General features: G+C 68.7%; 54 protein-coding genes (2 of these 54 only partly in view). 33 read left to right on the plus strand and 21 right to left on the minus strand.

The genetic code is table 11. The features are described 5' to 3' along the window. The 5 genes in view from CAL29_RS26605 to CAL29_RS26625 are tightly spaced (at most 58 nt apart) and all read right to left on the minus strand, a layout consistent with a single transcriptional unit that may run on beyond the window. Nucleotides 1-1,182, minus strand: partial view of a methyl-accepting chemotaxis protein gene (locus CAL29_RS26605; protein ID WP_094855905.1) — the 5' portion only. It extends 486 nt beyond the left edge of the window; only the first 1,182 of its 1,668 coding nucleotides appear in the window; its start codon is at nt 1,180-1,182; the stop codon falls past the left edge of the window. 58 nt (nt 1,183-1,240) lie between these two features. Continuing rightward, nucleotides 1,241-3,472 (minus strand): chemotaxis protein CheA, encoded by a 2,232-nt coding sequence (locus tag CAL29_RS26610; RefSeq protein WP_094855906.1) that lies wholly within the window; start codon nt 3,470-3,472, stop codon nt 1,241-1,243. Between the two features lie 3 nt (nt 3,473-3,475). Further along, nucleotides 3,476-3,817, minus strand: coding sequence for an STAS domain-containing protein (locus tag CAL29_RS26615; protein ID WP_094855907.1), 342 nt, complete (start codon nt 3,815-3,817; stop codon nt 3,476-3,478). After that, nucleotides 3,817-4,185 carry a response regulator gene (locus CAL29_RS26620; RefSeq protein WP_094855908.1) on the minus strand — a complete coding sequence of 123 codons (369 nt, stop codon included), beginning with the start codon at nt 4,183-4,185 and terminating at the stop codon, nt 3,817-3,819. The genes CAL29_RS26615 and CAL29_RS26620 overlap by 1 nt, the downstream gene beginning before the upstream one ends. A gap of 9 nt (nt 4,186-4,194) precedes the next feature. Beyond that, nucleotides 4,195-5,271 carry a methyl-accepting chemotaxis protein gene (locus CAL29_RS26625; RefSeq protein ID WP_143277749.1) on the minus strand — a complete coding sequence of 359 codons (1,077 nt, stop codon included), beginning with the start codon at nt 5,269-5,271 and terminating at the stop codon, nt 4,195-4,197. 404 nt (nt 5,272-5,675) lie between these two features. Here CAL29_RS26625 and CAL29_RS26630 point away from each other — a divergent pair, with 404 nt between their 5' ends. Beyond that, complete coding sequence (locus tag CAL29_RS26630) at nt 5,676-6,764, plus strand: AraC family transcriptional regulator (protein ID WP_094855910.1); 1,089 nt, start codon at nt 5,676-5,678, stop codon at nt 6,762-6,764. Here the strand turns inward: CAL29_RS26630 and CAL29_RS26635 are convergent. Then, nucleotides 6,761-8,389, minus strand: coding sequence for an FAD-dependent oxidoreductase (locus tag CAL29_RS26635; RefSeq protein WP_094855911.1), 1,629 nt, complete (start codon nt 8,387-8,389; stop codon nt 6,761-6,763). The two genes, CAL29_RS26630 and CAL29_RS26635, sit on opposite strands and share 4 nt — an antisense overlap. After that, nucleotides 8,389-9,900, minus strand: coding sequence for a polyamine aminopropyltransferase (locus CAL29_RS26640; RefSeq protein WP_094855912.1), 1,512 nt, complete (start codon nt 9,898-9,900; stop codon nt 8,389-8,391). The genes CAL29_RS26635 and CAL29_RS26640 overlap by 1 nt, the downstream gene beginning before the upstream one ends. Nucleotides 9,901-9,986: 86 nt before the next feature. Here CAL29_RS26640 and CAL29_RS26645 point away from each other — a divergent pair, with 86 nt between their 5' ends. The 8 genes from CAL29_RS26645 to CAL29_RS26675 all read left to right on the plus strand — a co-directional run bounded on the left by CAL29_RS26645 (nt 9,987) and on the right by CAL29_RS26675 (nt 16,735). Continuing rightward, nucleotides 9,987-10,379, plus strand: a complete 393-nt coding sequence (locus CAL29_RS26645) for a DUF350 domain-containing protein (protein ID WP_094855913.1) — start codon at nt 9,987-9,989, stop codon at nt 10,377-10,379. A gap of 22 nt (nt 10,380-10,401) precedes the next feature. Then, complete coding sequence (locus tag CAL29_RS26650; RefSeq protein ID WP_094855914.1) at nt 10,402-11,469, plus strand: SPFH domain-containing protein; 1,068 nt, start codon at nt 10,402-10,404, stop codon at nt 11,467-11,469. Between the two features lie 9 nt (nt 11,470-11,478). Continuing rightward, on the plus strand, nt 11,479-12,945 hold the full coding sequence (locus CAL29_RS26655) for a DUF4178 domain-containing protein (RefSeq protein WP_094855915.1): 1,467 nt from the start codon (nt 11,479-11,481) through the stop codon (nt 12,943-12,945). A 3-nt stretch (nt 12,946-12,948) separates the two neighbouring features. Then, on the plus strand, nt 12,949-13,107 hold the full coding sequence (locus tag CAL29_RS31750; RefSeq protein ID WP_179284199.1) for a hypothetical protein: 159 nt from the start codon (nt 12,949-12,951) through the stop codon (nt 13,105-13,107). A 113-nt stretch (nt 13,108-13,220) separates the two neighbouring features. Further along, nucleotides 13,221-13,634 carry an adenosylmethionine decarboxylase gene (speD, locus tag CAL29_RS26660; RefSeq protein ID WP_373559839.1) on the plus strand — a complete coding sequence of 138 codons (414 nt, stop codon included), beginning with the start codon at nt 13,221-13,223 and terminating at the stop codon, nt 13,632-13,634. A gap of 272 nt (nt 13,635-13,906) precedes the next feature. Then, nucleotides 13,907-14,290, plus strand: a complete 384-nt coding sequence (locus tag CAL29_RS26665) for a cupin domain-containing protein (RefSeq protein ID WP_094855916.1) — start codon at nt 13,907-13,909, stop codon at nt 14,288-14,290. A gap of 157 nt (nt 14,291-14,447) precedes the next feature. Next, a complete protein-coding gene (locus CAL29_RS26670) occupies nt 14,448-15,425 on the plus strand; it encodes a Bug family tripartite tricarboxylate transporter substrate binding protein (RefSeq protein ID WP_094856935.1) in 978 nt (325 codons plus the stop codon). Beyond that, a complete protein-coding gene (locus CAL29_RS26675) occupies nt 15,422-16,735 on the plus strand; it encodes a CaiB/BaiF CoA transferase family protein (protein WP_256977760.1) in 1,314 nt (437 codons plus the stop codon). The genes CAL29_RS26670 and CAL29_RS26675 overlap by 4 nt, the downstream gene beginning before the upstream one ends. A gap of 13 nt (nt 16,736-16,748) precedes the next feature. On the opposite strand, the gene CAL29_RS26680 is transcribed toward CAL29_RS26675, so the two are convergent. Continuing rightward, the gene (locus CAL29_RS26680; protein WP_094855918.1) at nt 16,749-17,486 is read right to left on the minus strand and encodes an IclR family transcriptional regulator; all 738 of its coding nucleotides are present in this window, start codon (nt 17,484-17,486) and stop codon (nt 16,749-16,751) included. Nucleotides 17,487-17,762: 276 nt separating this feature from the next. Here CAL29_RS26680 and CAL29_RS26685 point away from each other — a divergent pair, with 276 nt between their 5' ends. Continuing rightward, nucleotides 17,763-18,188 carry a hypothetical protein gene (locus CAL29_RS26685; RefSeq protein ID WP_143277750.1) on the plus strand — a complete coding sequence of 142 codons (426 nt, stop codon included), beginning with the start codon at nt 17,763-17,765 and terminating at the stop codon, nt 18,186-18,188. A gap of 124 nt (nt 18,189-18,312) precedes the next feature. Here CAL29_RS26685 and CAL29_RS26690 read toward each other — a convergent pair whose 3' ends face one another. The 6 genes from CAL29_RS26690 to CAL29_RS26715 are packed head-to-tail and all read right to left on the minus strand — an operon-like array spanning nt 18,313 to nt 24,637. After that, nucleotides 18,313-18,825: a hypothetical protein gene (locus CAL29_RS26690; protein ID WP_094855920.1), complete on the minus strand. Its 513-nt coding sequence runs from the start codon at nt 18,823-18,825 to the stop codon at nt 18,313-18,315. Next, on the minus strand, nt 18,822-20,474 hold the full coding sequence (locus tag CAL29_RS26695) for a phosphatase PAP2/dual specificity phosphatase family protein (protein ID WP_179284200.1): 1,653 nt from the start codon (nt 20,472-20,474) through the stop codon (nt 18,822-18,824). The genes CAL29_RS26690 and CAL29_RS26695 overlap by 4 nt, the downstream gene beginning before the upstream one ends. Beyond that, nucleotides 20,461-22,275: a bifunctional alpha/beta hydrolase/class I SAM-dependent methyltransferase gene (locus CAL29_RS26700; protein WP_094855921.1), complete on the minus strand. Its 1,815-nt coding sequence runs from the start codon at nt 22,273-22,275 to the stop codon at nt 20,461-20,463. The genes CAL29_RS26695 and CAL29_RS26700 overlap by 14 nt, the downstream gene beginning before the upstream one ends. Next, nucleotides 22,272-22,976 (minus strand): lysophospholipid acyltransferase family protein, encoded by a 705-nt coding sequence (locus tag CAL29_RS26705; RefSeq protein ID WP_094855922.1) that lies wholly within the window; start codon nt 22,974-22,976, stop codon nt 22,272-22,274. The genes CAL29_RS26700 and CAL29_RS26705 overlap by 4 nt, the downstream gene beginning before the upstream one ends. Before the next feature lie 54 nt (nt 22,977-23,030). Beyond that, on the minus strand, nt 23,031-23,996 hold the full coding sequence (locus CAL29_RS26710) for a phosphatidate cytidylyltransferase (RefSeq protein ID WP_094855923.1): 966 nt from the start codon (nt 23,994-23,996) through the stop codon (nt 23,031-23,033). Next, nucleotides 23,993-24,637, minus strand: coding sequence for a CDP-alcohol phosphatidyltransferase family protein (locus tag CAL29_RS26715; RefSeq protein ID WP_094855924.1), 645 nt, complete (start codon nt 24,635-24,637; stop codon nt 23,993-23,995). The genes CAL29_RS26710 and CAL29_RS26715 overlap by 4 nt, the downstream gene beginning before the upstream one ends. Before the next feature lie 338 nt (nt 24,638-24,975). Here CAL29_RS26715 and argC point away from each other — a divergent pair, with 338 nt between their 5' ends. From argC to CAL29_RS26730, 3 genes are all read left to right on the plus strand, one after another. Then, complete coding sequence (argC, locus tag CAL29_RS26720) at nt 24,976-25,908, plus strand: N-acetyl-gamma-glutamyl-phosphate reductase (RefSeq protein WP_094855925.1); 933 nt, start codon at nt 24,976-24,978, stop codon at nt 25,906-25,908. A gap of 77 nt (nt 25,909-25,985) precedes the next feature. Further along, nucleotides 25,986-27,173, plus strand: coding sequence for a DUF3142 domain-containing protein (locus CAL29_RS26725; protein WP_094855926.1), 1,188 nt, complete (start codon nt 25,986-25,988; stop codon nt 27,171-27,173). Continuing rightward, a complete protein-coding gene (locus CAL29_RS26730) occupies nt 27,142-29,853 on the plus strand; it encodes a hypothetical protein (RefSeq protein WP_143277751.1) in 2,712 nt (903 codons plus the stop codon). The genes CAL29_RS26725 and CAL29_RS26730 overlap by 32 nt, the downstream gene beginning before the upstream one ends. Here the strand turns inward: CAL29_RS26730 and CAL29_RS26735 are convergent. Beyond that, complete coding sequence (locus CAL29_RS26735) at nt 29,834-30,790, minus strand: NAD(P)-dependent oxidoreductase (RefSeq protein ID WP_094855928.1); 957 nt, start codon at nt 30,788-30,790, stop codon at nt 29,834-29,836. The two genes, CAL29_RS26730 and CAL29_RS26735, sit on opposite strands and share 20 nt — an antisense overlap. A gap of 216 nt (nt 30,791-31,006) precedes the next feature. On the opposite strand from CAL29_RS26735, the gene kdsA reads away from it, so the two are divergent. Beyond that, nucleotides 31,007-31,861 (plus strand): 3-deoxy-8-phosphooctulonate synthase, encoded by an 855-nt coding sequence (gene kdsA / locus CAL29_RS26740; protein ID WP_094855929.1) that lies wholly within the window; start codon nt 31,007-31,009, stop codon nt 31,859-31,861. A 19-nt stretch (nt 31,862-31,880) separates the two neighbouring features. On the opposite strand, the gene CAL29_RS26745 is transcribed toward kdsA, so the two are convergent. Further along, entirely contained in the window at nt 31,881-32,522 is a 642-nt protein-coding gene (locus CAL29_RS26745) for a cysteine dioxygenase family protein (RefSeq protein WP_094855930.1), read from the minus strand. A 335-nt stretch (nt 32,523-32,857) separates the two neighbouring features. Here CAL29_RS26745 and msrB point away from each other — a divergent pair, with 335 nt between their 5' ends. Both msrB and msrA read left to right on the plus strand, forming a co-directional pair. Next, nucleotides 32,858-33,304: a peptide-methionine (R)-S-oxide reductase MsrB gene (gene msrB / locus CAL29_RS26750; protein WP_094855931.1), complete on the plus strand. Its 447-nt coding sequence runs from the start codon at nt 32,858-32,860 to the stop codon at nt 33,302-33,304. Then, on the plus strand, nt 33,301-33,807 hold the full coding sequence (gene msrA / locus CAL29_RS26755; protein WP_094855932.1) for a peptide-methionine (S)-S-oxide reductase MsrA: 507 nt from the start codon (nt 33,301-33,303) through the stop codon (nt 33,805-33,807). Before msrB ends, msrA begins: the two co-directional genes overlap by 4 nt. 22 nt (nt 33,808-33,829) lie before the next feature. Here msrA and CAL29_RS26760 read toward each other — a convergent pair whose 3' ends face one another. Continuing rightward, nucleotides 33,830-34,603 (minus strand): class I SAM-dependent methyltransferase, encoded by a 774-nt coding sequence (locus tag CAL29_RS26760; RefSeq protein ID WP_094855933.1) that lies wholly within the window; start codon nt 34,601-34,603, stop codon nt 33,830-33,832. A gap of 107 nt (nt 34,604-34,710) precedes the next feature. Between CAL29_RS26760 and CAL29_RS26765 the strand changes: the two genes are divergently transcribed. Then, the gene (locus CAL29_RS26765; protein ID WP_218831902.1) at nt 34,711-35,664 is read left to right on the plus strand and encodes a LysR family transcriptional regulator; all 954 of its coding nucleotides are present in this window, start codon (nt 34,711-34,713) and stop codon (nt 35,662-35,664) included. Nucleotides 35,665-35,804: 140 nt separating this feature from the next. Further along, nucleotides 35,805-37,385 (plus strand): tetratricopeptide repeat protein, encoded by a 1,581-nt coding sequence (locus CAL29_RS26770; protein WP_094855935.1) that lies wholly within the window; start codon nt 35,805-35,807, stop codon nt 37,383-37,385. A 14-nt stretch (nt 37,386-37,399) separates the two neighbouring features. Here CAL29_RS26770 and CAL29_RS26775 read toward each other — a convergent pair whose 3' ends face one another. Together CAL29_RS26775 and CAL29_RS26780 are read right to left on the minus strand one after the other, a co-directional pair. Further along, nucleotides 37,400-37,690 (minus strand): hypothetical protein, encoded by a 291-nt coding sequence (locus tag CAL29_RS26775; protein WP_094855936.1) that lies wholly within the window; start codon nt 37,688-37,690, stop codon nt 37,400-37,402. Between the two features lie 119 nt (nt 37,691-37,809). Beyond that, nucleotides 37,810-38,556, minus strand: a complete 747-nt coding sequence (locus tag CAL29_RS26780) for an IclR family transcriptional regulator (RefSeq protein WP_094855937.1) — start codon at nt 38,554-38,556, stop codon at nt 37,810-37,812. A gap of 166 nt (nt 38,557-38,722) precedes the next feature. Here CAL29_RS26780 and CAL29_RS26785 point away from each other — a divergent pair, with 166 nt between their 5' ends. The 6 genes from CAL29_RS26785 to CAL29_RS26810 all read left to right on the plus strand — a co-directional run bounded on the left by CAL29_RS26785 (nt 38,723) and on the right by CAL29_RS26810 (nt 45,234). Then, nucleotides 38,723-39,970, plus strand: coding sequence for a CaiB/BaiF CoA transferase family protein (locus CAL29_RS26785; protein WP_094855938.1), 1,248 nt, complete (start codon nt 38,723-38,725; stop codon nt 39,968-39,970). A 70-nt stretch (nt 39,971-40,040) separates the two neighbouring features. Beyond that, nucleotides 40,041-40,889, plus strand: a complete 849-nt coding sequence (locus CAL29_RS26790) for an HpcH/HpaI aldolase/citrate lyase family protein (RefSeq protein WP_094855939.1) — start codon at nt 40,041-40,043, stop codon at nt 40,887-40,889. Further along, nucleotides 40,886-42,151, plus strand: coding sequence for an acetyl-CoA hydrolase/transferase family protein (locus CAL29_RS26795; RefSeq protein ID WP_094855940.1), 1,266 nt, complete (start codon nt 40,886-40,888; stop codon nt 42,149-42,151). Before CAL29_RS26790 ends, CAL29_RS26795 begins: the two co-directional genes overlap by 4 nt. Beyond that, nucleotides 42,148-42,945 carry an enoyl-CoA hydratase/isomerase family protein gene (locus CAL29_RS26800; protein WP_256977761.1) on the plus strand — a complete coding sequence of 266 codons (798 nt, stop codon included), beginning with the start codon at nt 42,148-42,150 and terminating at the stop codon, nt 42,943-42,945. The genes CAL29_RS26795 and CAL29_RS26800 overlap by 4 nt, the downstream gene beginning before the upstream one ends. Nucleotide 42,946: 1 nt before the next feature. Continuing rightward, a complete protein-coding gene (locus tag CAL29_RS26805) occupies nt 42,947-44,119 on the plus strand; it encodes an acyl-CoA dehydrogenase family protein (protein WP_094855942.1) in 1,173 nt (390 codons plus the stop codon). 113 nt (nt 44,120-44,232) lie between these two features. After that, nucleotides 44,233-45,234, plus strand: coding sequence for a Bug family tripartite tricarboxylate transporter substrate binding protein (locus tag CAL29_RS26810; RefSeq protein WP_094855943.1), 1,002 nt, complete (start codon nt 44,233-44,235; stop codon nt 45,232-45,234). Nucleotides 45,235-45,272: 38 nt separating this feature from the next. Here the strand turns inward: CAL29_RS26810 and CAL29_RS26815 are convergent, their stop codons facing one another. Together CAL29_RS26815 and CAL29_RS26820 are read right to left on the minus strand one after the other, a co-directional pair. Beyond that, on the minus strand, nt 45,273-46,391 hold the full coding sequence (locus tag CAL29_RS26815; protein WP_256977762.1) for a flavin reductase: 1,119 nt from the start codon (nt 46,389-46,391) through the stop codon (nt 45,273-45,275). A gap of 125 nt (nt 46,392-46,516) precedes the next feature. After that, a complete protein-coding gene (locus CAL29_RS26820; RefSeq protein WP_094855944.1) occupies nt 46,517-47,452 on the minus strand; it encodes a LysR family transcriptional regulator in 936 nt (311 codons plus the stop codon). Nucleotides 47,453-47,597: 145 nt separating this feature from the next. Between CAL29_RS26820 and CAL29_RS26825 the strand changes: the two genes are divergently transcribed. The 9 genes from CAL29_RS26825 to CAL29_RS26865 form a co-directional block, all read left to right on the plus strand. Then, on the plus strand, nt 47,598-48,920 hold the full coding sequence (locus tag CAL29_RS26825) for an LLM class flavin-dependent oxidoreductase (RefSeq protein WP_256977880.1): 1,323 nt from the start codon (nt 47,598-47,600) through the stop codon (nt 48,918-48,920). A gap of 9 nt (nt 48,921-48,929) precedes the next feature. Beyond that, nucleotides 48,930-50,294 (plus strand): DUF1446 domain-containing protein, encoded by a 1,365-nt coding sequence (locus CAL29_RS26830; protein ID WP_256977763.1) that lies wholly within the window; start codon nt 48,930-48,932, stop codon nt 50,292-50,294. 8 nt (nt 50,295-50,302) lie between these two features. Then, nucleotides 50,303-50,626 (plus strand): DUF4387 domain-containing protein, encoded by a 324-nt coding sequence (locus tag CAL29_RS26835; protein ID WP_094855946.1) that lies wholly within the window; start codon nt 50,303-50,305, stop codon nt 50,624-50,626. Between the two features lie 77 nt (nt 50,627-50,703). Continuing rightward, a complete protein-coding gene (locus tag CAL29_RS26840; RefSeq protein ID WP_179284201.1) occupies nt 50,704-51,876 on the plus strand; it encodes an ABC transporter substrate-binding protein in 1,173 nt (390 codons plus the stop codon). A gap of 5 nt (nt 51,877-51,881) precedes the next feature. Continuing rightward, a complete protein-coding gene (locus CAL29_RS26845; protein ID WP_094855947.1) occupies nt 51,882-52,751 on the plus strand; it encodes a branched-chain amino acid ABC transporter permease in 870 nt (289 codons plus the stop codon). Between the two features lies 1 nt (nt 52,752). Next, on the plus strand, nt 52,753-53,748 hold the full coding sequence (locus CAL29_RS26850) for a branched-chain amino acid ABC transporter permease (protein ID WP_094855948.1): 996 nt from the start codon (nt 52,753-52,755) through the stop codon (nt 53,746-53,748). Then, the gene (locus CAL29_RS26855; protein WP_094855949.1) at nt 53,745-54,524 is read left to right on the plus strand and encodes an ABC transporter ATP-binding protein; all 780 of its coding nucleotides are present in this window, start codon (nt 53,745-53,747) and stop codon (nt 54,522-54,524) included. The genes CAL29_RS26850 and CAL29_RS26855 overlap by 4 nt, the downstream gene beginning before the upstream one ends. Then, complete coding sequence (locus tag CAL29_RS26860) at nt 54,511-55,224, plus strand: ABC transporter ATP-binding protein (protein WP_094855950.1); 714 nt, start codon at nt 54,511-54,513, stop codon at nt 55,222-55,224. The genes CAL29_RS26855 and CAL29_RS26860 overlap by 14 nt, the downstream gene beginning before the upstream one ends. 62 nt (nt 55,225-55,286) lie before the next feature. After that, nucleotides 55,287-55,952 carry the 5' portion of an N-acyl homoserine lactonase family protein gene (locus CAL29_RS26865; RefSeq protein WP_094856939.1) on the plus strand. Its footprint extends 90 nt past the window's final position, so the window shows 666 of its 756 coding nt (coding positions 1-666); its start codon is at nt 55,287-55,289; its stop codon lies off the right edge, out of view.

The raw sequence follows: 55,952 nt of genomic DNA on the forward strand, positions 1-55,952 counted from the left end.
GCGCACTTCGGCGGCCACGACGGCGAAGCCCTTGCCGTGCTCGCCGGCGCGCGCCGCCTCGATGGCCGCGTTCAGGGCCAGCAGATTGGTCTGGTAGGCGATGTCGTCGATGATGCCGATCTTCTGGGCGATCTGCTTCATGGCCGTCACGGTGGAAGCCACGGCCTCGCCGCCCTCGGCCGCCTCGGCCGCGGCCTTGGTGGCCATGCCGTCGGTGACCTTGGCGTTCTCGGTGTTCTGGGCGATGGAGGCGGTCATCTGCTCGATGGAGGCGCTGGTCTCCTCCACGCCGGCCGCCTGCTCGCTGGAGGCCTGGCTGAGCGATTGCGCGGTGGCGCTGACTTCCTCGGAGGCGCCGGCCAGCGCCTCGGCGCTGCTGTTGACCTCGGTCACCACCTGCGACAGGCGGCCGACCATGTTCTTGACCGCCCACATCATGCTGGAGGAATCGTTCTTGCGGGTGCGCACGTCCACCGACAGGTCGCCCTCGGCCACCTGCTTGAGGATGCCGGCCGCGTAGCCCGGCTCGCCGCCCAGCAGCTTGATCAGGCCGCGCGTGATGAACAGGGCGATCAGGATGGCCAGGACGACCGCCGCGACGGCCATGCTCAGGACCAGCATGCGGGTCTCGGCGTACATCGCGTCGCCTTCGGCATTGGTCTGGTCCATCAACTGGACCTGGCGGGCGAGCAAGGCGCGCAGTGCGTTCTCGGACGCCGTGTTGGCGGCCAGCACGTTGCTCTTCAGGAACGCCGCGGCGGCTTCCTTGTCCTGCGCGTACAGCGCCATGAAACGCTCCACGTTCTGGTCCACGCCGCGGCGCATGTCCTGGGCGTTCTTCACCAGCTTGGCCGCGTCCTCGTCGACGATGGCCTTCTGCAGCTTTTCCATGTTGGCCTGGCTGACGCTCATGTTTTCGGCCAGGCGCTTCTTCTGGGCCTCCAGCTCCGCGGCGTCGGTCGCCAGCAGCATGCCGCGCAGCACGCGGCCGTCGTCGATGGTGCGCTGCACGTTCTCGTTGAGCATGGCGATCTTGGGATAACGGTCCAGCGTCACGATGGCCAGGCCGTCCTTGATCTTCTCCAGCCGATGCAGGCTGAGGATCGAAATGGCCACGAGCAGGATGATCACCACCCCGAATCCCAACGCCAACCGCGTGGCGACTTTCATATTCCCGAACATTGCCGTACTCCTAGATCTGAATTATTCGCCAACGGCCGGCCCGCGCCGGTCGCTGGCGTCATGCGGTTAACCGGGCGACCCCGGCGGGTGTGGGATGCCTTGCCTGTTCCATCAGGGCCGGCACGTCCAGGATCAGCGCGACTTCGCCGCTGCCCAGGATGCTCGACCCGCTGATACCGCGCGCGCCGGCGAAGATGCGCGCCAGCGGCTTGATGACGGCCTGCGTTTCGCCCAGCAGGGTGTCGACCACCAGGCCGCAACGCTGGGCGCCGTGGCGCACGACCACGATGTTCTCGCGCGCGCCGGCCTGTCCGGGCAGCGCGAACATCTCGCGCAGGCGGATGAAGGGCAGCACCTGCCCGCGCAGGTCCGTATAGCTGTTGCCCTCGACCGCGCTGTACGCCACGCACTCGTCCACCATGTCCAGCGGCAGGACGAAGCGCGAACGCCCGACGCCCACCTGGAAGCCGTCGATGATGGCCAGCGTCAACGGCAGGCGCACGGTGACCAGCGTGCCGGCGCCCGGCCGGCTGGTGACGTCGACGCTGCCGCGCAGCGCCTCGATATTGCGCTTGACCACGTCCATGCCGACGCCCCGTCCCGACAGGTCGGTCACGGCGGCGGCGGTCGAGAAGCCGGGCTCGAAGATCAGGTGGAACACTTCGCTGTCGGACAGGACCTGGCCGGGCTCGACGATGCCGCGCTCCACCGCCTTGGCGAAGATGCGCTCGCGGTCCAGGCCGCCGCCGTCGTCGCGCACCTCGATGACGATATGGCCCGACTCGTGGCGCGCGTCCAGCGTGATCGTGCCGTGCGCGGGCTTGCCGGCCGCCACCCGGACGTCGGCCGGCTCGATGCCGTGGTCCATGGCGTTGCGCACCAGGTGCGTGAGCGGATCGCCGATCTTCTCCACCACCGTCTTGTCCAGCTCGGTGTCCTCGCCGCTGATCGCCAGCTCGATGCGCTTGCCCAGCGTGCGGGCCACGTCGTGTACGACGCGGCGGAAACGGTTGAAGGTGGCGCCGATGCGGACCATTCGCAGTTGCAGCGTGCTGTCGCGCACCGCCTCGACCAGGTCCGCCACCTGCGACGCGTACTCCTGCGCCTCGGCATTGCCCGTGCGCGCCGCCGCCAGGCTGGCGCCGGCCGAGGCCGTGATCAGCTCGCCCACCAGGTTGATCAGGTGATCGAGCTTGTCCGCGTCGACGCGCACCGAACGGCTGTCGCCGCCCACCTTCTTTTCCTTGGCCTGCCGCTGCCGGTCCAGCGCGGCCGCCACGACCGGCGGCGCCACCGCCTGCTGCTGCACCAGGATCCGGCCCAGGGGCTCGGCGTTATTGTCCTGGCGCTGCAGGCGCAGCGCCTCGTCCAGCTCGCGCTGCGTCAGGGTGCCGCAGTGCATCAGCATCTCGCCCAGCATGGCCGGCTCCTCGCCCAGCGCCTGGAGCATCTCCACGTAGGCGGAAATGCGGCTGTTGGGAGGAATGATGCGGATGCTGCAATCGTCGATGACGAATTCGAAGGTGCCTTCGATGGTGGCCTTGTCGGCCGGGCTGTCCAGGCCGATCTCGAAGCCCAGGTAGCAGGCCTCCGGGTCCATGTCGTCCAGGGCGGGCAGGCGCCCCGTCTGGCAGGCCACGCCGGTGATGCGGCCGAGCCGCTGCAGGTAGCGGAGGAAGGACAAGGGATCCATGCCGTTGCGCAGCACGCCCTCGTGGAAACGCAGGGAGATGTGCCAGTGGTCGGCATGGGGACCGACCGCGCCGGCATCGTCGGCATCGCCCGCGGCGCTGGACGCAGCCAGCGCGTCGACCGTCGCCACGGCGAAACCGCCGGCCGCGCCCGAAGCGGCGGCGCCGTTCATGCCGTTCGCACCATTCGCACCATTCCCGCCGCGCAGATAAGCCACCAGCCGCTCGCCCAGCATCGCGCCCTCGGCCCGCAACTCGGCTTCGTCCTCGTCCTGCCGCCGGTCGCCGGCGACGCCGTCGACGAGGCGGCCGATGTAGTCGTTGCATCCCAGCATCAGCGCCACCATGTCGGCGTCGATGGCCAGGGCGCCTTCGCGCACCCGGTCCAGCACGCTCTCGACGTCGTGCGTGAACTCCACGATGGCGTCGATGCCGAACAGCCCGGCCGATCCCTTGATGGTGTGGGCGGCGCGGAAAATCGCGTTGATCGCGGGGCCGCGGTCGGCCTCATCCTGCACCGTCAGCAGGGCTTCCTCCATTTCCGCCAGCAGCTCGCGGCTTTCGGTGATGAAGGTTTGCAGGGCCTGATCCAGATCCATGTCTCACTCCGTGGGCTGTGCCGCCGCGGCCAGCCCGCTATCGGTGTCGTGGTCGCAGGCCACCGCCTGCGTCAGCACGCCGTCCAGGCCGAGCAGGGCGACGACCTCGCGCAGCGGCGCGGCCAATCCGCCCAACCGCAATTCACGCTGCCGCGCGTGGGCCAGGGCGCGCGCCGCCAGCAGCAACTGCACGCCGGCGGTGTCGAGCTCGGTGACGCCGCCCAGGTCGACGCACAGCGGCGCCGGCGCCGCGTCGGGCGCCAGGGCCTGCGACAGGCGCTGGCGCACTTCCTGCGCCGTATAGATGGTGAGCTCGCCGTCCAGGCGCAGCGTTTGCGCGTCCATTACGGCAGCACCAGTTTTTCCACGGCGCCCAGCAACTGGGCCGGCTGGAAGGGCTTGACCACCCAGGCCTTGGCGCCGGCCTGCTGGCCTTCGCGCTTCTTCTCTTCCTGGCTTTCGGTGGTGAGCATGATGACCGGCGTAAAACGATAGGCCGGCAACTGCTTCACGCTCTTGAGAAACGTGATGCCGTCCATGTTCGGCATGTTGACGTCGCTGATGATCAGGTGGACCTTCTGGCCGGTGAGCTTGGCCAGCGCGTCCTGGCCGTCGCGGCCCTCGATGACGTCATAGCCGGCGCCGCGCAAGGCGATGCCCACCACCTGGCGCACCGAGGCCGAGTCGTCGACGATAAGTATGGTCTTGGGCATGCTGCGTCCTCAGAAGAAAGTGATGTCGTCGCCCGCGGGCGCAGGCTGGGCGGCGGCGCCGCGGTGCAATTCGCGTTCGCCCGCCATGGCGTAGGTCTTTTCCAGTTCCTGGAGCAGGCCGTCGGCGGCCAGCGGCACCAGTTCGCCGGCGTCCTCGCATTCGCGGCGGTGGTCCCGCAAGACGCCCGGCAGGCGTTCGATATTGGTCACGACGTGCGCCATGACCTGGCTGACCCGGTCCTGGAACTGCAGTTGCACCAGCGCTTCGTTGACCTCGGTCTGGATGCCCTGGCTCTCTTCGCGCAACCGGTCGGCGGTGTCCGTCAGGCCGTCGGCGAAGGCCTGGAAGCCTTCGAGCACTTGCTGGATGGCGGTTTCGGAAGCGGCGATCGCTTCCTGCTCGCGGCGGGTGGTCTGCTCGGCGGCGGTGCAGGTCTGCAGGATGGCCGCGCCGATCAATTCGATTTTTTCCGCGATGCGGGCGCCGGTCTCGCCGGACTGCTTGGACAGCGCCCGGACTTCCTGCGCGACCGTGGCGAAGCCGCGGCCCAGGCTGCCCGCATGGGCCGCCTCGATGGTGGCGTTGATGGCCAGCAGATTGGTCTGCTGGGTGACCATGGCGATGGCCTGGACCATGCCCTGGAGTTCGTCGACGAAGCCTTGCAGGCCATGGACCTTGGCCAGCATGTCGGCCTTGGTCTGCATGCCGTCGCGCAGCAGTTGCAGCACGCCGTCCAGTTGTTGCCGGCTGCGCGCGGAGACGGCGGCGGCCGAGCGGTCGCCGCTGCCGCCGTTGTCCATGGAGAGCCTTAGCGTCTGGTCCAGGCGCACGGATATCTCACCGAACCGCATGCTCAGCGCCGTGACCGCGTCTTCCATCTGGCCGCGGGACGATTCGATCTGGCGCGCCCACACGGGCGCCACGTCCGCGCCGAAGCTTTCCAGGCTGGCCAGGTGGCGCTGCACGGCGCCGTCATCGGCGTCCTCGACGCGGCCGCGCCAGGCCGCCGCGATGCCCAGGGCGGCCAGCACGGCTCCGACGGCGCAACCCCAGGTGGACCAGGCGGAAAAGGCCGCGGTGGCCACGCCTCCCGCCAGACCCAGGAACGTCGCGATCCCGCGTTTCCAAAAATGCCGTACCCAATTCATCGATCAGCCCTTGAACCTTTGCCGGCTTCCCCCGCTGCGACGGCGGATCCTCGACAGGTCTATCCATCAACGCTCCGACACACGCCGGCGCGGAAACCGCCGGCCGGCCCAGTGGAGCGTTGTCGCCTGGGCCGTCCCGCAGGAAAAAAACCTTGCGGACAACCTGGACAACGGCAGTCAGGCATCCCATCAATATGGTCAGATCGGCCAATCATGGGCACTTTGGCGGCCAACCGTGTTAGTTTTACATTAAGGGACACATTTACTGACATATAAAACGTCGGTTCTGGCTATTTTTCGTTCTTGTTTGTTACGCGCTGCTTATTCCACGCTGTTTTTCGATGCCCTTCCCCATACGCCGCGCGCTGCTGTCCCCCGGCCTTCCCGGCACGGAATCCGCCGAAATCCCGCCAGTGACCTTGCGCCAACTGGCGGCCGAGGCCCTGCGCGGCGGGCACGATCCGGCGCTGCTGTGCGAGGGCGCCGGTTTCCAGCCGGAAGACCTGTTCGACCCCGACTACCGCGTCTCGGACCATCAATACGCCCATGTCGTGCGGCGCGGGCTGCGCCTGCTGGGCCGTCCGGCGCTGGGCCGTCCGGCGCTGGGCCTGGAACTGGGAGCCGCGGTCAACCCGGTGTCCTGGGGGCTGGTCGCCCTGGGTTTCATGAGTTGCGGCCATTCGCGCGAGCTGCTGGATTTCGCCGTCGAACACCAGCACGACCACGGCCGCCTGCTGTTCATGCACGGCGAGGAACTGCCGCAGGCCTGGTGCCTGGGGGCGCACGCCCATTTCGGCGACCGCGAAATCGGCGGCTTCGTGGTCGATCATTTCTTCGCCGCCTTCGTGCAGGTCTGCCGCCAGGTGGTGGGCGACCTCTTCAATCCGCGCATGGTCGAACTGGCCAGCGAGCGGCCGCCTTACGGCGCCGCCTACGAGAACGTGTTCCGCTGCCCGGTGCGCTTCGGGGCGGCGCAGAACCGCCTGCACTTCCCGCGCGAGCCCTATGCCGTGCGCAGCGCGGACCCGGTGGTGCTGGCGCAGGTGCGGCGCGACCTGGCGGCGCGGGAGAGCCGGGAAGGCCGGCGGCCCGTGCCTTCGGCGCTGCATGCCATGGTGGCGCAGGCCATCCGCCGCGACCTGGCCTATCCCCTGTCGCTGGGCGCCATCGCGGCCAGCCTGCACACCAGCGAACGCACCTTGCGTCGGCGGCTGGAGGAACAGGGCCTGACCTATGCCAGGCTGCTGGAAGAAGAAAGACGCGCCCGGGCCTTGACGCTGCTGGCGCAATCGTCGCGCAGCGTGCAGCAGATCGCCGCGGAATGCGGCTACACCAATGCGCGCACCTTGCAGCGCGCGGTGCAGCGCTGGACCGGCCATTCGCCGACCGGCTTGCGGCGCCTGAGCCAGGCGCAGGGCTGGCAGCCCTAGGCTTCGCCCAGGATGCGCGCCGCCGCGCGCACGCCCCACCACGAGGCTTCCTCGAAGACCGAATACCCCGACAGGTCCGAGTGGGCGAACAGCACGCGGCCGTCGACTTCGCGCAGGGCGGCCAGCCCGGGATTGCTTAAATAACCCGGCGCCGGCGTCGCCATGGCGTGGCCGCGCACCGTGATGTCCAGGCGGGTGGCACGGCGCCAGAATTCATCGTCGTAGGCCGCCAGCAGATCGACGGCGGCCTGGTCGCGCAGCGCCCGCGCGTCGGCGGCGGCCAGCCAGCGGCGGGCCTGGTCGGGCGTGTCCGTGCTGACCGCCTGATAGGCGGTGAACACGGTGCGCGGCGGCGGCGCCACCCGTATCAACTGGTGGGTGGAGACCACGTAGCCCAGGCCGGGCCCGTCATAGACCACGTTGTCCCACGCCAGCGGCGCGCCCGCCAGTTCGCGCGGAAAGCCTTCCAGGGTGAAGTTCGACACCAGCCACGGCGCGTGCGGCGACTGGTGCACGGCATGGTCGTAGCCGTAGCCCGCCAGGCCCTGCACGACGTGGGCGGCGACGAACAGCGGCATCGCGCAGACCACGCGGCCGGCGCGCAGCGTGCGCGTCGCCGGCGGCCCATTGCCGAAGCCGTCGGCCACCAGGATCTCCACGCCCTCGCCCCGCTCCGCCACGCGCATGGCCGTGCCGGACAGCAGCCACTTCTCATGCCCCAGATGGCGCGTGATCGACGCGCGCAGGTAGGCCACCATGCGCGCCAGCCCCTCGGGCCAGGTCAGCACGGCGCCGTCCGGCGCATTGCTGGCATGGCCGTCGCGGGAACAGAAATAATGCAGCCCGGCCCAGGCCGACACGCGGTCATGCGGGGCGCCGTAGTCGTCGCGGCAGCAGTAGTTCAGGTACCAATGCAGCGCGGGCGAGACATAGCCGCGGTCCAGCAGCCATTGCTTGAAGGTCAGCCGGTCCAGCGCGCGCCATTCCGCGTCCTGGGAGGACATCGCGATGGGAATGCAGAAGAGCTTGCGGCCATCCTTGCCCACGGCGTCGCGCAGGCCGTCGACGTAGCGGAAGAAGGCATCGTGCTGGGCCTGTTCCTCCGGCGTGGCGCCCGGGGGCGCCAGCGCATCCTCCCAGCGTCCCTCGCGCAGCAGCCTTTCGTCCAGGCCGTGCACGACGACGGCCTCGTCCATATAGGGGCGATCGCTCTGCGCGCCGTCCAGGATGACGCCGAACTCGGCCAGCATCTCGCGCACGTGCGTGCTGGCGCGCGACGGCAGCGGCAGGTAATGCGCGCCGCGCGGATAGGCCAGGTCCCCCGCCCCGCCGCCCGAGGCGTTGCCGCCGAACTCCGGCCCCGCCAGCACGACGAAATCGCGATGGCCGCGCCGCGCCAGTTGCCAGGCGCAGGCCAGCCCCGCCACCCCGGCGCCCAGCACCGCCACCGCCGCGCGCTGTTCCCCGTTGGGGGCCGGCAGCGCGCCGCCGTCGCGCAGCCAGTGCCCTTCACGCATGCCGGGATAGTCGATCGCCGGCGTGGTCTCGCGGATGGCCAGGCGCGCGGCGGTCCCCAGGGCCGCGGCGCCCACCGCCGAACCGAGCAGGAAGGTGCGCCGCCGCATCAGCGTATGACCTTGCGCCAGTCTTCGTCGAAGTAGCGCACCAGCGATTGCTCGTTGAGCCGGTTCGGCGGCATGTCCAGCGCCGGCATGTCGACCGGGAAGTGGAACAGCTCCTTCATCGTGGGACCGTCCAGGTAGCGCGTGGGCACGGACACGCGTTCCGGCGGCGTGTAGTCGGCGCGCTTGCCGGTGAGGATGAAGCCCCAATCGCCGAAGGACGGCACGTAGCAGTGGTACGGCCAGGTGTGCAGGCCCGCTTCCTTCAGCGTCGCATTGATGCTCCAGAACGAATGCGGCGCGAAATACGGCGAAGTCGATTGCACGACCATGTAGCCGTTCTCCGACAGGTGGCGCGCCATCAGCCGGAAGATGGGCGTGGAATACAGCCGGCCCAGCCCGAAATTGGTGGGGTCGGGAAAATCCACCACGATGAAGTCGTAGACGTTGGCGTTCGATTCCAGCCATGCCCCGGCGTCGGCGTTGATCACCGTCACGCGCGGATTCTTCAGCGAGCCCTGGTTCAGCTCGACCAGCGGCTCGGAGGTCGAGAAAAGCCGGGTCATCGCCGGATCCAGGTCGACCAGCGTGACGTGCTCGATATTCCGGTGCTTGAGGATTTCGCGCAGCGCCAGCCCGTCGCCGCCGCCCAGCACCAGGACGTTGCGCGCCCAGGGCACGGCGTCCAGGCCGGGATGGATCAGCGCTTCATGATAGCGATGCTCGTCGCGCGAGGAGAATTGCAGGTTGCCGTTGATATGCAGGCGCAGGTCGTCATGCCAGCGCGTCACCACCAGGCGCTGGTAGGGCGTGGTTTCCGCGTGGATGACCTGGTCGCCGTACAGGCCGCGCTCGGCCCAGCCCGTCATCTGGCCCGACAGGCCGAAGCCGACCGCCAGCAGGCCGATCACCAGCGTGGCGCGCCAGACCTTGTCGGCGGCCTTGGCCATGTGCTCGCGAAACAGCCATGCCGTCCACAGGGAGACGCTGGCGTTGAGGATGCCGAACAGGAAACCCGTGCGCAGCAGGCCCAGATAGGGCGCGAGCAGCAGCGGGAACACCAGCGACACGGCCAGCGCGCCGAGGTAGTCGAAGGCCAGCACCTTGCTGACCAGTTCCCGGAACTCGGTGCGCTGCTGGTTGAAGATGCGCATCACCAGCGGGATTTCCATGCCCACCAGCAGGCCGATCAGGAACACGCACACATAGAGCGCCGCGCGAAACGGCGCCGCGACCCAGGCGAAGACGAGGAACAGCACGGCGGCCGAGACGCCGCCCACCAGGCCCACCAGCAGCTCGACGTCGATGAAGCGGTCGAGCACCTTGTCGTCGGCCACGTAGCGCGAGAACCACGATCCCACGCCCATGGCGAATAGGTAACAACCGATGACGGTGGAAAACTGGAGAATCGAATCGCCCAGGAGATAACTGGCCAGGGCGCTGCTGATCAACTCGTAGCCCAGGCCACACGATGCAACAATCAATACAGAAAGTATCAGCGCGCGATCCCGCATGGTGCTTCCGAAAGGCGAAAAATGCTGGCAGTATATCGGACCATCCCCGCGAACCGTCCCTGTTTACAAACACTGGAACGCCTCCCATGCTTACGACGCCGGCTTACGCCTATCTCATCTACCTGGTGTCCGCCCTGGCGCTGCTCGGCCTGTTCGCCGTCATCTATTCCCACGTCACCACCTTCGACGAGATGGCGTTGATCCGCGCCGGCAAGGGCGCCGCCGCGCTGTCCTACTGCGGCTCGCTGGTCGGCTTCAGCCTCACCCTGTATTCCAGCATCGCCACCCATGCCAGCTACGGCATGTTCCTGGCGTGGGCCGCCGGCGCGATGGTGACCCAGATCGTCGCCTACGCCATCGCCGCGCGCGTCATACGCGGCATGAACCAGGCCATCCAGGAAAACAACGTCGCGATGGGCGGCCTGCTGGGCGGCATTTCATTGTCCGTCGGCATCATCAACGCCGCCTGCCTTACCTGACCCCTACGATTCGGGAGCCGCCATGAGCCTCGGTTCATTCATACGCAAGCAGTTCATCGACATCCTCCAGTGGAACGAGGATGCGGACGGCGTCCTCGCCTGGCGCTATCCCATGCAGGATTTCGAAATCCAGTACGGCGCCAGCCTGACCGTGCGCGAATCGCAGATGGCCGTCTTCATCAACGAAGGCAAGGTCGCCGACGTCTTCGGGCCGGGGATGTACAAGCTGACCACGCAGACGCTGCCGGTCCTGACCTACCTGAAGAACTGGGACAAGCTGTTCGAGTCGCCCTTCAAGTCGGACGTGGTGTTCTTCAGCACGCGCCTGCAACTGGGCCGCCGCTGGGGCACCGCGCAGCCGGTGACGATACGCGACAGCGAGTTCGGCATGGTGCGGGTGCGCGCCTTCGGCATCTACTCCTACCGCATCGCCGATCCCGGCCTGTTCTACCGCGAGATCAGCGGCACGCGCGACACCTACACGGTGGACGACCTCGAAGAACAGTTGCGCAACATGGTGGTCGCCACCATGAGCAGCACGCTGGGCAGTTCGTCGGTGCCTTTCATCGACATGGCCGCCAACCAGGGGCTGATGTCGCAGAGCATCGCCGCCGCGCTGGGGCCCGTGTTCGAGCGCTACGGCGTCAAGCTGGACAACTTCACGGTGGAGAACGTCTCGCTGCCGGAAGAATTGCAGAAGGCGCTGGACACCCGCATCGCCATCGGCATGAGCGGCGACCTGAACAAATACACGCAGTACCAGACCGCCAGTTCGATTCCCCTGGCCGCGCAGAACCAGGGCGGCATCGCCGGCGTGGGCGCCGGCCTGGCGGCGGGCGCCGCGCTGGGCCAGACCATGGCGGCCGGCCTGGGCGGGCTGGCGGGACAAGGGCAGCAGGCGCAGAACGCGGCGGCCGCGGGCGCCGGCGCGGCGGCGGGGGCGGGGGCGGCTTCTGGCGCCGCGGCCGGCGGCGGCGATCCCGCCCAACGCCTGCAGCAGCTCAAGGGCATGCTGGACCAGAACCTCATCACGCAGCAGGATTACGACGCCGCCAAGGCGGAAATCCTCAAGCGGCTCACGGGTGGCTGACGGCGGCCCATGCAACGCATCCTGTGTCCCCAGTGCGGCGCGCCCGTCGAATTCAAGTCGGCGGCCTCGGTCATGGCGGTGTGCGGCGCCTGCCGCAGCACGCTGCTGAAAGACGCGGATTCGGTCAGGCGCATCGGCGAAATGGCCGAGGTGCTGGAAGATTATTCGCCGATCCAGGTCACCAGCACCGGCAAGTACGAAGGCAAGCGCTTCGACGTCGTCGGGCGCCTGCAATTGCGCTACGACGCCGGCTTCTGGAATGAATGGTACGTGTGGTTCGAGGACGGCACGGACGGCTGGCTGTCCGACGCCTCCGGCCAGTACGCGGTCACGCGCACGCGCCCGCCCAAGGACACGGACCCGGTCTTGCCGGCCTTCGACGACCTCGCGCCCGGCAGCCCGCTGAACCTGGACGGCAAGGTCTACACCGCCTCCGACATCCGGCGCTGCCGCGCGGTGTCGGGCCAGGGCGAACTGCCCTTCGCCGTGGGCGAGGACGGCTGGGAAGCCGTGGTCGCGGACTTCCGCGCGGGCGACGCATTCCTCACGCTGGATTATTCGGATACGCCCCTGCCCCAGGTCTACCAGGGCAAGGCCTATTCCCTGGACGACATGCAGCGCGCGTCCCTGCGCGCGGAACACCTGGTCGAGGAAAGCGCCGGCAACTACGTCGGCAAGATCAAGGCGCTCGCGTGCCCCAACTGCGGCGCGCCCATCTCCTTCGCCGCGGCGGTCGCCACGCAGGTCATCTGCCCGAACTGCCGCGCGCAGGTCGACTGCTCAGGCGACACCGCCGAGGTGCTGGCCAAGCAGAAGAAGGTCGCCTCCGTCCGCACCACGCTGGCGCTGGGCGCGAAGGCCACCATCGACGGCGCGGCCTACACGCTGATCGGCCTGATGCAGTGCGAGGATCCCGATCCCGAGGAAACGTCGCGGTGGATCGAGTACCTGCTGTACAGCCCGAAGCAGGGCTTCCTGTGGCTGGTGGAAAGCGACGAGGGCTGGGACAAGGTGCGCGTTTGCGACCGCTGGCCGGAGGCCGCCTCGGACGCGAGCTATGCCTTCAACGGCAAGCGCTTCAAAAAACTGTACGACTACGATTCCAAGGTCAGGATGGCGCTGGGCGCCTTCAACTGGCGCGTGAAGGTGGGCGACGTCACGCACATCACGGACTACGGGCTGGGGCAGGCCAAGCTGACGCGCGAAACGACCGACGCCGAACTGGGCTGGTCCGCCTCCGAACGGGTCGGCACGGCGCAGGTCGGACGCTGGTTCAACCTTCCCCAACTGGCCGCCGTCAAGGAAGAAAGCAGCGAGAAGCCGAACAGCCTGGCCAGCATCGCCATATTCGCCAGCGTGGCCATGCTGTTCTTCAATGCCGACGAGCTGGAGGACGGCCATCTGCTGGCGCCCATCATCGGCGGCCTGTGCCTGTGGCTGCCGATCTGGATCCAAAACATGTTCCGGGATAAATGATCCATGTGGCGCGTGCTCTACATCATCTACGCCATCATCGTCGTCGGCGGCGTGACCATCTCGAACAGCAGCGTCGGCAAGTATTCGTCCAGCGGCACCAGCAGTTGGGGCGGCGGATCGTCCGGACGGTCCGGCTATTCGTCCAGCGGATCGCATAAATGAAGGCGTGCGCGCGACCGGCGCCGGAGATGGTGTCCGTGGATACGGGGGGTCCCGCGCCTGAATCGGCGACGATATCCGTCCCGCCAGCCGGGCTCGTGTCGCCGGCCGCATCCGTGCCGGCCGCCGCATCCGTGTCGCCGGCCGGACTTGTCCAGCCGACCGGCCACGTGCCGCCGCTGGGCCGCCATGTGCTGGCCGACCTGCACGGCGTCGCGCCGGCGCTGCTGCGCGATCCGCACGGCCTGGGCGAACTGCTCGCCGGGGCGGCCCGCGCGGCGGGCGCGCGGGTGCTGGGCACGCACTTCCATCATTTCGGCGGCGGCGCGGGCGTGACCGGCGTCGTCCTGCTCAGCGAATCCCACATCACCATCCACACCTGGCCCGAACACGGCTACGCCGCGCTGGATATCTTCATGTGCGGCCACGCCAATCCGGAACTGGCCCTGGAGCACGTCCGCCTGGCGCTGGCGCCCGCCCGCGCCGGCACCACCACCGTCCCCCGGGGCGCGGCCCGAGCGCCCGCCTGACGCCCGCGGCGGCGCATGGGCGGCCGTCGCCCGCGCCGTCCCGGCCGATGGCCCGATTGCCGGGCGCGCCTTCCGCGCAAACATCCTCCTTTTCCCGCATAACCGGCATGGCGCAGGCGTGGCGCCATGCCGCCGATGACGCCACGCCGGCGGGCGCCTGCTTCGACCATGCTAAGTCCTCCTCCCCCTCCACCGGGCAGCGGGCAAACGACCATTGACGCCCTCTTTTCCTGGTAGTAAAAACATTTTCACAAATGCGAAAGGAGACATGCATGTCCAAGACCCCCAGTTGGCTGGTCCGCGAGGCCGACGTTCCGGGCTACCACCCCGCCAATCATGTGGGCACCACCAACCGCCGCCTCATCGGCCCCGATACCGTGGGCTCCAAGGGGGTGGAAGTGCTGTTGGGCGTCATCGAGAAGAACCAGGGCGCGCTGCCGCACGCCCATCCCGGCATCGAGCAGGTCTGTTATCTGCTCTCCGGCACCGCCCGCGCCGAGATGAACGGCGAGGTGGCCGACATGGTGGCCGGCGATTGCTGTTATTTCCCGCCCGAGCTGCCGCACAAATTCACCGTCACCAGCGACGAGCCCGCCCGCCTGCTGGTGATCTACACGCCGCCCTACGAAGAACGGCCGGATCGCGTGATCCGCTGAGACCGCGGCGTCCCAAGGCAAGGGGCACGACAGCGCGCGCCGGAGCGCCCCCCTGCACGAAGGGCCTCCGAACGGCCGACCCTTCCACGATATCCGGCAATACCCGCAAACGACGAAGTCCACAAAAACATCCACGGAGACAAACATCATGCGTTTCATGCCCCGCGCCAGCGTCTGGCTGCGTCATAGCGTGGCCGGCCTGCTGGCCGGCGCCGCCCTCGCCAGCGCCCCCGCTTTCGCCAAGTACCCGGATCACCCCATCACCGTGGTCGTGCCCTTCCCCGCCGGTTCGGGCACCGACGCCGTGGGCCGCATCTTCGCCCAGCAGCTCGGCGAAATCCTCGGCGGCCAGGTCATCGTGGAAAACAAGCCGGGCGGCAACGCCACCATCGGCGCCAACTACGTGGCGCGCGCCAAGCCGGACGGCTACACGCTGTTCATCACCACCAACACCTCGCACTCGGCGGCGCCCTTCCTGAACAAGAACGTGCCCTACGATCCGGTGAAGGACTTCACGCCGATCGCGCGCGGCGGCAACCTGCCCTTCATCCTGGTGGTCAATCCCAAGCTGCCGGTCAAGTCGGTGCAGGAACTCGTGGCCTACGCCAAGCAGCATCCCGGCAAGATGACCTACGCCAGCGGCAACAGCACCGGCATCGTGGCCGGCGCCACCTTCGCCGACCGCGCCGGCATCAAGCTCCTGCACGTGCCCTACAAGGGCACGCCGCAGGCCATGACGGACGTGATGAGCGGCCAGGTCGACATGATGTTCACCGACGTGGCCTCCAGCCTGGCCTTCGTGCAGTCCGGCAAGCTGCGCGCGCTGGCCGTGTCCACGGCCGCGCGCAGCAACGTGGTGCCCGACATCCCCTCCATGGAGGACGCCGGCATCCAGAACTTCGACATCAACTCCTGGAACGGCCTGCTCGGCCCCGCCGGCATGCCCAAGGACGTCGTGGATCAGTTGAACGCGGCGATGAACAAGATCGTCAAGGATCCCGCCACCCGCAAACGCTTCGCCGACCTCGGCTTCGACGCCTTCAGCGGCACGCCCGAGGAATTCGCCGCCTTCGTGTCGCAGCAACGCGACCTGTGGGGCAAGATGATCAAGGACGCAGGAATCGCACCGGAATGACCTCAGCTTCACCCGCCGCGCCGCGCATGGCGCCACACGCATCCTCCCTTTCCGCCGCGGACGGCGGCACGGCGCCGGCATCGCGGGCCGGCGGCAAGGGGGCGGCCACCGGCCCCTTGCACGGCGTGCGCATCCTGGATCTCAGCGCCGTCGTCATGGGTCCCTACGCCACGCAGGTCCTGGCGGACCTGGGCGCCGACGTCATCAAGGTCGAATCGCCGGCGGGCGACAACATGCGCGCCGTGGGCCCCATGCGCAATCCCGGCATGGGGCACCTCTACCTGCACCTGAACCGCAACAAGCGCTCGGTGGTGCTGGACCTGAAGCAGCCGGCCGCGCGCGAAGCCTGCCTGAAACTGGCCGAAAACTGCGACGCTGTCCTGTACAACATCCGGCCCCAGGCCATGCAGCGCCTGGGCCTGGACTACGCCGCCTTCGCCGCGCGCAATCCGCGCATCGTGTACGCCGGCGCCTATGGCTTCAGCGAGGCCGGGCCCTATGCCGGCCGTCCCGCCTACGACGACCTGATCCAGGGCCAGACCGGCATCGCCGACCTGAGCCGCCGCCAGAGCGGCGGCGAACCGCGCTACGCGCCGCTCACCCTGGCCGACCGCGCCGTCGGCCTGCAGATGGCGATCGCCCTGCTGGCCGGCGTGCTGCACGCCCGCGCCCACGGCCACGGACAGAGCCTGGAAATTCCCATGTTCGAGGGCATGGCCCACATGACGCTGGGCGATCACCTGGGCGGCTGGACCTTCGATCCGCCCATGGGCGAGACGGGCTACGCGCGCCTGCTGGCGCCGCACCGCAAGCCCTATGCGACCAAGGACGGCCACATCTGCCTGCTGGTCTACAACGACAAGCACTGGCGCAATTTCTTCGACGCCGTGGGGCGGCCGGAGATGAAGCAGGACCCGCGCTTCGTCACGCACGGCGCCCGCGCCGCGCACATCAGCGAGGTCTATGCCTGGCTGGCCGGCGTCATCGAGCAGCGCGACACGGAGGAATGGCTGCGCCTGTTCGCCGAGGCGGACATCCCGGCGTCCCGGCTGTACACCATCGAGGACCTGATCGAGGACCCGCACCTGAAGGCGGTGGATTTCGTGCGCCGCGTCGACCATCCCACCGAAGGCCGGCTGCGCACCACGGCGCCCCTGGGCCGCTATGCGGGCACGCCGACGTCCTTGCGCCGCCATGCGCCGAGGCTGGGCGAACAAAGCCTGGAAATCCTGCGCGAAGCGGGATATTCGGACGCGGCGATCCAGGCCATGCTCGACACCCAGGCCACGCTGGACGGCAAGGCCGGCTGAACGGGCGCCGCGGCTACCCGTGCCGCTCCAGCGCCGCGCAGGCGGCGCGGATGATGCTGGCGTACGCGGCCTGGTTGGGCTCGATGCGGTACACCGGCGCGCCCACGGAAATCGCATAGCGTTCGCCGCCCAGGGTCAGCGGCCACGCCACCGCGCCCACCTCGTCTATCGATTCGCTCAGGTTGCGGAACCAGCCGCGCTCGCGCGACAGCGCCAGCTCGGCCTCGATGGCGTCGATATCGACCAGGGTGCGCTCGTTGAAGCGCTCCAGCGGCGCCTTCGCCAGCAAGGCCCGGCGCTCGTCGGCCGGCATCAGCGACAGCAAGGCCTTGCCCAGGGAATTCGCGTGCACCGGCCGGAATTCGCCCGCCGCGGCGACGTAGCGGATGGTATGCGGCGAGGCCAGCACCTCCAGGTAGACCACGCGGTGATCGGTCGACAGCTTGGCGAAGACCACGGTTTCCTGGGTGGCGTCGCGCAATTCGGCCAGGCTGGGGTAGACACGCTCCAGCACCGGGTCGGCCTTGGAAATCTGCTGCGCCTTGGCCAGCAGGCGGCTGGTCGGGTAATAGCCGTTGCGCCGCCCCACTTCGTAGAGATAGCCCAGCTCGTTGAGCGTGCGGATGAGGGCCAGGCAACTGGAGACCGGCACCTCCAGCAGGCGCGCCAGCTCGGACAGGGACAAGGGCCGCCTTTCGCGCGCGAAGACCTCGATGATTTCTATGACTCGTAAGGCGGTCTTGACGCTCATGCTCGGGCCCGGAAATAAGTCAGCAGATTGTAATGCGATCGGGGGCGGCGACGCATGGGAAGGCCGGCGGAGGGTCCGGAGGCGCGGGCGGCTGCCGCCTGAACGATCGAGGAATCGTGCTTATTCCGGATGGATGCCCTACCTCATCCGTATGCTTCCGCCGGGCGGCCGGGCGCTGCATGATGCGCACGCAAAAGAAGCAGGGAAGCGGGCAAGGAACGCATCTTGCGTAGGCGTCGCCGGCAAGCACCCTTTTCCCCATCCAAGGAGCGCATCATGATGGACAAGGCAACTCACGGCCTCGAGCAACGGCCCGCTCTCGACCACGCCCTTACCGCCCCCGGCGCGGCCATGATCGAGACCCATGCGCGGCTGGCGCGCGCGACCACAGTGCTGGTGCACCGCATCGGCGACGACGACAACGGCAACGACGCGCTGGGCGCCGCCTACGCGACGCCGCGCTCCCGCGCCGCCCATGCCCGGGCGAAATCCGCCGCTCAATCCGCGAGTAAGCCTTACCAAGGGACGATCACGCCGCCGCGCATCATCGACGTGCGCCCGCCCTACCGGCCGCCGGTCATGCTGCGCCAGGCCAGCCTGCGCGCCCGCGAAGCCCAGCCGCCCCTGCTGAACATGGGCACGGCCACGGGGTCCCAGCCCGATGAAAGGGAAAAGGACCCGGCGGGGTGGCGGGGGCGTTGAGGGCGTTGAGGGCGTTGAGGGCGCTGAGGGCCGGCGCCGAGGGAGATCTCACGCCGAGGCCAAGTTCAAGGCGCCCGCGCCAATGCCAAAGCACCGAGGCCAATGCCGAGGCGCCAGGCCAGTGTCAGGATATCCAGGCCAACACGCCCGCGCCCAACAGGCACAACGCCTGCAGCGCGCAGCATGCCAATTGCCGCCGCAGCAGGCGCAGGGCCCCGGTCCAGCGCGAACGCAGGCCGCGGGGGGCGCCGCCCGGCGCACCCTCCTTCCGCCCGCCCAGGAGGGCAAGGCCGTTGTCCAGCCTGAGCAGATCGTGGTCATCGACCGTGGGACGGGCATACAACTGGGCGAACAGACTGGCGTCCAACGCAACGCGCAGGGCGTAGTAGCGCTGCGCCACGCCCGCCAGCAGGCTCAGCCAAAGCGCCGCGGCCGGTGGATTGCGCCACGCGGCGGTCCAATCGGCGGCGTTTTTTTCATGCAATACCCCCACGGCCAGCAAGACGACCGCCGCGACGGTCAGCAGCAAAGACCACCGGGCCGCATGCCGGCCTTGCGCCAGCATCGCCAGCAAGACGCGCCCGGTATCCGGGTGCCGCAAGGCATCGTCGTCGGGAAGCGGATGGGAAGACGTCATCTCGGTGTTTCCCTTGCTGGTTGTCTGTCATCGACAGGGCGCGGGTCGGCGCCAGGCCGCCGTCCCTGGCCGTCCGCCGGAGCTTGGCTACCCTGTGGCTCCCGGCTATCCAGCCAGACTTGGCTATCGCGCAAGAGGCGCAGCCAGGAAGGCGCGACGACGATGGCGCGATGGGCACGCAGATGTTCGAGGACCGCGGCCGGGTCGTCGCCCTGCGTTGCGCGCCAGGCGGCGATGGCCAGCGCGCTGCGCGAATAGCCCAGCGCGCAATGGACCAGCAGGCGTTGCGGGCCCGCTGCCTCGTCCGCGCTCGTCGCGCCGGCGCCGCCGTCTCGCTGCTGCCCGCGTCCGTATGCCGCCGCGATTGCCGCCGCGGCCGCGCGCAATTGCTCGTCGCTCGGCATGACGAGGTCCAGCATCGACACCTGCGTGTAATCCAGGCGGCGGGCCGCCCGCCGCGCGGGAAATTCCGCGGCGAGATCGACGATGGCGGTGAAGCCGCCGCGGCGCAGGTCGCGGGCCGAGGGCGCGCGGCCCATCCACACGCCGGGATAGACCTCGACCTGCGGGGCCACGCGCAAGGTATAGAGACGGGAAGACACCCATGCCGCCAGCAGATAAGGCGCCAGGGCCCATTGCGCGGCCACGCGCATCCGGCCGGCCTGCTTCTGGAAGACCCGCTCGCCCTGGCCGTAGTAGGCCAAGGCCACCATGGCCAGCGAAAACGCCGGCCAGCAAAGCAGCAGCGACGCCGTCACCCAGTCCACGCGCGCCGCCGCCACCGCAAGCAGCAGGAAGACCACGCAGCCCTGCGCATAACGATGCGCCAGCCTGCGGCGCCGGCGCCAGTCCTCCCCGTCGCCGGCATCGGCGGTAGCGGTTGCCGTAGCGGCGGCGCCGGCCCCCACTCCTGCCGCCCGCCGCGCGAAGCGCAAGGTCCAGGGCTCGCCGGGCAGCAGGTAAAGACACAGCACGCCCACCGCCGCCCCCGTCCAGACGTCGATGAAATGATGCTGGTACGTGGTCAAGACGGAAATCCCGATCAGCGTGAACCAGCCGTGCAGCAGCCAGCGCCATGCCCCGCGCACGTGCCGCGCATAGCAGGTCCACAGGATCATCAGCAGGCTGATGTGCAGCGAAGGCGCCTGGTTGAAAGGCAGGTCGAAGCCCGTCAACAGGTCGAACAGCCAGCCGTTGAATCCGCTGGTCGGCGGCCGCGAAAAGGAAAAACGCAGCGGAAACACCAGGAAGCAGGCGACCGACACCAGCGTGGCCGCGAGCAGCCGCGCCGCATGCGTGCGCAATTCCGCCCGGCTGGCGCAGACGAATAGCGAGATCGCGTAGAACAGGTCGATGGACATGTAGGGCAGGATGGTCCACGGCCAGAAAGGCAGGTCGCGCTCCCAGCCGTAGACGAAGCTGCCGACCCGCGGCAGCCCGCTGCTGTAATGATTGGCGTAGCCGTAGCTGATGAAGAACAGCGGCCCCAGGAAGACCAGCCACAGCGCCGCCTGCAAGGTCGGCCTCCCGTCGGACGAGGCGCCGCCGCCGGCCCGCATGTTCCCCGCCGCGACGGCGAGCCCCGGCTCGCCCGGCCCGCCACGCGCCGGCGCATCCGCGCCAACGCCCGTCCGTTCAGGCGGCGTCATCTCGCACCGCCATCGAAACGGTGAAAATGCCCCAGGGATCGCTCAACTGCTCGAGCTTGCGGAAGCCCGCCGCCGCCACCAGGGCGTCCATCTCCGCCTGGGTGCGGCGGCGCATGATCCACGGCATGTCGGCCCGATGGCTGGTCAGCGTCCGGGCGATCATCTCCAGTTGCGGATGCCAGGGCTGGTTGGTGTACAGCAGCACCGCGCCCGAGGCCATGGCGCTGGTCAGCCCCGCCAGCGAGGCCTGGATGCCGTCGTTGCGCGGGAACAGTTCATACAGGCCGGAAACCACCGCCAGCGTCGGGGCCGGCGCCAACGCGGCCAGGCTGGCCTGGTCGAAGGCGTCGCCCTGTTCGAAGCGGGCCACGTCCGCCAGGCCCAGCGTCTCGATCAGGCGGCCGCCGCCCTCCACGTTCAAGGGGCTGTAGTCGCGCAGCAGGATGCGCTCCACCTCGCCCTTGCGCGCGGCCAGCGCCTCCAGCACATAGCGGCCGTGGCCCGCGGCGATGTCGACCACGCGCACCGGCGTGCCCGCCGCCGTCAGGCGGTCCACCGCGCGATTGATCAAGGTCAGCAGATTGGCCTTGCGCACGCGGATGCCGCGCCATCCTATGCTGTCCAGATAGGCCTTGTCGGCGTAGCGGCCCAGCCAGGCCAGCGGACCGCGGCCGGCGGGCTGGTCGCGATAGACGTAGTCCAGCGTGGAGCCCGAATCGAAGCCGGTGTCCACCCCCAGCCGCATGCCCTCCGACAGCGCGGCCCCCGCCTGGATGCCCAGGCGGCCCAACGCCCACCAGGCGCGCGCCGCCAGGCTGTCCGGCGGCACCTGCAAGGCGTCGAACTCGCGCCGCGTCGGCCCGGCCCGGTCGGCCGCCAGCAAGGCGGCGCGAGCCTCGCGCAAGGCCGGCGGCGCGGCTTCGCAGCGCAGGATGAAGTCGCGCGCGGCGGCGATGGGCAGATGCCGGTCCCGCTCGCCCAGCGTGTCATGGAAGAAGCCGGGAAAGACCTGCGATTCCTTGATGGGCGAGGACAGCCGTTCGAGGAAATCGAACTGCGGCTTGTGGCGCACCACCCAGTCCGCGCCGGAGACCAGCACCTGCGTGGGCGTGTGGATGGCCGCGGCGTCGGCGACCACGCGGTCGGCCGCTTCATACAGGCCCAGCAGGATGTTGACGGCGATCGGGCGCGTGATGAGCGGATCGGCCATGTAGGACGTGATGCGCTCCGGGTCGTGCGTCAGGTAGCGCGCCTTGACGTACGAATTGACGAAGAACTTGCCCCTGACCTTCTGCATCAAGGCCAGGCCCGGCCGCGCCAGCGGCACGTACAGCTTGACGTCGAAGGCGGGCGAGGCCAGCACCATGCAGCGGATGGCCGGCGCGTAATCGTGCACCCAGGTCGCCACCACCACCGCGCCCACGCTCTGCGCGACCACCGAAATGTCCTCGACCGCGATCCTGTACTCCTGGGAAATATGCCGGATGAAGGCATCGACGTCCTGCACCAGCACGCCGAAGTTCTCCGCATAGCCGCGCTCTCCCGGCGAGCGCCCCAGGCCGCGCGCATCCCAGGCGAAGACGTGATGATCCGGCAGGTCCAGCTCGTCGGCCACGTGCATCATGCGCCCACCGTGCTCGTGGCCGCGATGGAACAGCACGACCGCGCGCGGCGGGGTGGACGTGGAGGATGCGCCGGGCGCGGCGGACGCAACGGGCGCGGCAGGCGACCAATGGCGATAGAACAGCGCCGCGCCGTCATGGCTGGCGAAAGTGTGTTCCGTAAGGGCGCGAACGGTCATGCGTTCTCCTGGTCGACGTCCTCCTGCGCATCCTCGCGCGTGGGACGGGCTTTCAGCCTGAGGCTGGCGAAGCAGTCGCTGAGCGTCTGCATGAAGACGGCCTTGTCCTCGCCCCCATCGTCGCGCCAGGACAAGGCGCGGCCGATGAAGATGTCGACGAAGACCGGCAAGGGAATGAAAGACCCCTTGGGCATGGACTTGCCCAGGCCATGCATGTACAGGGGCACCACCGGCGCCCCGGGAAAGCGCCGCGCGAGATGCGCGATGCCGGACTTCAGCGCCTGCAGGCGCTCCGGCTCGCCGCGCGTGCCTTCGGGGAAGATCACGAGGATGGCGCCGCGCGCCAGGGCTTCGTAGCAGCCTTCCAGCGGATCGCGGCGCTCGCCGTTGGCGGATTTCATACCGCTGCGCACGACCGGCACGATGCCCACCAGATTGCGCGCGATCCAGGTCAGCGGACCGCCCTTCATGAAATAGTCGGCCGCGGCCGCCGGCTGCACGTCCGGCACCCGCGCCAGCGGATACAGCGACAGCAGGGTGCAGATGTCCAGGTGGCTATTGTGATTGGCCGCCACGATGGCCGGCCCGCGCAGCGGCAGCCGTTCGCGATGCCGCACGTTCACGCCCAGCCACAGGCGCACGACGGGGCGCGCCACCACCGCGGCGAAAGCCATGCGCAGGAATCGTTGCCAGCGCGTCATCGTTCCCGATCCGTCCAATCCAGTTCAGTTCAAGCCGGTTCAATTCAAGCCGGTTCAGTAATGCAGGAAATACAGCACGTGGAAGAACAAGGGCGCGGTATAGGTCAGCGAATCGAGGCGATCGAGGATGCCGCCATGGCCCGGCAGCATGCTGCTGGCGTCCTTGACGCCGATGTCGCGCTTGACCGCCGACATCACCACGTCGCCGATGAAGCCCCCCAGCCCGATCAACAGGCCCACCAGCACCGCCTCCAGCGGCGTGAAGGGCGTGAACCACGGCGCCAGCAGCCAGGCCAGCAGCGTGGTGGTCAGGACGCCGCCCAGCAGCCCCTCCACCGTCTTGTTGGGGCTGACCTTGGGAATCACCTTGTGGCGGCCGATGCACTTGCCCCAGATGTATTGCGTCACGTCGTTCAACTGGGTCAGCAGCAGCAGGTAGAACACGTACATGCCACCGGTCAGCGGGCGCGGCCCGTGCAGGTCGGGCAGGTTGACCAGGAAGGCGATGTGGCTGAGGCTGAACACCGTGGTCATCATGCCCCAATGCAGCGTCCCGGCCGAATGCAGGAAGCCGCGCGTCTCGCCCACCATCACCATCCGCATGGGCAGGAACAGGAACAGATAGACCGGGATGAAGATGATGAACATGCCGTACCAGTCCAGCCAGACCCACCAGTATTGCAGGGGAATCGCCAGGTAGGCCCACAGCAGCACCACGTGGTCCGCCCGCCGCGTGGTCAGCAGCGACAGGTATTCCTTGAAGGCGAGGAAGCTGACCACGGCCATCAGGACGATGGCGCCCTTGGGATGCATGCACAGCGCCAGGGCGAAGATCCCCGCGATCCACCACCACGTGCGCACGCGCTGGCGCAGCTCGGTGTAGTTCTTCGCCGGCCGCGCGCGCTTCAGGGACAGCGAGACCACGCTGGCGATGACCAGCAGGACCAGCACGCCGCCGAATGCGTAATAGAGCGGCAGTTGGCTGGCCGGGAAGAATCCGTAGGGAAACAAGGCGTTCATGGCCGGCCCTCCGCGGCGGCCGCGCGCAGGGCCTGGCGGCCGCGGTTCCAGATGGTCACCGCCAGCAGCGCGTTGGCCAGGGCCATGACCGGCGTGAACCACGCCAGGTAGGGCACGCCCAGGCCAAGCAACAGGCCGATCAGGCCGAACAGGAAAGCGCGGTCGCTCTTGCCCAGCGGACCGTCGTAGCGGCGGCCGCCGCCCACGGTCTGGCCCAGCACGCCCACCATTTCGCTGAGCGCGGCCAGCAGCACCAGGGTGACCACCCAGCCGCCGGCCACCCCGGGCAGCAGTGCGAAGGGCAGGTACAAGGCGGCGTCGGACACCACGTCCCCGGCCTCGTTGAGCAGCGCGCCCAGGGCGCTCTGCATGTGATAGCGGCGCGCCAGCATGCCGTCGATGGCATTGAGCGCCATGCGGAGGAACAGGAACACCGGCAGGGCCAGCCACGCCAGTCCCACCGGCGCGCCGCCGCCGGCCTGGCGCGCCAGCAGCCAGGCCAGCCCGGCGCCCAGCGCCAGCGAGGCCAGGGCCGCCGTCATGGTGACCTGATTCGCGGTCACGCCCGCGCCATGGAGCTTGCGCGTGGGCCAATCCAGCAATTGCTGGAACCTGGGTTTCAGATCGTAGATGCTGGCCATCCCCTCCCCCCGGAGCGTGCTGGAATGCGGCGATTCTAGCCTGCGGTCCATCGATGCGTCCCTATAAAGAACACGCATCTATAAAGAAATGTGTAAGAAATCTAACAGCGGCTAGACGGAGGCGGCGGGGCCACGGGGCGGGCGACCGGCCCCGCCACCGGTCCGGGGACGGCCTTCGCTGTCTGCAAATTGAGACGATTTGCGGCGTCATGCTGCCTTGCGGAAAAAAAATGGACCACGCGGCCCACTCGACCGCACACCGTCAACGTGGAGACGGTATAAATAGAGCTTCCGCATTTTTTTCCGTTTCACCCCCCCACCTCAGAGAGCGTAGCGATATGGCACCGAAGATCTTCATCGATGGCGAACATGGCACCACGGGACTGCAGATCCGCACCCGCATGGCCGGCCGCCGTGACGTGGAGCTTCTGTCCATCCCGGAAGCCGAGCGCCGCAACCCCGCCATGCGCGAGGACCTGCTGAACAGCGCCGACGTCGCCATCCTCTGCCTGCCCGATGCCGCCTCGCGCGAAGCCGTGGCGATGCTGGCCGGCAACGACAAGGTGCGGATCATCGACACCTCCACCGCCTACCGCGTGGATCCCGACTGGGCCTACGGCTTCGCCGAACTGGACAAGGCCCAGGGCGCCAGGATCGCCGGCGCCCGCTACGTGGCCAACCCCGGCTGCTACCCCACCGGCGCCATCGCCCTGATCCGCCCGCTGCGCGCGGCCGGCATCATCCCGGACGCCTATCCGGTGACGGTCAACGCCGTGTCCGGCTATACCGGCGGCGGCAAGCAACTGATCGCGCAGATGGAAGACCCCGGCCATCCGGACGCCATCGATTCCCCGCACTTCCTCTACGGCCTGCCGCTCAAGCACAAGCACGTGCCGGAAATGAAGATCCATGGCCTGCTGCCGCGCGCGCCCATCTTCGCGCCGTCGGTGGGCAGGTTCGCGCAGGGCATGATCGTCCAGGTGCCGCTGGTGCTGGAGCAACTGGCCGCCGGCGCGACGCTGGAAAGCATCCATGCCTGCCTGACCGCGCACTACGCGGGCCAGGACATCGTCACCGTGGTGCCGCTGGCGGAGAGCCAGAAGCTGGACCGCGTCAACGCCGTCGAACTGGCCGGCAAGGACACGATGAAGCTGTTCGTGTTCGGCACGCCCGGCCAGGGCCAGGTCAACCTGGTGGCCCTGCTCGACAACCTGGGCAAGGGCGCCTCGGGCGCGGCGGTGCAGAACATGGACCTGATGCTCAAGGGCTGAGCCCGGTGCTGGCAGGCGGGGGGCATCGCGGGATAGAATTTCCCGCTCGCTGCACCCGGCCTTCCCCTTTCCGCACCATGCCGCGTCTTTACCAGCTATGCGCCTTGCTGCTGCTCGTCCCGCTGCTGGCCGCCTGCCAAGGCGATGCGACGCCCCTGCCCAACGACGCCTACGTCTGGCAACGCGCCTGGACGCCGCCGCTCGCGCGGGCGCTGCGCGCGAATGACGACATCGTCGCGACGTGGCACGTGCTGGGCGCGGAAATGGACGCCGCCGGCCGCTGGGCCGACACCGCCCCCGACTACGCGGCGCTGGCCGCGCTGCGCGACCCCGTCGTCCTCGTGCTGCGGCTGGACGGCCGCGCGGACCGGCTGGACGCGGACGCCATCGAGGCCCGGCTGCGCGAACGGCTGACGGCCTGGCGCGCCGCCGGCGTGCGCGTCGGCGGCGTCGAAATCGACTACGACTGCGCGACCGCGCGCCTGCCCGCCTATGCCGCGCTGCTGCGCCGCCTGCGCGCCGCGCTCGACCTGCCCTTGTCCATCACCGCCCTGCCCACCTGGCTGCAAAGCCCCGATCTCGACGCCCTGCTGGCGGTGCCGGACAGCTCCGTCCTGCAAGTGCATGCCGTGCTCGATCCCGCGCTGGGCCTGTTCAACCCGCGGCGCGCGGCGGCCTGGGCCGGCGACTATGCGCGCCGCACCCGGCGGCCCTGGCGCCTGGCCTTGCCGAGCTACGGCACGCGCGTCGCCTGGGACGACGCGGGCCGCATCGTCGCCGTCGAAAGCGAGCGCCCGGCCCTGGCGCCGACGCCGCGCGACGCCGAACTGGTGGCCCAGCCCGCCGTGCTGGCGGATTTCAGCGCCCGACTGCGGCAGCGGCCGCCGGCCGGCCTGGCCGGCCTCGTCTGGTTCCGCCTGCCCACCGACCAGGACCAGCGCGCCTGGAGCCTGGCCACCTGGCGCGCGGTGCTGACGGGCGAGCCGCTGCAGACCGGGCTCGCGCCGGCCCTGGCCGGCACGGGCGCCACGCGCGACCTGCTGCTGGTCAACCGCGGCAACAGCGATGCGCCCCTGCCCGGCATCGTTCGCATCGCCGGCGACTGCGCCGCGGCCGACGGGATCAACGGCTATGCGCTGGAGCGCGACGGCCAAGGGTTCTACCTGCGCAGCATCCACGACGGACTGCTGCGCGCTCACTTTCAACGCAACATCGGCTGGCTACGCTGCAACGATGCAAACCCCCGTCTCACTCTCCAACCTTGAACGCGGGCGCCGCCCGCTGGGCCTGGCGTTGCTGCTGGCCGTCCTCGCCGGGGGCTCGCTGGTCATCGCCTGCGGGCCGGACTTCCCGCCGCAACTGCTGGACGACCGCGGCGCCACCCTGAGCGCCACGCCCGCCAACTCCTTCGCCTACGAGGCGACCCACCTGGCCGATAAGGCGGACAACTTCCTGGTGCGGGAGGGTTATTACGACGACCCGCCGCAACGAGGCACGCCCGACGATGCCGACAAGACGCTGGGCGCGGACGTCCGCGAACGGCTCAAGGCCTTGCGCCAGGCCGCGGACGGCGACGCCGCCTATGCCGCGGGCGCGGGCCTGCCGCCCGCCCTGCGGCTGTACACCGCCGGCGCGGTGGACTATCGCTTGTCCCACGCGGACGTCGACGAGACGAGCAAGGATCCCGGCAAGGACCCGAACGTCGTGGCCAGGCGCGCGGCGCGCCGCTTCCAGGCGGTGCTCGACCTGCCGGCGCAAACCGGCGCGCCGCGCGCCGTCTGGGCGGCCTACATGCTGGCGGAGCTGAAGGCGCAGGGCTACGTCATGGCCGACGCCGGACAGCCGGCGGCCGGGGCCTCCGCGGCGAATGCGGCAGGCACAACGGGCACGAAGAACGCAGCGGAGGCAGCGGACGTCGCGGCCGCATCCGGCAACGCGGACTACCTTGCCGGCAAGCGCTCCCCTTCCGGCCATCCGCTCACCGAGCAGGCGGCGGAACAGGCCTGGCGCGAGGACGTCGCCCGCGCCTACGAACGGGTGCGCGAACTGGCCCGCGCGGGCGCCGACGACAGCCAGGGCCTGGCCGTGACGAGCTATGGCCAGCAGGCCCTGCTCTACCTGACGAGCCCGGACGGCACCTGCGGCTATGCGGACATCAGCGCCGACGCCCCGTGCGCCGACGCCATCGCGCCGGCCGACATGAAGCGCGCCATCCATCTTTATGCCGAGCAGGCGGCGCAGGGTTCCGACAGCGCCCTGCAATCGCTGCGCACCCTGGCCGACTGGGCCCTGGAGAAACCGGCGCGCGCGCAAGGCCTGATCGACGATCCCCTGGCGCAGCGCCTGCTGGTCGCCTATGCGCTCGCCCGCCTCGGCGACATCGTCGACGGCAAGGCCGACAGCGCCTACGACACCTTCGCCGCCTTCGACATCACTGGCCAGCAAGGCCTGGCCGACGCGGCCTGGGACGACAAACGCATCACGCCCAATCCGGCGCTGACCGCATTGACCGCGGCGCTGGCCACGCTGGACCCGGCGCGCCTGCAGGGCGCCGACCGCGTCGCCGCGCTGGCCTATCGCGTGGGCCGCTACGACCTGGCCGGGCAGCTCGCCGACCGCCTGCAGACGCCCCTGGCGTGGTGGGTGCGCGCCAAGCTCGCCACCCGGCGCGGCGACACCGCCGCCGCGGCGCAGGCCTATGCCCGCGCGGTGCAGGCCTTCCCGCGCAACGACGGCAGCGTGGAAGCCGCCGGCCGCGCCCGCCTGCGCGGCGAACAAGGCGTGCTGTCGCTGGCGCGCGGCCAGTATGTCGAGGCGCTGGACCAGCTCTACCAGGCCTCCACGGCGGCCCAGCCCGGCAGCCTGCAGGAAGACGGGCCGCTCATGGGCGAGTACTGGAACGACCTGGCCTACGTGGCGGAACGGGTCCTGACCACCGGCGAATTGCGCAACTATGTGGACGCCCACGCTCCCGCCACGCCGGCGCCCGCCGTCGACCTGAAAACGATGGACGCGGCCGCGCGCAGCGACTGGCTCTACCAGCACCCGGTCACCGTGGCCGATCGCCTGCGCCTGCTGCTGGCGCGCCGCCTCATGCGCGAAGGCCAGCGCCAGCAGGCCCTGGCGTATTTCCCGCCCGACGACGACGCCCGCTTCATGAACGTGAGTTGGGTCGACAACCAGTTGGTGGTCACGCCGCGCCGCGCGCGCCAGGCCGCGGCCGACTACGACGCCGCGCTGGCCGAAGCGCATGACGCCTGGCGCGACATTACCCGGGCGCGCGCGTGGTATCGCGCCGCGCTGATCGCGCGCCGGCAGGGCATGGACCTGCTGGGCTATGAACAGGATCCCGACTACGCCGTGTACGACGGCAGCTATACCTACGGCGCGGGACGCGGGGCCGTGGGCGCGGACGACGGTTCGCACGGCGGCGGCCAGGACCAGGCCGCCCAGGCCGACACGCCGGCCAAGCGCGCCGCGCGCGACCTGCCCGGCCCTTACGTCACCGACGAAGAACGTCGCCGCTACGCCGCCACGGAATCCCAGCCCTATACGCGCTTCCACTACCGCGAGATCGCCGCCGACCACGCGGTGGCCGCGGCCGGCCTGCTGCCCGCGCGCTCCCAGGCCTACGCGGCCGCGCTCTGCCAGGCGGCGCGCTTCATCATCGACGACGATCCCGGCCGGGCCAGCGCCATCTACATGAAGTACGTCAAGGAAGGCGCCCTGGTGCCCTTCGGCGCCACCTTCGGGCACAGTTGCCCTGAGCCGGACTTCGATCACGCGGCCCGCTTCCCCTATGTGCGGGCATGGCGTTCGATCCGGCGCCATCCCGCGGAAAGCGCCGCCGCCGGCCTGGCCGTCGTGGCGGCCGCGCTGGGCGCCGTCATCCTGTGGCGCCGCCGGCGGGCGCGCGCCGCGGCGATCAGCCCGCCACCGGCGTGACCAATGGCCGGTCCTCGAAACACGCCAGCAGATTGGCCGCCGCCAGCTTGACCGTGGCGGCGATGGCCTCCGGCGAACGGCCGGCGATGTGCGGGGTCAGGGTCAGGTTGGGGGCCTGGAAAAGCGCCGGCGTCATGCCGTCGGGCTCGCCCTCCACCACGTCCAGCGCCGCGCCCGCGATGCCGCCGGCGTGCAGGGCCGAGATCAGCGCCTGCGTATCGACGACGCTGCCGCGCGCGATGTTCACCAGGAAGCCTCGCGGGCCCAGCGCGGCCAGCACCGCCGCATCGACCAGGTGATGCGTGGCGGCGCCGCCTGGCGTGGCCACCACCAGGAAATCCGCCCAGGACGCCAGCGCCGCCGGGCTGTCGAAATAGGCCAGGTCGCCGGCGTCGTCCGCGACGGGACGACGGTTGTGATAACCGATCTCCATGTCGAATCCGCCGGCGGCGCGGCGCACGATCTGCCGTCCGATGGTGCCGAGGCCCAGGATCCCCAGCCTCTTGCCATGCAGCGTCGGCCGCTCGATGCGCGCGCTGGCGCCCCAATTGCCCTGCCGCGCCACCTCGTCGCCGTGCACGATGCCGCGCGCCGCCGCCAGCAGCAAGGCCAGGGCATGGTCGGCCACCGAGGCGTCGTTGGCGCCGCGCCCGTTGCAAACCGCGATGCCGCGCGCGCGGGCCACCGCCAGGTCGATCTTCTCGTAGCCGGCGCCCAGGGCGCAGACGATGCGCAGCCGCGGCATGGCCGCCATTTCATGGGCGTCGAATCCGGTCGACCCATTGGTCAGCACCGCGTCGACGGTCGCCGCCAGCGCTGCCGGCACCCCCGCCCGCTCGGCGGGCGTCACGGCGAAATGCAGTTGGAAACCGGCCTCTTCCAGCAAGGATAGATAGGTCTGCTTGATTTCGATGAGGATCAGCAATTGCCGTTGCATGGGCGGTCTCCGGCGGTACGGTTGGACGGAAGCGGACAAGGCCTCCCGATGGCGCGCCGGGAAAGAGCCAGAGCGCCAGGAGACCTCGGGGCCAACGCGCCGATTGTGTCCGAGCCGGGCTGAAAGCACGCTGATCGCGCCGTCCGCGGCGGGGGCGCCGGACCCGGGCCGGCCGGCGATATACTGCCCGGATCTCCGCATTTCAGGTAGCGCCCCATGTCCCAACAAACCATTTCCATCACGCCCGACATCGCCTGCGGCAACGACCGCCCCTTCGTGCTGTTCGGCGGCATCAACGTCCTGGAATCGCGCGACCTGGCCCTGCGGTCCTGCGAGCACTACCAGAAAGTCACGCGCAAGCTGGGCATCCCCTACGTCTTCAAGGCCTCCTACGACAAGGCCAACCGTTCCTCCATCCATTCCTACCGCGGTCCCGGCATGGAAGAAGGCTTGAAGATCTTCGAAGCGGTCAAGGCCGAGTTCGGCGTGCCGGTCATCACCGACGTGCACGAACCCGCGCAGGCCGCGCCCGTGGCCGAGGTCGCCGACGTCGTGCAACTGCCGGCCTTCCTGGCGCGCCAGACCGACCTGGTCGTGGCGCTGGCCAGGACCGGCCGCGTGGTGAACGTCAAGAAACCGCAGTTCGTCAGCCCCAGCCAGGTGCAGAACGTGGTCGAGAAAATCCAGGAAGCCGGCAACCGGCAGGTCATCCTCTGCGACCGCGGCACCTGCTTCGGCTATGACAACCTGGTGGTGGACATGCTGGGCTTCGGCGTGATGAAGAAGGTCTCCGCCGGTTTGCCGGTCATCTTCGACGTCACCCATGCCCTGCAGCAGCGCGCCGCCGGCGCCGCCGCCTCGGGCGGGCGGCGCGAACAGGTGGCGGACCTGGCCCGCGCCGGCATGGCCGTCGGCCTGGCCGGCCTGTTCCTGGAGGCCCATCCGGACCCGGACCAGGCCAAATGCGACGGCCCCAGCGCCCTGCCGCTGGACCAGCTCGAACCCTTCCTGACGCAGATCAAGCGGCTGGACGACCTGGTCAAGTCCTTCGCGCCCCTGAACATCGCCTGAGCGCGCGACGGGCGGCGCCTCAGCCGCCGGCGGCCACGCTCTTGGTCATCTTCGACTTGTTGTAGTTGATGATGCGGCCCGTATCCGGCTCGATGCCGATACGGCCGCTCAGCGTTTCCAGCGGCTGGCCGTAGAGATGGAAATGCAGCGTCGGCGCATCCCCCGTGACGTGGATGCTGTGCAGGTCGTCGGGCAGGAAGGCGATGGGCGCGCCGGGCCGCACCACCTGTTCGTGCGACAGGGCCAGCTTGGCGTACTCCGCGTTGCTGCCGTCGTCGGTGCGCTGGTAGATCCGGTTCAGCTCGTCGCCGGCGATGGCCACGATCACGGCCCAGGTGGTGTGGTTGTGCGGCACCGTGGTCTTGCCCGGATTGATGGAATTCAGATACAGCGCGATATCGTCGTCGCCGTCGTCCGGATTCAAACGGTAGCGCGTGGACTCGCCCTGGCCCGCCGCCGGCGGCGGGAACTCGGCGCTGCTGAACAGTTCGGGCGCCTGCGCCAGCCGCTCCAGGCGCGCGCTGATGTCGGCCAGCAGCTCGCGGCTCAACTGGCGGCCGGCCAGCAATTGGCGGATGTCGTCCAGGGTCTCGGCGACGCGCTGGCGGCGTTCGGCGGCGAGCGCGGACGGCGCCGCGGTGGAGGGGGAAGCATTGCTCATGATGGGTCTCCTTATCAAATAATCGCGATCACATAATCACAATCAAATAATCACGATTACATAATCGCAAATAATTGCCTGGCGACAGGCCGGATAACCCCACGGCGCACTCGGATGAGAGAGACAAGGGGCCACGCCTCGGCGTATCGTCGAAAGGATTCAACAATACGCCAAAATCCGCCGCGCGCCGCGCCTTTTCCCGGGTTAATGCCGATGACCGGGAGAAGCGGCCGGCGCGGGCCTCGGCCCGCCGCCCGCGCGGATAGTGCGTCCCCACTTGAATTCGGCGCGCCGCCCCCCATTTAGGCGGCTCCCCAGGCGACAAGGAGCGCAGAATGACCTACCGCAAAGACCCCGAGGCCGTTGCCCGGCTGACGCCGGAGCAATACCGCGTCACCCAGGAAAGCGGCACCGAATATCCGGGCACCGGGGAATATCTGGACAACAAGGAAGCCGGCCTGTACGTGGACATCGTCTCCGGCGAGCCGCTGTTCGCCTCGTCGGACAAATTCGATTCGCATTGCGGCTGGCCCAGCTTCACCAAGCCCATCGAAAACGCCAATATCAACGAATTGCGCGACACTTCGCATGGCATGGTGCGCACGGAAGTCCGCTCCACCCATGGCGACAGCCATCTGGGCCATGTTTTTCCGGACGGGCCGCCCGATCGCGGCGGCCTGCGTTATTGCATCAACTCGGCGTCGCTGCGCTTCATTCCGCGCGACCGTATGGAAGCCGAAGGCTACGGCGCCTATATCGACCAGGTGGAGGACGTGAAATGAGCCAGGAACGCGCAGTACTCGCGGGCGGCTGCTTCTGGGGCATGCAGGACCTGATCCGCCGTCTCGACGGGGTGATCAGTACCCGCGTGGGTTATAGCGGGGGCGACGTGGACAACGCCACCTACCGCAACCATGGCACGCATGCCGAGGCCATCGAGATCATTTTCGATCCGGCGCGGACCAGCTTCCGCCAGATACTGGAATTCTTCTTCCAGATCCACGATCCGACCACGCCCAACCGGCAGGGCAACGACATCGGCACCAGCTACCGTTCGGCCATCTTCTACACCGACGAGGAGCAGAAGCGCGTCGCCGAGGACACCATCGCCGACGTCGATGCCTCCGGCTTGTGGCCCGGCAAGGTGGTGACCGAAGTGGCGCCGGCGGGCCCGTTCTGGGAAGCCGAGCCCGAGCACCAGGACTACCTGGAGCGCATCCCCAACGGCTACACCTGCCACTTCGCGCGGCCCAACTGGAAGCTGCCCAAGCGGGCGGCCGCTTGACGAAGGCGGGGCGCGGCGCGGCTTATTTACGCGCGATCCACAACGTCCAGCGGTCTTTTTCCTGGATCGGCTCGGCGCGCCCCGTGCGTTCGCCGATGAAGGCGATCAGCGTCTGCAATTCCTCGTCGCTGAGTTCGTGCAGGATGGAGCGGCCCGTGCGATTGGCGAGGTCTTGCGCCAGGTCGTCGAAGCGCGCGTACGTTTTGCGCGTTTCCCACAGCGTCGCGCTTTCCACCGCGGTATAGCCGGCCCGCCCCAAGGCCTCGCGGACCTTGCCGTCGGTGGGCCGGCGCCCGGCCTCCACCGTGCCCAGGCGCGGGAAGCAATCGAAGAAATACCCGCGGATGTGCTCCGGCGAACCGGGTATCGCCACATCATCCGGCGTGCGGTCCTGGACCAGCAGGACGCCGCCGGGCGCGAGCAGGCGATAGGCCTCCGCGAAGCAGTCGTCGTAGTCCCGCAGGTGATGGATGAGGGCGCGCTCGAAGACGATGTCCACGCTTTCCGCCGCGAGCCCGGTGGCCTGCGCCGTGCCGACCTGGAAGGACAGACGCGGGCGGTCCTGCGCCTTTTCGCGGGCGGCGGCGACCATCTGCTCGGAGAAATCGACGCCCGTCACCTGCCCGGCGCCCAGGTCGTCCCAGGCCCGGGTATAGATGCCGCCGCCGCAACCCACGTCCGCCACGCGCTTGCCGCGCGGATCCACGGCCGCGCCGATGGCGCGCGCCCAGCCATCGTCGGCCGTGCGGCCGGCATAGGTGTACTTGTTCTTCTGCGAGTGGAAATCGATGCTCATGGCGAAGTCCTGCGGGGTTTCAGGGGAGGAGCCGCCATCTTAGAATCGGTGAATGAATATGTAAAATATATCAAACCTACCACAAGCAGACTCTGGACATATCCTTTATGGAACTGCGCCATTTGCGCTATTTCATCGCCGTCGCGGAAGAAGAACACATGACGCGCGCGGCGGAGCGCCTGGGCATCCAGCAACCGCCGCTGAGCCAGCAAATCCGCGACCTGGAACGAGAGCTGGACGTCCAGCTCTTCGACCGCACGCCGCGCAGCGTGCGCTTGAACACGGCGGGCCGCGTATTCCTGGAAGAGGCCCGCGCCCTGCTCGCCGGTGCCGAGCGCGCCGCGGTGCGGGCGCGGCAGGCGACGCGCGGGCAGATCGGCCGCATCGCGGTCGGCTACACCAGCTCCGCCTCGCTGCATCCGCGCGTGCCGCAGTTGATCCGCGCGTTTCACGCCCGCCATCCCATGATCGCCCTGGACTCGCAGGAAAACACCACGCGCGACCTGCTGGAGGCGGTAGCCGGCGAAGCCCTGGACGCCGTCTTCGTGCGCGCGTCCGCCAAGCGCTATCCCGCGCTGGCGGCCCTCGTGCTGGACCAGGAAGAGATGGTGGCCGCCCTGCCCATCGAGCATCGCCTGGCGGGCGCGCGCGGCGCGCTGGCCCTGGCGGACCTGGCGGCCGAACCCTTCGTCCTCTATCGCCGGGAGGACGGCCCCGGCGTGCAGGACGAACTGCTCGCCGCGTGCGCCAGAGCCGGCTTCGCGCCGCGCGTCGTCGCCGACGTGCCCCGCCTGCTGTCCGCGGTCACGCTGGTGGCGTCGGGGCGCGGCATCACCTTGCTGCCGCGCTCGCTCCAGGCCCTGCATCGGGAAAGCGTCGCCTACCTGCCGCTGGACGCCGCCTCGGCATTCACGATTCCGCTGACCCTGGTCTATCGCAAGCCCGCGGCGGACACACCCCTGGCGCGCTTCGTCGAAGCGGCGCGGCAAGCGATGCCCGCACAGGCGCCGCGCCGCCGGCGGACCGCCCGCGCGCCGGGCGCGCCCGGGCGGCTGGATTAGAATGGCCGGTTCCGCAAAGCAGCGCTGCGCCACCGTGCGTCCCTCCAGACGCCGGGCGGCGCGCACGCCGGCTCCCGACCCGGGAAGCCGATCGGATTCATTCGTAAAAGATTCATTCGTCAAGTAAAGGAAGTACGGACATGGCCGCGGCCGACTACAGCAAAGACATCCTGGCGCGCGCCGCGCAAGCTTTCCAGGGCGGGGACTACGCCGCCGCCGTCGACCTGCTTTCCCCCGCCGCCGCGGCGCATCCCGACGATGCCGACCTGGCCTCGGCCCTGGCCTATGCGCTGAGCCGCGCCGGCGCGCTGGCGCAGGCCGCCGACCAATTCGAACGCGCCGTCGCCCTGCGCCCCAAGGACGTGGGCTTGCTGCGCGACGCCGGCGCCGTGCACCTGCGCAACGGCACGCTGGAGACCGCGCTGGAGCGCTATCGCGCCGCCTACCGCCTGTCCAACAACGACCTTGCTCTGCTCGGCAACATCGTCGACGTGCTGCTGCGCCTGCAACGCGGCAACGAAGCCCTGACCATGATCGAGGGCACGCTGGCGCTGGCGCCGCGCGCGGCCTCGCTGCATTACATGCGCGGCGTGGTGCTGGGCGCGCTGGGACGCCAGCAGGAAGAACGCCAGGCCTACGAAAACGCCATCAAGCTGGACCCGAAACTGGTGGACGCGCACACCAACCTGGGCGTGCTGGCGCGCGACCAGCATCGTTTCGACGACGCCATGCGCCACTTCAAGCATGCCCTGGCCATCGATCCCGAGCATGCCGGCGCGCGCACCAACCGCGCGCAGACCAATCTGCTGCTGGGCCAGTTCACGCACGGATGGCGCGATTACGAATGGCGCTGGCGCGACGGCGTGCAGACCATGCCCTACGCCGGCGCGCCCTGGCTGGGCGAAGGCGCGCTGGCCGGACAGACCTTGCTGGTGCATGCCGAGCAGGGCCTGGGCGATACGATCCAGTTCAGCCGCTATGTGCCGGCGCTGATCCCGCTGGCGGGAGGCGTGATCCTGCGCGTGCAGGCATCGCTCGCGCCCTTGCTGCGGGCCGGCCTGCCGGGCGTCACCGTCATCGGCGACGACGCGCCGGTCCCGGCCTTCGATCGCCACGTGCCGCTGCTCAGCCTGCCGCTGGCGCTGTCCAGGCAGCGCGTCGAACCCTGGCCGCTGGGCGAGCCGCTGCGCGCCGACGAGGCCTTGAAACAGGAATGGGCGGCGCTGCTGCCGGCGCGCAGCAGCGCCGCCCACCCGCGCATCGGCCTGGCGTGGTCGGGCAATCCGGGCCACCCGGACGACCGCAACCGTTCGATCTCTTTCGCCGAGCTCGCGCCGCTGCTGGACGCGCCGTGCGATTTCATCTGCGTCCAGAAGGACATCCGTCCCGCCGATCTCGCCGCCATCGAGCAATGGCGCGGCGTCGCGGGCCACGACAACCTGCACCTGCCCAACGATGCCTTGCGCGATTTCTCGGAAACCGCCGCGCTGATGGCGAATCTCGACAGCGTCATCACCGTCGACACCGTCGCGGCTCACCTGGCCGGCGCCTTGGGCATTCCCACGGTCCTGCTGCTGCCCGCCATGCCCGACTGGCGCTGGCAGCTCAATCGCGAGGACACGCCTTGGTATCCCTCCGTCCGCCTGCGCCGCAAGCGCGCCGGCGGCACGTGGGCGGAAATCATCGACGACCTGCGCGCCTCGCTCCAGCAGCGCGGCTGAACGCGCCGGTCCCGCTACTTGGCCGCGCTCTCCGGCAAGGCCGCGAGCGCGGCTTCCAGCAATTCCGCGGTGACTTCGTTCAAGCCCGTGCCGCGCGCCATCGCAAGGGCGCGCACCTGCTCGGCCAGGGCCTGCGGCAGCTTGACGGGAAAGGGCACCAGGCCCTGGGCCTGATCCTGGCGCCGGCGGTCGCGCCGGTCCTGGGTCTGCGCCGCGGCCGCGCCGAAGCGCTGTGGCGTGCCCGCGCTCTTCAACTGGCCCATCAGCTTCAGGCCTTTGTTCTTTTCCAGATCGGTTTTCTTCATTTCGGGACGTCTTGGGGTAGGAACCGGACACTACCGTCCGGCGAGGGTTGCTCGAACAATCCGGCCCTGGGGTCCCGACGTCGGCGCTGCAAACACCGCGAGCATACAACGGCGCGCGATCAATCTCCGGCCGCTTGCCCGGCCAGGTATTCATCCAGCCGCTCGCGCAAGCGTTTCGCCAACGCCGGCAACCGCGACGCCACGCGGAACATGGGGCCGGCGACCAGCAGGGCATAACGCCGCTCGCCGACGGCGAAGGGCACGGCCACGCCCCCCAGGTCCGGCGTGTACTCCGCGTTGCCTTCGAACCAGCCGCGCGCGACCGACGCGGCGATTTCCGCCTCCACCTGCGCGGCGGATACGCGTGTGGTATCCGTATGGCGCTCATAGACGGCCTTCTCCAGGATGGCCGCGCGATCGGCCGCCGACATCTGCGACAGCAATGCGCGTCCCGTGGCCGTCACATGCAAGGGCACCCGCTTGCCCACCGGCGCGGCGTAGCGCACCGGACTGGGCGACTCCACCGTCTCGATGAAAAGCGCATGCGCGCCGCTGGCGGCCGCGAGCACGGCGGTCTCCCCCGTTTCCTGCACGAGCTGGTCCAGCAAGGCGCGCATGCCGTGCGGAATCGGCTGCCCGCGTTCGATCTGCGTGATCAGTTCCGCCCAGACCGGCGCCGGATAGTAGCCGGCGCGCGCGCGCGGCTCGTACAGGAAGCCGCGATTGGTCAAGGTCAACAGGAGATTGAAGGTGCTGGAACGGGGCCAACCGAAATGGCGCGCGATCTCCGCCAGGCTGGCCGGCCGCTGCCGCGCCGCGAAGAACTCCAGCAGATCCAGGACATTGCCGACTTGTTTGATGCTCACAGGCCCTCCGCCGCCATCGCATGTATGCGCGCGGCCGCCCTCGGCCGCCCCGCAGCCCAAGACGATAGCCGCATCCAAGGGTAAATCCCAAGCTGTTATTTTCTCCGCCCATGTTCCTGTATGTGTATGATTTGTTCCTGCCTATGAACACATAGCGGCCATAAAAATGAAATCGGAGACGAAGTCCACCCCCGCCACGGGCCCCCTGGCGAACGTCAAGGTCATCGACATGACGTCCGTCCTGATGGGGCCCTTCGCCTCGCAGGCCCTCGCCGACATGGGCGCGGACGTCATCAAGATCGAGGCCCCCAAGGGGGACCTGGTGCGCCAGATCGGCCCCGCCCGCCACGAGTCCATGGGACCGGTCTATCTCAACGCCAACCGCAACAAGCGCAGCGTCGCGCTGGACCTGAAGCAGCCCCAGGGCATCGCCGCGCTCAAGCGCCTGCTGGCCGACGCCGACGTGTTCATGTACAACGTCCGGCCGCAGGCCATGGCCCGCCTGGGCCTGTCCTACGAGGACGTCGCGCGGATCAATCCGCGCATCGTCTACGCCGGGCTGTTCGGCTTCGACCAGGACGGCCCCTACGCCGCGCGGCCGGCCTACGACGACCTCATCCAGGGCGCGGCCACGCTGCCGCATCTCATCGCCAAGGCCTCCGGCGGCATCCCGCGCTATGTGCCCACCGCCATGGCCGACCGCATCGTCGGCCTGACCGGCGTCAACGCCATCCTCGCCAGCCTGCTGGCGCGCCACGCCACCGGGCGCGGCGACCGGGTCGACGTTCCCATGTTCGAGACCATGGCCGCCTTCGTCCTGGGCGACCACCTGGGCGGCCTGACCTACGAACCGCCGCTGGACGGCGGCGGCTACGCCCGGCAACTGTCGCCCGAACGGCGCCCTTATCGAACCCTCGACGGCTATGTCTGCGCGCTGATCTACACCGACAAGCAGTGGCGCGACTTCCTGCGCGCCGTCGGACGCGAGGCGCTCATGGACGAGGATCCGCGCTTCGGCAGCTACGGCGGCCGTTCGCGCAACATCGACCACGTCTACGGGGAACTGGCGCGCATCTTCCTGGAGAAAGGCACCGCCGAATGGATGGCCCTGCTGGAAGAGGCCGACATTCCGTTCATGCCCATGCACGACCTGCTCAGCATCCTCGACGATCCGCAATTGAAGGCCACGGGCTTCTTCATCGAAACCGACCATCCCAGCGAAGGAAGAATCCGCACCATGCGCATTCCCGTGCGCTGGCAGAACAACCCGCCGGCCACCTTGCGCCGCCATGCGCCGCGGCTGGGCGAACACACGCGCGAAGTGCTGGCGCAACTCGGCTACACGCCCGCCGAGGTGGAGGCCATGCTGGCGGCCGGGCATGCGGCCGCCGCCCCAGGCATTGCCGCGGATTGAGCGCGCGGACTGAGCGCGCGGGCTGAACCCACCGCGCAGGCCGCGCCCGACGAACCCCAGGGAGTCTTCCATGATACGTTCGCTGTTCTTCGCCCCCGCCAACCGGCCCGAACTGGCCGTCAAGTTTCCGCGCTTCGGCGCCGACTGCTGCGTCATCGACCTGGAGGACGGCACCCCGGAGGCGGAAAAGGCAAAGGCCCGCGCGGCCCTGCGCGACACCGTCGCGCAAGTGCGCGCGGCGGGCCTGCAATCCCGCCTGGCCATCCGGGTCAACGTGCCCGACTCGCCGCACTACCTGCTGGACCTGCAAGCGGCCTTCGAATGCGACGTCGACGCCATCGTGATTCCCAAGCTGGAAACGCCGGCGCAGGCCTTCCCCGTGCAGCACGGCATCGCCCATGCGCGCGGCCCGCGCGCCATCGGCCTGATCGGCGGCATCGAGTCGGTGCGCGGCGTCCTCGATGCGCGGCGCATCTGCGAGGAAACGGCCAACCTGATGGCCGTCTACTTCGGCGCGGAAGACTATGCCGCCGACATAGGCGGCCGCCGCACGCCGACGGGCGCGGAGGTGGCTACCGCCCGCGGCTGGGTCGTCATGGCCGCGCATGCGGGCCGCGTGCCGGCCATCGACCAGGCCGTGCTGGACATCCGCGACGACGCGCTCTATACCGCCGACGCCAACGCGGGCCGCGACATGGGCTATCAAGGCAAGATCTGCGTCGCGCCGGCCCAGGTCGCGTTGGCCAACGCGGCCTTCTCGCCCACGCCGGAAGAAGTCGCCTATGCCCGCCGGCTGGTGGCCGCCTATGACGCCGCCACGGCGCGTGGGATAGGCACCATCGACTTCGAGGGCCGCATGGTCGACGGCCCGCTGCTCAAGCATTCGCAGTCCATCCTGGCCGCCGCGGCGCGATCATGAAGACGCCCATATCCCTGGACGCCCTGGACCTGGCGCAATACATCCGCCCCGGCGACGGCATCGTCTTCGGCCAGGGGGTGGGCGAGCCGCTGGGGCTGACCGCGAAACTGGTGGAACAGCGGTCCCGCTACAGCGGCGCCCGGATATTCCTGGGCACCGGCTTCTCGCACACCTTCAGTCCCGAACACACGGACCATCTCCGCTTCAAGGGCATAGGGGGCATCGGCACGCTGCGCAAACTCGCCAGCGCGGGCGCGCTCGATCCCGTTCCCTGCCACATCTCCGCCGTCGCGAGCCTGCTGGCGGGCGGGCAGATTCCCTGCGACGTGCTGCTGCTGTCCGTCAGCCCGCCCAACGCGCGCGGCGAATACAGCTTCGGCCTGGTCAACGACTATCTGCAGGCCGCGCTGGCGCGGGCGCGGGTGGTCATCGCGGAAATCAATCCCGCCATTCCCTGGTCATACTGCGACCGTCCCTTGCGCGCGGAGGACTTCACGCTGGCGGTGGAAAGCGGCGTCGCGCCGCTGGAGCTGCCTACCGCCGCATTCGGCGAGCTGGAGCAGCGTATCGCAAGCCATCTCGCGCCCCATATCCCGGAGCGCGCCACCCTGCAACTGGGCATAGGCGCGGTGCCCGAGGCCATCCTGGCCTCCCTGGCCGAACGCCGGGGCATGGGCGTCCATTCCGGCATGATCGGCGATTCGGTCATCGATCTCATCGAAAGCGGCGCCATCGACAATGCGCACAAGGGCATCGATGCCGGCGTCACCATCACCGGCGTGCTGTTCGGCACGCGGAAGCTCTATCGCCATGCGCACGAGAATCCCGCCATCCGGCTGTGCCAGACCGGGTACACGCACCACATGGCCACGCTGTCCAGGGTGCGCAACCTCGTGTCCATCAACAGCGCGCTGGAAGTCGACCTGACCGGACAGGTCAATGCCGAGGCGATCGGCGCGCAGCACATCGGCGCCGTGGGCGGCCAGGTCGATTTCGTGCGCGCGGCGGTGCAGACCGGCGGGGTGTCCATCATCGCGCTGTCGGCGACGGGCCGCAACGGCGAAAGCAAGATCGCCGCGCAACTGGCGGGGCCCGTGACCACCGCCCGCAGCGACGTGGATATCATCGCCACCGAATACGGCGTGGCCCGACTGCGCGGATGCAGCCTGCGCGAGCGCGTCAGGGCGCTTACCGCCATCGCCGCCCCCCAACATCGCGAATCGCTGATGCAAGCGGCGCGCGCCACCTGGAGCGACCTGTGAACCCGCAACCCGACAACAGACTCAGGCTCAGCGAGGAAATCGTCTTCGACGTCGTCGACGGCGCCATCGCCGTCATCACCATATACCGGCCCGCGCAACGCAACGCCATCAACCGCGGCGTCATCGACGGCCTGAAGCAGGCCTGGCAGCGCCTGGAACAGGACCCCGCGCTGCGCGTCGGCATTCTCACCGGCGCGGGCGACAAGGCGTTCTGCGCCGGCATGGACCTGAAGGAAGCCGCCGCCATGCAACTGCGGATTCCGCCGCGCGACATGTTCCCCGTGCTGGGCGACAACGTGCGCGTCTCCAAGCCCACCATCGCCGCCGTCAACGGCGTGGCGCTGGCCGGCGGCTGGCTGTTCGCGCAGATGTGCGACCTCTGCGTCGCGTCCGAACACGCGGCCTTCGGCATCACCGAAGCCAAGGTCGGACGCGGCATGCCCTGGGCCGCGCCGCTGATCCACATGCTGCCGCAACGCATCGCCATGGAAGTGCTGCTGACGGGCAAGCCCATCGGCGCCCAGCGCGCCCACGCCCTGGGCTACGTGAACGAGGTCGTGCCCCACGCGCAACTGCTGGACAGCGCGCTCGCCCTGGCCCGCGTCATCGCGGCCAATGCGCCGCTCACGGTCAAGGCGGCGCGCGAGCTGGTCTACCTGTCCACCGAAATGGGCCGTTCGGCCGCGCTGGACGCCGCGCACGCGCTTTTCGAGCCGGTCTACCTGAGCGAGGACGCCCAGGAAGGCCCGCGCGCCTTCGCCGAAAAACGCGCCCCGCATTGGAAAGGATGCTGACATGAACTTCGAACCCAGCGACGAACACCTTTCCATCCGCCAGGCCGTCGACGATCTGTGCACGCGCTTCCCCGAGAGCTACTGGCTGGAACGCGACGCCGACGGCGTCTTCCCGGAAGACTTCTACCGCGCCATGGGCGAAGCCGGCTGGCTGGGAACCGCCATCCCGGAGGCCTATGGCGGCGCCGGCCTCGGCGTGCAGGAAGCAGCCATCGTCATGCAGGCCGTGGCCGAATCGGGCGCCTGCCTGAGCGGCTGCTCGTCCATCCACATCAATATCTTCGGCCTGCTTCCGGTGGCCGTCTTCGGCACCGAGGAACAGAAGCAGCGCATGCTGCCGCCCATCGCGCAGGGCAAGGTGAAGACCTGCTTCGGCGTCACCGAACCCAATGCCGGCCTGAACACCACGCAGCTCAAGACGCGCGCCGTGCGGCAAGGCGACAAATACGTCGTCCATGGCCAGAAGGTCTGGATCTCCACCGCCCAGGTGGCCGACAAGATCCTGCTGCTGGCGCGCACCACGCCCCTGGAGGAGCTGGGGCCGGGCCAGCACTCGCAAGGGCTGACGCTGTTCTATACCGACCTCGACCGCAGCCGCGTCGACGTCAAGCTGATCGAGAAGATGGGGCGCAAGTGTGTCGACTCCAACGAACTTTTCATCGACGGCCTGGAAATCCCCATCGAGGACCGCATCGGCGAGGAAGGCAAGGGTTTCAAGTACATCCTGCACGGCATGAACCCAGAGCGCGTGCTGCTGGCCGCGGAAGCCATCGGCGTGGGACGCGCCGCGCTGGACAAGGCGGCCGGCTATGCGCGCGAACGCACGGTCTTCGGCCGGCCGATCGGGCAGAACCAGGGCATCCAGCACCCGCTGGCGAAGAACTGGGTGGAACTGGAGGCCGCCCAGTTGCTCATGCAGCAGGCCGCCTGGCTCTACGACAACGGCCGCGAATGCGGCGCGCAGGCCAACGCGGCGAAGTACTTCGCGGCGGAAGCGGGCTTTCGCGCCTGCGAACGCGCCATCCTCACGCACGGCGGCATGGGCTACGCCAAGGAATTCCACGTCGAGCGGTATCTGCGCGAAATCATGATTCCCCGCATCGCGCCCGTCAGCCAGGAGCTCATCCTCAGCCATATCGCGGAGCGCGTCCTGGGCATGCCGAAGTCGTATTGAACTATTGAACATGCGCCGCCGTGCGGCCGTGGAGAGTACCCGAAGGTAGAAGGAAGAACTTCGTTGAAGAACATCACTGAAGAACTTCACAGAAAAACACACCGGAGACAACCATGTTCCCCCGCTTTTCCACCTCGACGCGCAGCCCGCTGCGCCACCTGCTGGCTTGCCTGCTCGCCGGCGCCAGCCTGGCCGCGACGGCCGCCCATGCCGAGAACTGGCCGTCCAAGCCCATACGCCTGATCCTGCCCGCCGCGCCGGGCGGCAGTTCCGATCCGCTGGCGCGCATGGTGGCGGAGCAGTTGGGCGACAGCCTGCATCAATCCGTCATCGTCGAAAACCGTCCCGGCGCCAACGGCAACGTCGGTTCGGCGTCGGTGGTGCGCGCCGCGCCCGACGGCTATACCCTGCTGTTCAGTTGGACCGGCACGCTGGTGCCCGCGAACACGCTGTATCACAACAAGCCCTACGATCCGCAAAAGGACCTCGCGCCCATCGTGCAGATCGCCTCGGTGCCCAACATCATCGTGGTGCGGCCGTCCTTGAAGATCGACTCGCTCAAGGACCTGACGGCCTATGCCAAGGCGAATCCGGACAAGCTGAACTTCGGCTCCACGGGCAGCGGCAGTTCATACCACCTCTCCGGCGAGCTGTACAAGAAAACGGCCGGCGTCTCCATGCTGCACGTGCCCTATAACTCGCCGGGTGCGGTCTTCAGCGACCTCATCGGCGATCGCCTGCAACTGGCCTTTCCCGGCGTCACCGCCGCCGCCCCGCTGGTCAAGGACGGCAAGCTCAAGGCCCTGGCCGTGATGGCGCCGAAGCGTTCCGACATGCTGCCCGACGTACCGACCACCGCCGAAGCGGGCTATCCCACCCTGCTGTCCGACACGTGGTTCGGCCTGCTGGCGCCCAAGGGCACGCCCCCCGCCGTGATCGACAAGGTCAACGCGGCCATGAACGCCGCGCTCAAGACGCCCGCGTTCCGCGACAGGCTGACGACGCTGGGCTTCGTGCCCCTGGGCGGGACGCAGGCGCAGTTCGTCAAGGCGATCGATGACGACATCGCCAAATGGGGCGAAGTCGTCAGGTTCTCCGGCGCGAAGATCGACTGATCGCGATTGAACGCGATTGAACGCGCTCCCCCGCGCGTTTATTGCCCGCGATGGCCCAGCCGCGCCGACAGCCGCTGCGCCGTCGCGCGCAGGATACGCGGGACCTCGCCGTCCCAGTCCGGCGCCAGCCGCTCGGCCTCGCAGGTCGTCGACAGGGCGAGGACCATCTCTCCCTGCGCGTCGAACACCGGCACGCTGAAGGCGTTGACCCTCACCTTGTGGCGCGGCGACGGCGCGCAACCCACGGCCCTGGCCATGCCATGCTCGCGCGCCTCGGCCAGGCGCAGCGCGAACTGCCCTTCGTCGGGGTGCCCCTCCGCTTCGCGCAGCCGCAGTTCATGCCGCACGGCGTCCTCGACCACGTCGGGACGCATGAAGGCGGCGAACGCCAGCCCGGTGGCGGACTGCGTCAGGCTCACCACGACGCCCGTCTGCAAATAGGGGCTGACCGGCTGGAGCGACGGTTCCCAGCGCACGATGGTCGCGCCCTGGTTGCCCCACACCGCCAGTCCCAGCGTGCGCTGCCCGATGCGCTCGCAGGTCTCGGCCAAGGCGGCGCCGGCCATGCGCACCGCTTCCAGCGCCGCCATGCCGGCGTTGCCCGGCGTCGCGCGCGCCTCGCCCAGGTCGTGCGCGAACGTGACCATGTAGCGGCCTTCGCCGAAGGCGAGCGGACGATGCGCGCTGCGGTGTATGCGTTCGACCTGGCCGATGTAGACCACATGGTCGCCCCCCGGATAGGCCGCCACCTTGCGGCATTCCAGGTGCGCGGCGCTGTCGTCGATCACCGGCACGCCGCCCAGCCCCGTCCGCACGGCGATGCCCTGGAACTTGTCGTCGCCCGACTTGGCGAACTGGTTCGACACGTGCACCTGGTGATCGCCCAGGATATTGACCACGAAGCGCTCGCAGTCGCGGAAGGCGGGATAGCTGCTCGACGTCAGCGCCTGGCTCCACAGGATCAGCGGCGGGTCGAGCGACACCGAACTGAACGAGTTGGCCGTCACGCCATAGGGCTTGCCGGCGGCATCGACGGTCGTCACCACCGTGACTCCCGTGGTGAACGCACCCAGCGTGCGCCGGAATTCCCGATGATCGAATGCGTCCATGACGCGCTCCAGCGCTGACGGCTGCGGTTTATTGTCCAGGACCTGCATGGCCTCTCTCCTCGATGATCCGACACGGATCAGACTGCGCACAGTCTAGGAGCCGCGCGGGCCGCGGGACAATTTGCGGAAATGAATGCACCTATAGCGAACGGGAATAAGCGCCGCGTCCTGGCTCAGACGATGCCTTCCAGCGTGGTCCTGAAGTTCTTGCGCAGGTATCCCTGGAAATTCGCCGCCGCGGCGCTGAGCTCGGCCTTGCTCGCGACCAGGCTGCCGTAGCGGCGCGAGGCGTCCAGGTCGGAGATCGTCAACGTCGCGCGCGAACGCCGGCCATTGTTCTGCGCCATGCTGCGCGGCAGCAGCGTGATGCCGTTGCCCGCGTCTATCATGCCCAGCAGCGTCGGCAGCGTGGCGATGGTGGCGGGATGGAAGGGCGCGCCGCGCGCCGCGTATTCGTCCTTGAGGCGCTTGAACAAGGACTTGTAGCGATCCAGCATCATCAGCGGATAGGGCAGGATCATGTCCATGGTCACGGCATCCTGCCCGGCCAGGGCGTGGCGCGCGGGCACCACCAGCAGCATGGGTTCCTCCGCCAGCGTCTGGAAGCGCAGGCCGCGCGGCGTGCCGTCCAGCGCCGCCACCGCCAGATCCGCCCGTCCTTCGGCGACCTCGCGTATGACCTGCTCATAGGGCAGGTCGTGCAACACGATGCGCACGTCGGGATAGCGCTCGGTATAGGCGTGGATCAACGACGGCATCACCATCGCGGACAGCATCGGCGTCACCGCCACCGTCACCGTGTTGCGCTCGGTGTCCGACGCCGCCTGGAAATGACGCAGCGCATCACGCAGCCCGGCCACCGCGCGCTCGGCCGCGTCGCGCAGGCGTTCGCCGTCCGGCGTGGTTTCGACGCGGCGCGTGGTGCGCACCAGCAGCTTGACGTGGAGTTTGTCTTCCAGACGCTTGACCCGGTTGGTCACGGCCGGCTGCGACAGGTGCAGCTTGCGCGCCGCGACGCTGAAACTCCCTTCCCTCACCACCCAGAGGAACGTCTCCAGTTCGGCGAGCTCCAGGCGCGTCAGCGATGGCGGGTCCGAAGATTTATTCATGTTCGTTATGAATGTATCACAGCGCGGAAATTGTGTTCGACCCGGTGCGACCCAATACTGCCTATCAGTTTTCGGACATCCACCCGCACTCATAACGAGCAACGACATGACCAAGCCGCAACGACAAATGACCCTGGTTGCATTCATGCAAGCCCAGAACTGCACGAACTATGTGGGCTCCTGGCGACATCCGTCAAGCATGACCGACTATCTGTCGCCGGAATACTACCAGCGCGTGGCCCGCACGCTGGAAGAGGGCAAGTTCGACATGGCTTTCTTCGACGACCGCCTGGCGATGCCCGACATCTACGGCGCCAGCCATCGCGACACGGTCAAGCACGGCGTGCGCGCCGTCAAGCTGGAACCCACGTCGGTGCTGATGGCCATGGCCATGGCGACGTCGCGCCTGGGCCTGGGCGCCACCTACTCCACCACGTACTACGAACCCTTCCACGTCGCGCGCCTGTTCGCCAGCCTGGACCTGATGACCAAGGGGCGCGTGGCGTGGAACGTCGTGACCTCGATGAACGACTCGGAAGCCGCCAACTTCGGCCACTCGGAGCACCTGGAACACGACCTGCGCTACGACCGCGCCGACGAGTTCATGGAAGTGGTGATGGGCCATTGGGACACGTGGAAGGAAGGCGCCATCGTCGCCGACAAGGAGAGCGGCTATTTCGCCGATCCCGACATGGTGACCCGCCTGGATCACCAGGGCCGTTTTTTCAAATCGCGCGGACCGCTGACCGTGCCGCGTTCGCAGCAGGGGCATCCCGTCATCCTGCAGGCCGGACAGAGCGGCCGCGGCCTGGCCTTCGCCGCGCGCTGGGCCGAGGTGGTGTTCGCGAAATATCCCACGCTGGCCAGCGGCGTGAAGCAATACCAGGCGTTGAAGGACGGCGTCGCCAACGCGGGCCGCGATCCGGACGGCACCAGGATAGCCGCCGAGGTGAAGATCATCGTCGCCGAGACCGAAAGCCTGGCCCGCGAGCAGCGCGACCTGGTGGCCAGCCTGTCGCGTCCCATCGACGGCCTGACCATGATAGGCGAGACGCTGAACATCGATTTCTCCGGCCGTCCCTACGAGCAGCCTTTCACCGACGAGGAGCTGGCCGCCGTCTCGTGGCAGAGCCTGCGCGACAAGGTCGTGCAGGTCAGCGGCAAGCGCAATCCCTCGGTCAAGGACTTCGTCGAAGCCTCGGGCCGCGGCACGCTGAACGACGGTCCGGTCTTCTGCGGCACCGGCAAGCAGGTCGCCGACCAGATGGAAGAATGGTTCAAGACGTCCTGCGACGGCTTCGTCCTGTCCGGCACCTCGGTGCCCGGCACCTATGAAGACATCGTGCGCCTGGTCGTGCCGGAATTGCAAAAACGCGGCCTGTTCCGCAAGGAATACGGCGACACCACCCTGCGCGGCAACCTGGGCGTGCCGAAGCCGCGCGCCGGCGACTGGCGCGGCCGCGCCTGAGGAGCAATCATGACCCGCAAGAGCGTGCGCATGATGTCGGCCAGCGGCATCCTCGGCTACGGGTTTCCCGAAGCCTCCCTGCAAGCCGCGCTGGCCCTGAAGCCGGACATGATAGGCGTGGACGGCGGCAGCAGCGACCCCGGCCCGCACTATCTCGGCTCGGGCAAGACGCTGAACTCGCGCCTGGCCATGAAGCGCGACCTGGGCCTGTTGCTGCGCGGCGCCATCGCCAACGGCATTCCGATGATGGTGGGCACCTGCGGGGGCGCGGGCGGCACGCCGCACCTGGCCGCCTGCGCCGACATCGTCCGCGAAATCGCGGCCGAGCATGGCCTGCACTTCAAATTGGCCCTGATCGAGGCCGAACAGGAGAAAGGCTTCCTGCTGGAGCAGTTGGAGGCCGGGCGCATCAAGCCCTTGGGCAATGCTCCCGAACTGCGCGCCGCCGACCTCGACAACGCCGTGCGCGTCGTCGGCATGATGGGGCCCGAGCCCTACCTGGCGGCCTTGCGCGCGGGCGCCCAGGTGATCCTCGGCGGGCGCGGCACCGACCCGGCGCCCTGGGCCGCCCTGGCCCTGCACCACGGCCTTCCGCCGGCGCCCGCCTGGTATGCCGGCAAGATCCTGGAATGCGCCTGCAACGCGGCCATCCCCAAGAAGCACGATTGCCTGATGGTGACCGTGGGCGAGGACTACGTCGAAACCGAGCCGCTCAACCCCGAATTGCGCTGCACCCCCTTGTCGGTGGCGGTGCAGGCCCTGCACGAGAACGCCAGTCCCGTCATCCGCTACGAGCCCGGCGGCGTGGTCGATTCCAGCGATTGCCGCATAGAGGCGCTCACCGACCGCCGCGTGCGCATCACCGGCATGCGCTGGACCGAGCGCCCCTACACCATCAAGCTCGAAGGCGCGCGCCAGGCCGGCTACAGCGCCATCGCCATCGCCGCCACGCGCGATCCCGGACTGATCGGCCAACTGGACAGCTTCATGGACTTCGTCCGCGAATCGACCGCGACCAAGGTCAAGGCCCTGGGCATCGCGCCGGACGACTACCAACTGGTGCTGCGCCTGTACGGCCGCGACGGCGTCATGGGCGCCTGGGAGCCGCATCCGGACGACGCGCCGACGGAGGTCTCCCTCATCGCCGAAGTCGTCGCGCGCACGCAGGACATCGCCAACGCCGCCCTCTCGCTGGCGCGCGTGACGCTGCTGCATTCCGACTTCCCGGGCCGCATGTGCCGCGAAGGGAATATGGCCTTCCCCTTTTCCCCGTCGGACATCGAACGCGGGGCCATCTACGAATTCATGCTGCAGCACGTCATCGAAATCGACGATCCGCTGCGCATGTTCCCCATCCGCTACGAGGACGTCTAGGAGCCACCATGGTCAAGCTCAAGCACATCGCCAAGGCGTGCAAAAGCAAGAATGCCGGGCCTTTCCACATCACCCTGGACATCATGTTCGACAAGCCGGCCCTGTTCGAACAGGTGCGCGAGACCGGCGTGATCAACGCCGCGCTGATCGCCCGGCTGTACGGCGTGGCGGAAACCGACATCCTGTTCACCGAATACGCGCCGGCGCTGGCCTGGAAGGCGACGCTGCCGCGCCGGATTCCCTCCGGCGCCGTCGGCGACACCGACGTCTACGGCGCGCAGCAGCACGCGCCCCTGCTCGACATCGAAATCCCGCTGGACATCGCGGCATAGCCCGGCGCCCGCCGGCGGCGCCGCTCCAAACCCGGCGTACCGAACCAGATCAGACAAATAAAACCAAGGAGACAACCATGAAAGCGATCCGCACGGCATTGATCCCCGCCGCCCTGCTGCTGGCCATGCCCGCGCATGCCGAGGAAACCCTGAAAATCGGCGCGGTCGTCACGCTGTCCGGCGCCGGCGCGGCCTGGGGTCAGGCGCTGCTGTACGGCGCGGAACTGGCCGCCGACGACGTCAACGCCAAGGGCGGCCTGGAGGTGGCGGGCAAGCGCTACAAGGTCCAGCTCGTTCCCTATGACGACAAATACCAGTCCAGCGACGCCGTCACCGCCACCAACCGCCTGTTGTCCGACGACGGCGTCAAGTACATCATCGGCCCCATGGGGTCGGCGCCGGCGCTTGCCGTGCAGCCCGTCACGGAGCCCGCCAAGGTCATCATCATGACGCTGGGCTTCACCGCCAAGGCCCTCAGCCCGGACAAGCCCTATTCCTTCCGTCCCAACCTGACAACCGAGGAAACCTCCTATCCCTCCATCGTCTGGCTGGTGAAGCACTTCAAGCTGAAGAAGGTCGGCGCGCTCTTCCCCAACGACGAATCGGGCCAGCAGATCGCGCGCGACCTGGAGCAGGCCTACGCCAAGGCCGGATCGTCGATGTCCTCCAAGGAATTCTTCGAGCGCCAGCGGGTCGACATGGTCCCGCTGCTGACCCGCATGATGGCCGCCGGCATCGACGCCATCGAGCTGGACGGCAACTCGCCCGCCACCGCCGGCATGATCGTCAAGCAGGCGCGTGAGCTGGGATTCAAGGGTCCCATCGTGCGCAACGGCGGGCCGGCCACGCCGGAAATCGTCGCGGTCGCGGGCAAGGCGGCGACCGAGGGAATGATGGTGAGCTCGCTGACCGATCCGAACAACGAGGCGGTCGCCGAGTACGCCCAGCGCTACCAGAAGAAATACAACAAGAAGATGAACGGCTTCAGCCCGGCCTTCTACGACGGCACGCACATGCTGTTCAAGGCCATGCAGGACGCCGGCACCGTCACCGACTCGGAGAAGGTGCGCCACGCGCTGGAGGCGATCAAGGACTACCCCGGCATCCAGGGCACGCTGAACTGGGGCGGCAAGGCCAGGTACGGCATCGCCCACCAGATCGAGTCGCCCTTCTTCATTTCCGAGGTCAAGGACGGCGCCGAGGTCGTCCGCGCCCGCTGCAACGTCGAGCAGTGCGTCGATGTGAAGTGAGCGCCATGACCACGTCCACTCTACTCGCGCAGGCGCTCGTCAACGGCCTGATCATCGGCCTGCTCTACCTGCTGATGGCGGTGGGTTTCACCCTCGTCTTCGGCGTGATGCGCATCGTCAACTTCGCCCATGGCGAGTTCTACATGCTGGGCGCGTTCGCCGCCTACATCCTGGTCTCGCAATACGACCTGCCCTTCATCGCGGCGGTGGCGCTGGCTTTCGTCTTCGCCGTCGCGGTCGGCTGGGTGGTGGAGGAAGTGGTGCTCAAGCCCTTCCGCCACGACGAGCTCAACGGCATGATCGCCACCATCGGGCTGGCGATGATCCTGCAGGCCGGCGCCCTGATGCTCTATGGCCCGGACTCGCAGTTCATGCCGGCGGTGGCCGACGGCGTCATCACGCTGGGCGGCGTGACGCTGCCGATGTCCAGGCTGTATGTGGTCGGCTTTTCCCTGGCGGTGCTGCTGGTCCTCTATCTTTTCCTGGGCCATACCCGCTACGGCCGCGCCTTGCGCGCGGTGGTGCAGGATACGGAGATCGCGGCCGCGCAGGGGATACGCACGCGCGTCATGTATCCGCTGGGCTTCGGCATCGGCGTCGGCCTGGCGGCGGTCGCCGGGGCCTTGATGGCGCCGCTGTTCTCGGTCTCTCCCTTCATCGGCGCCACGCCCCTGCTCAAGGCCTTCGTGGTGGTCATCCTCGGCGGGCTGGGCAGCATCCCCGGCGCCGCGCTGGCCAGCCTGCTGCTGGGCCTGGCGGAAAGCGTGACCAGCACGTTCATGAGCAACAGCATCGCCGAAATCCTGATCTTCGTACTCGTCATGGCCATGCTCATCGTCCGTCCGACCGGACTGTTCGGCCGTTCGGAGGCCTGACATGCAAGACGGAAAAATACTGCTATCCACCGCCGTTCCCCACGCGCCGCCCGCGGCGCGGCGCAACCCGTGGGCCCTGCCGGGGCGCCTGGCGCTGCTGGCGCTGGCGATTTTCCCGCTGGCCCTGGGCAAGGACTTCACCCTGCACCTCGCCATCCAGATCTGCATCAACGTCGTGCTGGTCAGCGGACTGTCCCTGCTTGCGCGGGCCGGCCAGGTATCCCTCTGCCACGGCGCGTTCGCCGGCATCGGCGCCTATGTCTCGGTGCTGGTCGTCATGGGCCTGGGCCAGCCCTTCCTGCTGGGCGCCGCCGCGGCCATGCTGGCGGCGGGCCTGTTCGCCTACCTGCTGGGCACCGTCATGCTGCGGCTGACCGGCGTCTACTTCGTGCTGCTGACCTTCGCCTTCGGCGAGTTCGTGCGCCTGGTGCTGCTCGAAGGCGACAGCGTCACCGGCGGCGCCAACGGCATCACCGGCGTGCCGCCCGCGGCGCTGCTGGGCCACGTGCTGGACAACAAGGCCACCTTCTACCTGCTCACCCTGGCATGCGCGGCGGGCGTCCTCTGGCTGCTGCACACGCTGTACCGCTCGCCGGCGGGCCATGCCATCGATGCGGTGGGGGAAAACGCGCAACTGGCCGAAGCCACCGGCATCAGCGTGCGCGGCACGCAGCGCTACGCCTTCACGCTGGGCAGCGCGCTGGCGGGACTGGGCGGCGCGCTGACCGCGCATTACCTGCGCTACGTGTCGCCGGAGTCCTTCGGCATGCACCTGTCGCTGGCCCTCATCATCATGATGGTCGTGGGCGGCCGCCGTTATCTGTACGGCCCGCTGATCGGCGCCCTGGTCATGACGCCGCTGCCCGAACTGTTCCGCGGCGCCGTCGAAACCCAGAATATCTTCTACGGCGCGGCGCTGATCCTGATGCTGCGGTTCCTGCCGCAGGGCCTGGCCAGCCTGTTCCGGCCGCGCGGCGACGGGAGGGCGCAACGATGAGCGCGATGCTGGAAGTACGCGAACTGAGCCGCAGCTTCGGCGGCCTGAAGGCGGTGTCGGGCCTGAGCTTCGACGTCGGCCGCGACGAAGTGGTGGGCCTGATCGGCCCGAACGGCGCCGGCAAGAGCACCGCCTTCAACCTGATCAGCGGCACGCTGCGGCCCAGCGCCGGACAGGTCCGCCTGCACGGCCGCGACATCACCGGCCTGGCGCCCAGCCGCGTGGTGCGCCACGGGCTGGCCAGGACCTTCCAGTCCACCGCCGTCTACCCCGGCGCCACGGTCGCCGAGAACATCCATCGCGGCGCGCTGTCCACCCTGCCCGGTTCGATCTGGACGCAGATCCTGCCCACCGGCGCGCGCCGCCAGGCGCTGGCGGCGATGGCGCGCGAGGTCGAGGAAGTGCTGGAGCTGACCGGCCTCGGCCCCTATCGCCACGCGATGGCCGGCGGGCTGTCCTACGGTCACCAGAAAAAACTGGGCGTGGCCGTCGGCATCGCCACCCGCCCGGACCTCCTGCTCATGGACGAACCGGCCGCCGGCCTGAACGGCGAGGAATGCGCCGAATTCGGCCGCCTGCTCAAGCAACTGCAACGCGAGCGGCAATTGTCCATCCTGCTGGTCGAACACCATATGGCGCTGGTCATGGATCTCTGCCAGCGCATCGTGGTCCTGGTGCAGGGGCGCAAGATCGCCGACGACACGCCCGCCAACATCCGAGCCAATCCGGCCGTGATCGAAGCCTACCTGGGAGCTCCCGACTATGCCCATGCTTGAAGCCCGCGGGCTCGCGGTGCGCTATGGCCCGCTGGAGGCCGTCCACGGCATTTCCTTCGACGTCGACCAGGGCGAGATCGTGGCGCTGGTCGGCTCCAACGGCGCCGGCAAGTCGTCCACGCTCAAGGCCTTGATGGGCCTGAAGCTGCCGGCGGACGGCACGCTCGCCTGGCAGGGCGAACCGATCGCCCACCTGCCGGCTGCGGCGCGCGTCCAGCGCGGAATCGCCCTTTCGCCCGAGGGACGGCGGCTGTTCCCGCGCATGACCGTGCTGGAGAACCTGCAAGTCGGCGCGCACGCGGTGCGCTGCGCCAGCGCGCGCCGGCGCACGATGGAGCATATCTACGCGCTGTTCCCGCGCGTCGCCGAACGGCGCGGCCAACTGGCCGGCTCGCTGTCCGGCGGCGAACAGCAGATGGTCGCCATCGGCCGCGCCCTGATGGCACAACCGCGGCTGCTAATGCTGGACGAGCCGTCGCTGGGCCTCGCGCCCAAGGTGATCGCCGAAATCGCCGACGCCATCCAGGCCCTCAACCGCGACACCGGCCTGTCCATCATCCTGGTCGAACAGAACGCCCGCCTGGCCTTGCGCCTGTCGCACCGGGCCTACGTGCTCGAACAAGGCGCCATCATGCAAACCGGCACCGGCGCGCAACTGCTCGCCGACGATTTCGTGCGCAAGTCCTACCTGGGAGCCTGATCTTGAAATCCTCCACTTCCGATCTACCTTGCCATGAGGTCTACGCCCTGCGCTACGCCACCATGCAGCGCCGCGGCCCCGAGAACTTCATCCTCGGCGGCGACGAGCACGACGGCGTCGTCAACATGGACTTCTTCGTCTGGGTGATCCGCCACGGCGACCAGGTGGTCCTGGTCGATACGGGCTTCGGCGAACGCGGCTCCAAGGCGCGCGGCCGCCCGCTCGAATGCTGCCCCATCGAGGCCCTGCGTCAACTGGATATCGATCCCGCCCGGATCCGCACGGTCGTGCTGACCCATCTGCACTGGGACCACGCCGGCAATCTCGACAAGCTGCCCAACGCCACCTTCCACCTGCAGGATGCCGAGGCCGCCTTCGCCACGGGCCGCTGCATGTGCGAACCGGTCCTGCGGCGCGCCTTCGCCGTCGACGACGTCTGCGATTTCGTGCGCAGCGTCTACGACGACCGCGTCGTCTTCCACGAGGGCGACGACACCCTGGCGCCGGGCATCGAGCTGCTGCTCATCGGCGGCCATACGCGCGGCCTGCAGGCGGTGCGCGTGCACACCGAGCGCGGCTGGGTCATCCTGGCGTCCGACGCCGCCCACTACTACGCCAACCTGACGCGGCGCCTGCCCTTCCCCGTGGTGGTCGACGTGGCCGCCATGCTCGCGGGTCATGCCCGATTGCTGAAACTGGCCGACAGCGCCGATCATTTCGTACCGGGA

It is taken from the genome of Bordetella genomosp. 10 (assembly GCF_002261225.1).
Lineage (GTDB): Bacteria > Pseudomonadota > Gammaproteobacteria > Burkholderiales > Burkholderiaceae_B > Bordetella_C.

Coding starts and splice junctions, on each gene's coding strand:
- CAL29_RS26610 (WP_094855906.1), bottom strand. CDS start 3,472: ATGGATCTGGATCAGGCCCTGCAAACCTTCATCACCGAAAGCCGCGAG.
- CAL29_RS26615 (WP_094855907.1), bottom strand. CDS start 3,817: ATGGACGCGCAAACGCTGCGCCTGGACGGCGAGCTCACCATCTATACG.
- CAL29_RS26620 (WP_094855908.1), bottom strand. CDS start 4,185: ATGCCCAAGACCATACTTATCGTCGACGACTCGGCCTCGGTGCGCCAG.
- CAL29_RS26630 (WP_094855910.1), top strand. CDS start 5,676: ATGCCCTTCCCCATACGCCGCGCGCTGCTGTCCCCCGGCCTTCCCGGC.
- CAL29_RS26635 (WP_094855911.1), bottom strand. CDS start 8,389: ATGCGGCGGCGCACCTTCCTGCTCGGTTCGGCGGTGGGCGCCGCGGCC.
- CAL29_RS26640 (WP_094855912.1), bottom strand. CDS start 9,900: ATGCGGGATCGCGCGCTGATACTTTCTGTATTGATTGTTGCATCGTGT.
- CAL29_RS26645 (WP_094855913.1), top strand. CDS start 9,987: ATGCTTACGACGCCGGCTTACGCCTATCTCATCTACCTGGTGTCCGCC.
- CAL29_RS26650 (WP_094855914.1), top strand. CDS start 10,402: ATGAGCCTCGGTTCATTCATACGCAAGCAGTTCATCGACATCCTCCAG.
- CAL29_RS26655 (WP_094855915.1), top strand. CDS start 11,479: ATGCAACGCATCCTGTGTCCCCAGTGCGGCGCGCCCGTCGAATTCAAG.
- CAL29_RS31750 (WP_179284199.1), top strand. CDS start 12,949: ATGTGGCGCGTGCTCTACATCATCTACGCCATCATCGTCGTCGGCGGC.
- CAL29_RS26665 (WP_094855916.1), top strand. CDS start 13,907: ATGTCCAAGACCCCCAGTTGGCTGGTCCGCGAGGCCGACGTTCCGGGC.
- CAL29_RS26670 (WP_094856935.1), top strand. CDS start 14,448: ATGCCCCGCGCCAGCGTCTGGCTGCGTCATAGCGTGGCCGGCCTGCTG.
- CAL29_RS26675 (WP_256977760.1), top strand. CDS start 15,422: ATGACCTCAGCTTCACCCGCCGCGCCGCGCATGGCGCCACACGCATCC.
- CAL29_RS26680 (WP_094855918.1), bottom strand. CDS start 17,486: ATGAGCGTCAAGACCGCCTTACGAGTCATAGAAATCATCGAGGTCTTC.
- CAL29_RS26685 (WP_143277750.1), top strand. CDS start 17,763: ATGATGGACAAGGCAACTCACGGCCTCGAGCAACGGCCCGCTCTCGAC.
- CAL29_RS26690 (WP_094855920.1), bottom strand. CDS start 18,825: ATGACGTCTTCCCATCCGCTTCCCGACGACGATGCCTTGCGGCACCCG.
- CAL29_RS26695 (WP_179284200.1), bottom strand. CDS start 20,474: ATGACGCCGCCTGAACGGACGGGCGTTGGCGCGGATGCGCCGGCGCGT.
- CAL29_RS26700 (WP_094855921.1), bottom strand. CDS start 22,275: ATGACCGTTCGCGCCCTTACGGAACACACTTTCGCCAGCCATGACGGC.
- CAL29_RS26705 (WP_094855922.1), bottom strand. CDS start 22,976: ATGACGCGCTGGCAACGATTCCTGCGCATGGCTTTCGCCGCGGTGGTG.
- CAL29_RS26710 (WP_094855923.1), bottom strand. CDS start 23,996: ATGAACGCCTTGTTTCCCTACGGATTCTTCCCGGCCAGCCAACTGCCG.
- CAL29_RS26715 (WP_094855924.1), bottom strand. CDS start 24,637: ATGGCCAGCATCTACGATCTGAAACCCAGGTTCCAGCAATTGCTGGAT.
- argC (WP_094855925.1), top strand. CDS start 24,976: ATGGCACCGAAGATCTTCATCGATGGCGAACATGGCACCACGGGACTG.
- CAL29_RS26725 (WP_094855926.1), top strand. CDS start 25,986: ATGCCGCGTCTTTACCAGCTATGCGCCTTGCTGCTGCTCGTCCCGCTG.
- CAL29_RS26730 (WP_143277751.1), top strand. CDS start 27,142: ATGCAAACCCCCGTCTCACTCTCCAACCTTGAACGCGGGCGCCGCCCG.
- CAL29_RS26735 (WP_094855928.1), bottom strand. CDS start 30,790: ATGCAACGGCAATTGCTGATCCTCATCGAAATCAAGCAGACCTATCTA.
- kdsA (WP_094855929.1), top strand. CDS start 31,007: ATGTCCCAACAAACCATTTCCATCACGCCCGACATCGCCTGCGGCAAC.
- CAL29_RS26745 (WP_094855930.1), bottom strand. CDS start 32,522: ATGAGCAATGCTTCCCCCTCCACCGCGGCGCCGTCCGCGCTCGCCGCC.
- msrB (WP_094855931.1), top strand. CDS start 32,858: ATGACCTACCGCAAAGACCCCGAGGCCGTTGCCCGGCTGACGCCGGAG.
- msrA (WP_094855932.1), top strand. CDS start 33,301: ATGAGCCAGGAACGCGCAGTACTCGCGGGCGGCTGCTTCTGGGGCATG.
- CAL29_RS26760 (WP_094855933.1), bottom strand. CDS start 34,603: ATGAGCATCGATTTCCACTCGCAGAAGAACAAGTACACCTATGCCGGC.
- CAL29_RS26765 (WP_218831902.1), top strand. CDS start 34,711: ATGGAACTGCGCCATTTGCGCTATTTCATCGCCGTCGCGGAAGAAGAA.
- CAL29_RS26770 (WP_094855935.1), top strand. CDS start 35,805: ATGGCCGCGGCCGACTACAGCAAAGACATCCTGGCGCGCGCCGCGCAA.
- CAL29_RS26775 (WP_094855936.1), bottom strand. CDS start 37,690: ATGAAGAAAACCGATCTGGAAAAGAACAAAGGCCTGAAGCTGATGGGC.
- CAL29_RS26785 (WP_094855938.1), top strand. CDS start 38,723: ATGAAATCGGAGACGAAGTCCACCCCCGCCACGGGCCCCCTGGCGAAC.
- CAL29_RS26790 (WP_094855939.1), top strand. CDS start 40,041: ATGATACGTTCGCTGTTCTTCGCCCCCGCCAACCGGCCCGAACTGGCC.
- CAL29_RS26795 (WP_094855940.1), top strand. CDS start 40,886: ATGAAGACGCCCATATCCCTGGACGCCCTGGACCTGGCGCAATACATC.
- CAL29_RS26805 (WP_094855942.1), top strand. CDS start 42,947: ATGAACTTCGAACCCAGCGACGAACACCTTTCCATCCGCCAGGCCGTC.
- CAL29_RS26810 (WP_094855943.1), top strand. CDS start 44,233: ATGTTCCCCCGCTTTTCCACCTCGACGCGCAGCCCGCTGCGCCACCTG.
- CAL29_RS26815 (WP_256977762.1), bottom strand. CDS start 46,391: ATGCAGGTCCTGGACAATAAACCGCAGCCGTCAGCGCTGGAGCGCGTC.
- CAL29_RS26820 (WP_094855944.1), bottom strand. CDS start 47,452: ATGAATAAATCTTCGGACCCGCCATCGCTGACGCGCCTGGAGCTCGCC.
- CAL29_RS26825 (WP_256977880.1), top strand. CDS start 47,598: ATGCAAGCCCAGAACTGCACGAACTATGTGGGCTCCTGGCGACATCCG.
- CAL29_RS26830 (WP_256977763.1), top strand. CDS start 48,930: ATGACCCGCAAGAGCGTGCGCATGATGTCGGCCAGCGGCATCCTCGGC.
- CAL29_RS26835 (WP_094855946.1), top strand. CDS start 50,303: ATGGTCAAGCTCAAGCACATCGCCAAGGCGTGCAAAAGCAAGAATGCC.
- CAL29_RS26840 (WP_179284201.1), top strand. CDS start 50,704: ATGAAAGCGATCCGCACGGCATTGATCCCCGCCGCCCTGCTGCTGGCC.
- CAL29_RS26845 (WP_094855947.1), top strand. CDS start 51,882: ATGACCACGTCCACTCTACTCGCGCAGGCGCTCGTCAACGGCCTGATC.
- CAL29_RS26850 (WP_094855948.1), top strand. CDS start 52,753: ATGCAAGACGGAAAAATACTGCTATCCACCGCCGTTCCCCACGCGCCG.
- CAL29_RS26855 (WP_094855949.1), top strand. CDS start 53,745: ATGAGCGCGATGCTGGAAGTACGCGAACTGAGCCGCAGCTTCGGCGGC.
- CAL29_RS26860 (WP_094855950.1), top strand. CDS start 54,511: ATGCCCATGCTTGAAGCCCGCGGGCTCGCGGTGCGCTATGGCCCGCTG.